The following is a 57,671-nucleotide window of genomic DNA, read 5'->3' on the forward strand; positions in this document are numbered from 1 at the left end:
AATTATGGCGTCGTCACTGTCGCTTGGCTCGCGCCTCTTGATTGCTTTAATCAGAGGTTATCAGTTAGTGATTAGTCCACTGCTGGGGCCTCGTTGTCGTTTCAATCCTACCTGTTCCCAATATGGCATTGAGGCACTGCGTAGGTTTGGCATGATGAAAGGCAGTTGGTTAACGGTGAAACGCATATTAAAATGCCACCCTTTACACGAAGGTGGTGATGATCCTGTCCCACCTAAAAAAAACGAAGATAACAGAGAACATTAACGATGGATTCGCAACGCAATCTTCTTCTCATCGCTCTGCTGTTTGTTTCGTTCCTGGTCTGGCAGGCGTGGGAGAATGATAAGAACCCACAACCAACAGTACAGGTCTCGCAGCAAACCAATACGCTGAGTAATGAAGCAGTCAGTGGGCAAGGTAAACTGATCACCGTGAAAACGGATGTGCTTTCGTTGCACATCAATACCCGTGGTGGTGATATCGAAGAGGCTGACCTGTTGGCCTATCCGGATACCCTCGGTTCCAAGATGCCGTTCAAGCTTCTGGAAACAACCCCAGAATTTACTTATCAGGCTCAAAGTGGCTTAACAGGCACTAATGGCCCGGATAATCAGGCTGAACGTCCTCTTTATACTGCTGCTCAGAACAACTACGTTTTGGCTGAAGGTCAGGATGAGTTGCGTATTCCTATGACTTATACCGCGCCGGATGGTGTTGTATATGTCAAAACTTTCGTATTGAAACGCGGTAACTATGCTGTCTCTGTTGATTACAGCATTGATAACGTGACTGACAAGCCGTTGCAGATGGCATTCTTCGGTCAGTTGAAGCAGAGTGTTGATCTGCCGAAACATCGCGATACCGGCAGCAGCAATTTTGCTCTGCATACTTATCGTGGTGCGGCTTACTCATCTGATCAAGAAAAATACGAAAAATACAAATTTGATGAAATTGAAAGTAAACCACTTTCAGTAACCACACAAGGTGGCTGGGTAGCGATGCTTCAGCAATATTTCGCCACTGCGTGGGTTCCTGGAGAAGGTAAAACCAGCAATTTCTACACCATTGACCTGAAAAACCAGAAAATGGCGATTATCGGGTACAAAGGTGAAACCATCAATATTGCACCAAATAGTAAGCAGAACATCGCTTCTACTCTGTGGGTCGGTCCTGAAATTCAGGATAAAATGGCTGCTGTTGCACCACATCTGGATCTGACAGTTGATTACGGTTGGTTGTGGTTTATTTCTCAGCCTCTGTTCAAGTTACTGAAATTCCTGCACGAGTTCATCGGTAACTGGGGCTTCTCCATCATCGCTATTACCTTTATCGTGCGTGGTATCATGTACCCGCTAACTAAAGCGCAATACACTTCTATGGCGAAGATGCGCCTGTTGCAGCCGAAAATCACTGCAATGCGTGAGAAATATGGCGACGACCGTCAGCGCATGAGTCAGGAAATGATGGCGTTGTACAAAACAGAGAAAGTAAACCCGCTGGGCGGCTGTTTACCTCTGGTTATTCAGATGCCAATCTTCCTTGCATTGTATTATATGCTGATGGGCTCTGTTGAACTGCGCCATGCACCATTTATCGGCTGGATTAATGACCTGTCTGCACAGGATCCATACTACATTCTGCCATTGCTGATGGGTGTGACTATGTTTGTGATCCAGAAACTGTCACCAACGACGGTTACTGACCCAATGCAGCAGAAGATCATGACTTACATGCCTGTCGTGTTCACTGTTTTCTTCCTGTGGTTCCCATCTGGTCTGGTGCTGTACTACATCGTCAGTAACCTGGTAACCATTATCCAGCAGCAGGTTATTTTCCGCAGTCTGGAAAAACGCGGTCTGCATACCCGCGAAAAGAAAGAGAAGAAAGAAAAGCAAATCGATCTGACCAAGAAATAATTTCTTGAGAAACGGGTCTTTTAAAAAATAAGTAGAAGGCGGTCATTGGCCGCCTTTATTATTTCCATTCATTGGCAAATTGGTAAAAGAGAGAATTCCATGAATACCACCGATACGATAGTTGCTCAGGCCACCCCTCCGGGACGAGGTGGTGTTGGTATCCTGCGTATTTCTGGTCCCAAAGCTGCGGCAGTTGCTGAGGTGGTATTAGGGAAACTCCCGAAACCCCGCTATGCCGATTATCTGCCATTTCGTGATGTAGATAGCTCAGTTTTAGATCAAGGTATCGCCCTTTATTTCCCCGGCCCTAATTCCTTTACGGGTGAAGACGTACTGGAACTTCAGGGGCACGGCGGCCCGGTTATTCTTGATTTACTACTGAAACGCATTCTGACTATTTCCGGTGTGCGAATCGCTAATCCCGGTGAGTTTTCTGAACGTGCTTTCCTGAACGATAAACTTGATTTGGCGCAGGCTGAAGCGATTGCCGATCTGATTGATGCCAGTTCTGAACAGGCCGCGCGTTCTGCGATGAACTCCCTACAGGGAACATTTTCCAATCAGGTTCACCAAATGGTGGAAGAACTGACTAACCTGCGCATCTATGTTGAAGCAGCGATTGATTTTCCTGATGAAGAAATTGATTTTCTTTCTGATGGCAAGATAGAAGCCAAGCTGGATGAAGTGATTGCGGAGCTTGAACAGGTTCGTTCGCAGGCTCGTCAGGGTAGCCTGTTGCGTGAAGGGATGAAAGTTGTTATTGCTGGCCGCCCGAATGCAGGTAAATCCAGCCTGCTGAATGCGCTGGCGGGGCGTGAAGCAGCGATTGTGACGGATATTGCAGGTACAACCCGTGATGTTTTACGCGAACATATTCATATTGATGGAATGCCCCTGCATGTGATTGATACTGCTGGTTTGCGCGAAGCCAGCGATGAAGTGGAACGCATTGGTATTGAGCGGGCATGGCAGGAAATCGAACAGGCGGATCGCGTGTTGTTTATGGTAGACAGTACGACGATGGATGCCATCGAACCTGAAAAAATCTGGCCGGAATTTATGGCTAAGCTACCAGAATCCCTGCCTGTAACGATTATCCGTAATAAAACAGATATGACAGGTGAAGCCAGCGGCATATCAGAAATTAATGGCTACACGTTAATTCGTCTTTCTGCTCTTGCAGATGAAGGAATTAATCTGCTGCGTGATCACCTCAAAGAAGCGATGGGCTTTAACAGTAATACTGAAGGCGGGTTCCTCGCACGACGCCGTCATTTACAGGCATTGAATACCGCAGCAGAACATTTGCAGGAAGGCCATCAACAATTGGTATTCGCTCGTTCCGGGGAATTATTAGCGGAAGAACTTCGGTTGGCACAACAGGCATTGACTGAAATCACCGGAGAATTTACGTCTGATGATTTGCTTGGACGGATTTTTTCAAGTTTTTGTATCGGGAAGTGATGTTCTGATAAATCAGAAAAGTAAATTTCATTGAGTAAATTTGAAATTTTCTGCTTCGTATGCGCTCCGATTTTGATATTTCGGAGCACTACTTAGCATTGCCTCTGAGGACAGGATGTTGATTTTTTCAATCAGTGACATTTGGCTTGTTATTGCTCAATAGGTCGGTTATGACATGTATACTATCGAACCAACTCAAAGCTGATTTGTAGTGTGATATCTGCTGCCAGTGTTGTTGGTTTCGGGCCAATAGATTGAGCAAGACTAAGCGCTTTCAGTGCTTCATTATCCATTGCACTATGGCCCGAGGATTGAATGATTTTGGCGGCAGTGATTGAACCATCATCTTGAAGTATAAAGTTGACGATGACTGTACCTTCCTGCTTCATTCGTTTTGCTTTGCGGGGATAACGCTTGTGGCGCTCAATTTCCTGCCGGAGCCTCGCATAGTAATTATCTGACTCACTATTACCCTGACCCACTAAAGGTTGAGAAGTTGTCGCCTGACTCATTCCACTTTGTGAATTGACCTGATCAGTACCATCCGTTTCAAGTTCCTCTGGGTTGTTTTGGGGCGCCTGAGATGAAGGAACAGATTTCTTTTCTCTATTTTCTTTCGGTTTTTCTTTTGGCTGTTTTTTAGGTTTTATTGGTTCGGCCGGAGTATCGATCTTTTTTTCTGTTTGAACGGCTTTATCCAGTGCAATTACCGGGGTTGTCGGTGATTCAGGAGCAGTCAGAACAGGCTGAGATAATTCAACTGGCTCCGGCTCTTCTGCTAATGCTGAGGTCGCAACCATCGTGATTGAAAAACTTGTCAAAGGAGAATTCTGATTAAGATGATGGGCACTGTCATCGTTCGATGCTGTATGTCGGTTTAACAGCCATATCAGACTGATATGCAATGAAACAGCGATAATAATACCAACCAGAAAACGTTTACTGAGTGTTTTCTGCGTGTTGATCACTGCGTTGTTTGATATGACTGTATTGAACATACTATCCTCTAAAACTGACTGGTAAGGCTGAGCTTAAAGGTTCTGCCCGGTGCTGGTATCATTGAGCGAGTTAGCGGATCAAGATAATAGCGGTTAGTTAAGTTTGTGCCAGTCAGTTCCATTGATATCGCAGGGGTGATCTGGTAGCTGACATAAGCATCAACGGTGAAGACGGAGTTCCAGCGCATCGGGTTGTTGGATTGCCCTTTGTAAATATCCGGTAAGGCATTCATCAACCATTTTTCATCTTTGTTTTCTGCACCACTGTGATAGAGCATCCGGCTACCCAGCTCCAGTTTTTCATCAAACAGGCGTCCGCCGATATTCAGATTAGCTGTGTATTTCGGCTGAATGGAAGTACGCAGATACCCCCCCGGAAAACCACCATCAATACATTCTGGAATGCCATAACGATTCTGGGAATCCATTCTTGCAACGGAGTTATGGTCGCAAACCTTGTTTTTCATGTTGTAGACTAAACCCATATCAGTAAAGAAACTGCCGTTGTCGTAACGAGCCTGTAATTCTAAACCTGCCAGTTTTTGTTTATCTAACTGGGCGAAATTATAGGTATTATCCCTGTCGAATACATTTTCAATAACCGTGTTGTAATAGGAGAGTTTGATATCCGCATTACGTTCAGCATTCACTAACTGGCTGAAATCATAAACGAAACCTGTTTCTATGGTTTTGGCTCGTTCTGGTTTAAATTTCAAACCAATGTAATTTTCTTTAACGCCAGAAAAACCGACAGTATCTTCAAAAATACTGGGCATTTTGACTGCTTCGGCATAACGGGTATAGACTCTGAGATCGTCAGTGATATAGGCAGTAGCTGAGAATGTTGGCGCCCATGCGTGAGATTTACGTTTTGGGGCTGGTTCCCAGAGATCGTCAATATAGGGGGTTCTTATGCTATTGGCGTCAACGCCCATACCATACTCATATTTATAGACTTCTTTACCACTGATTGGATCGATAACCTTTTCATTCATATCCAATTGGCCATTGAAATAGGGGTTATCGTTTTTATTAAGTTTTCCTGTTTCAGTGTTATATTTCCACGCGAATTCTTCTTCAACTAACCATCTTTTTTGCTGAATGCGATCATTTTTATATTTTATTTTGTTTGTTTCATTACGCAATTTGCGTTTTTCTGTTTTGCTAAGTTTAGAATAATATTTCTTATCCCATCGTTTTTTGACGTTGTTAGCTTCTTCCTCTGTCACTGTTCTAAAATAGCTCATATCATGACCGATTATTTCGCCTCCCTCTCGATAACGTTCATCTTTTGCAGCGCGTCGTTCAGTGAGGAAATCATCTTTGGACCAATAGGAAATACGTTTAGCTCCGGCACTGAGTGCCAGCCATGACGTAGGCCGCCAGTCAAAATTAAAAGCAAGATTGATTTCCTGCCGCTGTCCTTTCCTTGCTGGAGACTGGAAAAAGTACATATTTTGGGAGTTGTATTTATCATTAGAATCCAGGTGCTCATGCTGGAAATTTCCCATTAGAGTCAGATCCAGATTACGGGTTAGCTCAAATTTATTGGAGATATCTACACCCCAACGATTATTTTGAGAATTGGTGAGAGCTGTATTGATTAAGGTCCCATCAATATAGGCATTTTTACCACTTTTTCCGCTCTCCCAAAGATAGTCTCTGGCAATAGGGCTGCGGGGATATCCACCTGCGGTATTGGTATTACTTGTTGTACGCGTTGTCCATAAATTCATATCGAAATCGATATAGGATTTTTCGGCAGGATGCCATTTATAAGTCAGGTTAGCTGCTTGTTGGCGAACATTAGCCAGTGGCCATTGAGGAACACTATTTTCGTCAGCAAGCACCATTGCCAGCCTTGAAGGCATGATATCGCCGAACTCCATATGAGTATTGCGGAAAGCGAGTTGCAGTGCCTGGTCATCGGTAAAGTGCCAGGTGTTTTTGATTAACACTGATTGCATCTCGCTGGAAGTATTGGGAACTTCATTACCGGGGCGATAAATGCGTGCTGCAAAAGGGAGGTAAGGATCTAAACTTGTACGTGCTCCGGTCATCAGTTTCTTATCGGCTTCGGTAATTGAAGCATCATAACGATGTGCCCCCCCCTTACCGGCAAAATAGTTACCTTGCCGGCGATAAGCATAAGCTAACATCAAGTCAAAATATTCTTGCCGTGTACCTACCGCAATCCGGAAGGCATTATCTTTGAATCCAAACAGTTTATTGTCTTTTGAGGAATGCGGAGTGATTCTTAATGCCGGATCGGTTTCAGCATCATTTTGGATAAAAGTGGGAATATCACGATAGTCCTGCCCTAATGACAGTGACGGTTTTCTTTCCCTGACTGAGTTACTGCTGGTTTCCAGTTTGGTATTGATACCAAATGTTTCACCTTCCGGTACCACATCATCAATATTGAGTGTTTTGATGGAGACAGCGCCTCCGACGGAACCTTTCACTCTGCGATTCAGAGAAGGCCCTTTCTCAATTTCAATACTGCTGATTAAGTTAGGATCAATATAGTTGCGGTTATTGGCACCGTTATAGCCACGTCCAACGGTAATCGCCTGTTCTGTTCCATCAATCGTGACGGGAATACGTCCCTGCCCCTGAATGCCACGAATATTGATATCCAGAGCACCGCTATTGCGGGCATCACCGCTGTAAACACCAACTGCCCCTTTAATGACATCAGCAGGGGATGCGCCTTTGTAGCGCTCTATCTCCTTTTTGCCGATATAAATATTGGAGATATCTTTGTCATAAACCGCATCATAACCGGCTTCATCTTTATCTCTGTTATCTGTCACCCGGATTTTACCTAAATCAGCTTTGCCATCTGACGTCGTTGTAGCCGGTTTGGATTCAGCAAATAAAGGAGGTGCTGCCAGTGAAAATGCCAGTGACAGAGCGATTGTGATGGGTGTTAGTCCGGTTTTAATTTGATATGCCATTGATATTTCTTGCCTCAGTTATCATCGCACAAATAAAAAATCATCAGATTTTGATTAAAAAAACTTTTCCAGCCTGAGCAGCACTTCGTTTTTTTTATAGCTGTACAGCCAATCCACATTGCTATGGTTGCGCCGATGGCGGAAAGTAACAGAAGGAGTCATACCCATTATTTCTGCGGCAGGTACTTTGATAGTTGCCGTGTAGATTTGCTCCGTATCATGACGCTTGGCATTCAGCATCGGGTTATAAGCGCCAAAATGGCGATCACGCAGTGTGGCAGACAGTAAGCCATTAATACCGTGATAAATCTGTCCACCAACTCCTGCCCGAATGCCCCATTGTTGATAGCGATCTACGGGGTACTGGTCATTGCCTCTATAGATCCAGTCTCCGCCACCAAACAGAACAAAGTCTTTGCCGATAGTGTGGGATAAACTCAGAAAAGAAGAGGTCAATCCACCGTCTTTTTTGCGGTAATCGTGCTGATGGCGCAACAGCTTATGCTCAAGTTCAATATTGAGGGCGGTTTGAGTCGTTATTCCCCATCGCCATTCTGTTTTGATTCCGGCAGCGTGGTAAAAGCGATCACCGGCAAGTTGTTTATATTCAAACAACGGACTAAAGGAGATATCGTGATTTTTGCTTTTATAACTGTAGCCACTGGCTAGCTGGATAGTGTTTTCATTGCCATCTTGATAATTGCGGTAATTTTCACCATAAATCAGTCCACGGATAACAAGGCTGTGATAACCGGAAAGTTGGTGTCTTCGGCTTAGAGTCGCATCATAGGACATGCCCCATGCTTTGACAGCTTTTTCTATTTGGCGCTTAACTATGCTTCCGTCAGGAGTAAAACCGAGAAAGGTAGCGTCCTGATCAGATGACATATTCACATTATTGTTGTAGGCGTAACCAGCAGAGAATGAGCCACGCCAACTGTTTCTCAGTGCTATCGCTTCAAGATAACTGTTAATGTTCTTCAAGACGGCTTCGGATAATTGTTTTTTTTCATTCAGCTCTGTAAATAGACGTTCAGATTCATGATTTTTATAATCTTCAAAATAGACTCGGGCCAGTTCCAGTTTGATGCGGGGAAAATCAGGCTGTTGGTTCAGAATTTGTTGATAATAATGCGCAGAGAGATCTAAATGACCATCAAAGCGAGCCAGACCACCCTGAGCAAAATTCACCAATAAGACATCATGATCTGATAATTTTTGGTAAGCAGTGAGAAAACGTCTGACATCCGGCCATTGCCGGTGATTTATTGCAAGAAAGAGCGCCAAACCAATATCGTGCAGATTATTTTCTACCTGAAATTTTTGTCCGTTAAGGGTAATTAGTGAGGATCCGTCATTGGAAAAAACAGGATCAGGTGTAATCAGATTGTTTTCATTTTCCTGTTGATTATGTTGTGCTTCCTGCCAAATTTTGCGTGAGGTATCTTCATCAGCATATATAGGCAAGGAGATGAAAAAAGCCATCAATGCCGTTAGTAATATCGGTATTTTTCTATTATCAGACATCGAAAAATCAGCTCACAAAATCCATGTTATTAGAAATAAAAACAGAGAACAGTGCTAAAAAGTTGGCACTGTTCTCTGAAAAATTAGTAATTACTGTTTAGAGCCGCCAAAAGCGGTATCTTTGGAGCTGTCACCATCAAATTTTGCATAACCAGCCAGACTTGATGCATTGTCACCAAAGAAATGACCTTCTGTTGTACCTGCGAGATTGCCAATTTTGGCATCTCCTTCAAAACTTGCGTCAGCATAAATATCGGCATTGATATCTATGGTCATTGCGGTATTTGCCATTGAACCAACCAGAGTTTTCTCACCAAAATCTGCAGTAAATGTACCGGATAGTGCATTGTTGCCGCTGTATTGGTTAATACCGGTCACGGTATAGGTTGCTGTGCCGTCAGTCGGAATATTGGTGGTAATATCTTTACCCGCATAATAAACCGTATGGGTTGGGTCATCAGCTTTACCAGTCTGAGACCATTCACCAAAGTAAACTTCTTCATTGGCAACTTTACTGAAATGGAATACTCCCATGCCGCCGTGGGGACTTGCCATTGAGATATTATGAATACCATTACTATCAGCAGGTGCCATGCGGGTCAGGCCAGAAAAGCCAGTGATTTGACCGCCATAAACGGAACTAATACCGATACCCGGTTCACCACCTTTGCCGCCGTGTGGGCCTTTACCGGGTTGTGTTGGACCAACCTTAACGTATGTTGGTGAACTTACCTGACTCTGACCAAATCCTACTGCTGCGTGAGCCTGTGCCATAAATCCCAAAACGCCTAAAGCGGCGACTAATACCTTAACTTTTTTCATCGTTATCCTCATTTAGAGTGGGGGATCCCTCGTTACCCAATCATAAAAATGGCCTGATTTATTGCGCGGGAGGAATGTACATTCTTCAAATGTTAATGTAAATGATAATTATTTTTATTTAATGTTTGTTTTGTTTGGGTTTTAATCAGCGAATAATTCAATTAGTTGTATTTAAATGATTTTAATTTTTGATAAGAAGCAGAGATATTTTGTCGTTTTTCTGAAAATGTGATGAGGTTAAATTTAATGGCCTGTAGTGATTGCGTGATTAATAGTCCCGTTCTGGCTGCAAAAACACATTTATTTTACTTAGCTAATTCATTAATTTTTTGTATGTATTATTTTGATTCAAAGAACCGTCTTTAATAGGGAGTTAATTATGGATGCAAAAATTATTATTCAGTCTGCCAGAGAGAGGGAAGATATTGAGGAAAAATCGAGTGATTTTATTGTTGCCAGCTGGCCCTTATTTTCGAACTACGACAAGGTGTTTGAACAGTATTGGGATTCCTTATATGAGCCCCCGTTTAGTCATTTTCAAAAATATGCCATTCTGCAACAGGGACAGGAAGAGCGTCTTATTGGGGTATTAAATTCAATTCCTTTTTTATGGGAAGCCCCCTCACTGGAACAGCTGCCTGACGAGGGGTGGGATGCAATACTGCAACTTGGTGTGGAGGCTAAGGGACAGGCGAATATGTTGTCAGCACTTTCTGTTACCGTTGATCCTGATTTTCGTGGCTGCAATATTCCAGCGCTATTAATTAATAGTGTGAAGCAAACCGCTCGTGAAGCTGGATTACAAGGCGTCGTTGTACCTGTCAGGCCAAGCCGAAAAAGCTGTTATCCATTGCAAGATTTTGTCGAATATTGTGGTTGGAAAAATGAAAAAGAGGAGCCATTTGATCCTTGGATACGCACTCATTGGCGTTTAGGGGCCAAAATCATTAAACCTGCATTCCGTTCTATGCATATTGACGGGACAGTGGAAGAATGGGAAAAGTGGACAGAAATGAAGTTCCCACAAAGCGGGGAGTACATTATTCCGGGCGCATTGGTTCCCTTGGTGGTGGATACAGAAAAACAGATCGCTCATTATATTGAACCCAATTTATGGATGCTTCATAGCATTGATTAATTGGTTAACCGCTGAGAATGCGTATACACCGTTGCTCGCTCTGGTTTACAGAAACCGACTAGCGTCAGATTACATTTTTCTGCTACTTCGATTGCGAGTGAAGTAGCAGCAGAAACGGCAAATAATATTTCCACGCCACAATTGGCAGATTTCTGCACCATTTCATAACTGGCACGGCTGGAAACCAAAACAGCGCCTTGTTGCCAGTCTGTTTTTGAACGCATTCCCAATAGCTTATCTAAAGCAACATGGCGGCCAACGTCTTCACATCCACCGAGTAAATTTCCCTCTGAATTAATCCAGCCAGCAGCATGTGTACAGCCAGTTAATGAACCGATGTCTTGCAGGAGAGGTAATTGTGCAAGCGCCTGATCCAGATAAGCCAATGAAAACGTTTGTGTAAAAGGCAGTGGAGTGATGGGGCGGAAGATTTCTGATATTTGCTCAGTGCCACAAATACCGCAACCGGTTCGGCCTGCCATACTGCGTCGGCGTTCTTTCAATTCAGCGAAACGGCGACTGGAGAGTTCGATATTGACTTCAATACCGCCGTGGCAGCCGGAAGTTATATCAATCCCGCGAATTTCCTGCGGAGAAGTGATAATCCCTTCAGATAGGGAGAAGCCAATTGCGAAATGTTCGAGGTCTTTTGGACTTGCCATCATGACGACATGGGAAATGCCGTTGTAGACTAAGGCAATCGGTACTTCTTCAGCTACCCAGTCCAGCTTAGGGGTGGGCAAATGATTTTTTTGTTGTACATAGATGCGGGTAGTGCCACTGACAGCTTGCTGATTTTCTGGCTTTTTTTTATCCATCTGGCTGATTCTCAATCGGCTTCACTTTTCATTTCATTGCCAAGTTTACATTATTTATCCGTAAATAAAAAAAGCATGTTCCAGTGATTAAATTAAATACAGGGTTTTTATATTTTATTTGATATCTATCTATATTAGAAAATAATCTTCATTGACATAAATTATATTTTTATTTGAGTTATAAATGTTGATTTAAATATTTTGTTTTTTATTTTTCTTTTTTATTTTTCTTTTTATTGTTTTTTGTGTTTTTAATGTGTTGTTTCTGATGGTTTTTATAATAATTATGTTATTTCTTTTTATAATTGTTATATATGCTTTTAGGTCGTGATGATACAGTCTAGAATGTTTTTATTGTTTATATTTGATGTTTTTTATTAATGGATGAAATTTAAATTACCCTCCTTAATAATAAATTATTTTATCTTTCAGTTATCACATTAAATATTCGTTTAAAGGGTAGTTATCGCCGTGTCAGACACGTCTTCTTTCTATTAATGAAAGGTGATTTAAGTGAATATATTAGATAAAAATCTAGGTGTTACAAAATTAATCTCACAACCTCAAGTGAATGAAAGTGAAAAAGACTGGCATCATACTGTTCTCAGTGATATAGGGTTTCGACTTGATCATGTTGATTTTCCTTGTGTCTTCTCAAAGAGAGCATTTAAAAAAAAGTTATTAAAATTTATCTTCGTAGAGAATGCAGAGAAGAGTGGCATTCAGCATTTAGCTGAAGGGCTTAAAGATTATGTTGAACTTTCGCAGAATTGGAATGGCGATTTAAATACAGCATACCCGCTAATTGTTGCGTTCTCACAAGAAGCAATAAGAGTTCAGTCTATTAGTGATTATCATGCTTTTGGCTGGGAAGTCTTGCAGAAATTACATGACATAGATCCTGAACCCTGGCCGGAAGGTATTAGTGAAGATCCCGATTCTTCAGCCTGGTGCATGTGTTTTAACGGTATGCAGCTATTCTGCAATATGAGCAGCCCGGCGAACCAGTCACGTAGAAGCAGGAATCTTGGTGAGCATTTTATTATGGTCATCAACCCACGTGAGCGTTTCGATATCGTAGCCGGTAATACTCCGGGGGGTCGTAAGATCCGTGCAAATATCCGTAATCGCATTGATAAATATGATGATATTCCCCGTTCTTTGCAGCTTGGTTCTTATGGTACAGAAGCACTTGAATGGCAGCAGTATGGCCTTCTGGATGAAAATGTGAAGAGAGAGGGTAAGTGCCCGTTTATGTTCAGGAAAAAGTGAAGCCAGTATATTTTTTTATGAGTTATGACCGAAGGTTAACCTGAAATTTTGATTGATAATAATGAAAAGGAAACTGTTCCATGATTGATCTTATCGTTTCTCAGGGTCGCATAGCTGATAGGGCAGCACGCATGATAGAAGGCGCTGCTCGTACCGCTGAGGCGTTAAAAAAACACTATGGCATTCAGGGGCATTTTGTTGGAAAGAGTTCGCCTCCTGAGAACGATGACTGGAGTGTTAGTCTTCCTCAAGCCCGTGAAACGCTTGTTGAATTGCGTCAGGCAATTGAAGCGAGTATTAAGGGAAAAAACCGGACGTTTATGCTCGCTAATACCTGTTCTGCGAGTCTTGCTTCATTACCTGTTGTCGCGCGGGAGTATCCGGAAGCGGTAGTGCTTTGGATTGATGCACATGGTGATTTCAACACACCGGAGACAACAGAATCAGGTTACCTCGGTGGTATGGTACTTGCTGCTGCCTGCGGCCTTTGGGATAGCGGGCACGGTTCTGGTTTACGTCCTGAACAAATTATTCTGGTTGGTGCCCGTGATATAGATCCACCTGAGCGTGAAATTTTGCAAAAGCAGGGAGTTCGGATAATTCCACCAGCAGAGGCAACACCTGAAAATATTCTGAAAACCATTAATGGCGCGCCGGTCTGGATCCATATCGACTGGGATGTTCTTGAGCCCGGTTTTTTACCGGCAGATTATTCAGTGCCGGATGGTATGTTGCCATCGCAAATTCAGGCAATATTTGAAGCAATGCCTTTGGAACAGCTTTTGGGAGTCGAACTGGCTGAGTTTAATGCTTCAACTGATGAAGCAAAGAACGAAAAAGCACTTTCAATTATTCTCGATATTGTTGCTCCTGTATTTGAAACAGCAGCAAAAGTGAAATAACAGGAGAACAATTTTCTTATGCCTCTCTACAACAGTATCCTTGAGACAATTGGCCGTACGCCTATCGTTAAATTAAATCGTATGGCTCCCGGCCATGCCACGGTATATGTGAAGGTGGAGTCTTTCAATCCCGGCGGTTCGGTGAAGGACAGGCTTGCTCTTTCCGTTATCCTTGATGCAGAAGCAAGAGGGCTACTGAAACCCGGCGATACAATTTGTGAATGTACTTCCGGTAATGTCGGCATTGCTTTAGCAATGGTGGCTGCTGCCCGTGGCTACAAATTTGTGGCGGTGATGTCTGATTGTTATTCGGTAGAACGCCGTAAATTAATACGTATGTATGGCGGAAAAGTTATCCTCTCCCCCGGCCATGAAGGGAGTAGTGGTGGAAACCGTCTGGCCGATAAGCTTGCGGCAAAACATGGCTGGTTTCGTGCTAATCAATTCCAAAACCCTGCCAATCCGGCTTATCACCGTGAAACAACAGCAGCAGAAATTCTCAGTGATTTTGCCGGAAAACGGCTGGATTATTTTGTCACGGGTTTTGGTACCAGCGGTACTCTGACCGGAGTCGGTCAGATGTTAAAACTGGCACGGCCTGACGTAAATATTATTGCTACCGAACCTGAAAATGCCGCTGTGCTGGCGGGTAATTCGTGGAATTTACATCAAATTCAGGGTCTGGCACCTGATTTTATCCCTGACATACTCGATAAAAGCGTTATTGATAAGCTACTGACCGTGGATGAGATATCGGCGCGTGATACAGCCCGTCGCCTCGCTAGGGAAGAAGGCATATTTGTGGGTATTTCCGCAGGGGCGACTTTGGCAACAGCACTTCGTGTTGCTGAAAGTGCACCAGAAAATTCGGTATTACTCGCAATGCTGCCTGATACGGGGGAACGTTATCTTTCCACGTTTTTGTTCGAAGGGATGAATGAAGGGTCAGATGATGAGTGGCTGGCATCTCTGTAATCATTTTTGAGGACATTTGATCTGATGGAAATTCTTAATGAATACAGTTGCATTGATTACTGATGAAGCCAGCCTGCCAGAAGATTATGATATGCCGTTGTTACTCGATGCTTGTCGCACTATCGGGCTGAGCGCTGAGATATGTTCCTGGCAGGACCAGACTATTGATTGGTCACGTTTTGATGCGGTGCTTTTGCGTTCTCCGTGGAGCTACGTCGATCATTTACCTGAATTTTTGGTCTGGTGTGAACGTATTAGTGTTTTAACAGAACTGCTGAATCCCTTGCCGGTAGTACGCTGGAATCTTGATAAGTTTTATCTGGCTGATCTCGCGGCGCACGGTGTGCCGGTTGTACCTAGCAGGTTTATTAGCCCCGGTATGGATATCTTACAGAATCTGCGGGCATTTCTTGCTGAGCATACGGAAGCTGACGAAATTGTGATAAAGCCTACTGTAGGAGCTTATTCGAAGGATATTCAGCGCTATAAACGGCAGCAGGAGGATAAGGCTGTCGAGCATATCACTTATCTGATAGAAAAAGGTTGTCACGTAATATTGCAGCCCTATCTGGCTTCAATCGATAGTGAGGGCGAGACTGACCTGACCTACTTCGACGGTGTTTATAGCCATGCTATCCGTAAAGGTGCTTTGCTTATGTCCGATGGCACAGTGAATTTCCCATTACAGGAATTTCGCAAGGCGCGAGTGGCAGATGAAGATGAGCGTGCAGTTGCTTCACTTGCTCTTGATACAGCTGTTCGGCATATGGGGCTTGATCATGCTTTGCTTTACGGACGTGTGGATCTTGTGCGGGATAATGGTGGGAAGCCGATTGTACTGGAAATAGAAATATGTGAGCCTTCGCTGAACCTGCCCTTTGCTGAGGGGGGTGCGATGCGATTCGCGCAGGCACTGGCTGATCGACTGATAAAATATTCTGCTTAACGGAATAACCCCCTGAGAAGTAAAAGTTTACTTCTCAGGGGGACAAATTTAGCCCTGATAATCCAGATAATTGAATAAGGCTTCAAGTTTATGGTTGGCCTCTTGTTTATCAAAAGGCTCTAGTGGCTGATGCGGTGCCAGTCCCAGTAATTCCAGGTATTCTGCTTCTTCTTCCGTCAGAAGTTTCTTTTTTCTCAATTTGAGTACATTGTTCCACTGCCAGATACCGCCGGAGTCTTCAGCCGGGCATGTCCCGTTTCCTGCGGTGACTTTAGGTTGAATGATGTCTTTTTCCAGAACTTTTTCTACTGTGATCTGATGATCCCAGCAGTCACCAAAGTCATATTGGTAGTAAAGCTCACTTCCGACATCACGTAAAAATAGACCAAGACAGACCTGATCATAATTTTCTTCCGGGATCATTATTCCGCCAACCTCAAAAGAGAACAGGTGTGCATCTTCCCATCCCATAGCAGCCTGTATCACATCATGCACTTCACTCAGCGTCATCTGGTTACTGAGATGAACCCGGCGCCAGACTGCTGGGCTTGCTTCATCTAAGCTGATTTTAACAACCAGCCCCTGAGGGAGTATTGAGTCTGAGGTATCAGTCAGCCCCATAGCAAAGAGCTGGAAACTGGCTTCTGACAGGTTGTCGAATAAGCCAAACCTTTTACGATTGATGGCTGGGTCGTAAAGAGCATGAGCCAAATCCAGATATTCATTGGTCAGGCAGCGCTCTTCTGATGAGAGCTTATATTTCTCGATAGCAGCCGAGTAGGTCAGTCGTCCGGCAAAGATGTCTTTGTTGGCATAATAGTAGAGTTTCAGTAAATCTCTGGGTTTTTTCGCTTTCAGTAGATACTCTTCAGGTGGCAACCAAGTCATCATGAGCGATGATTGCACATTGTGACCGTAATTGGCGTAACCGAGACGGCTATTTTCCTGTCGCTTAGGATTGACCTCATAACTCAGTTTCTGGCTCCATTGCTCAAGATCAAACGCTTCTGGCTGCGTCCAGTCGATGGGAAGTTGGGCTATCCAATACAGTGAATAGAGATCGAGTGGTGTGTTCTTATTTTGCTGAACGGAAAGGATCCAGGGCAATATCTGTTTTAGCCAGTCCGGAGAAACCGGAGTGAAGTTGATATCGCTGCTTAACTGTTCTAACAACTCAGGAATGGGTTGGTCAGGATCAATATTCAGCATGCTCTCTCTGATACCTGATTTAAAATCGAGCATCATACTTAGCTGATATTCTTGATTATTCAGCATGACTTTCATCATCATACTGGCACAGTCATTGCCATCCACCTCAGAAGCGTATATTTCATATATTTCAGCGGCTGCCCGTGCTTTATGGTGTGCCATAGCGCGTTTTTTCCATCGCTTCATATAGGGTTTAACTGAAGGATGTCGGTTGAAGTGGGCACACAGGTTCACAAGCTGCAAATAGGATAAATTTTTCCACGCCGAAGAAGGGCATTGATCCAGCATTTCGGCACTGGCAAGCGCAACAGATTCTTCAAAATATTGCGTCAGCAGAAGCAAAGCATCAATACCCCATGGATATTGAACGACTTCCGTCAGAATATAAGGCAGTACTTCAGGTGGTGCGACAGAAAAACCACTTTCAAAAACCTCAATGAATTCGATACTGGATTTCAGATTAAACTCATTAATCAGTTGCCTGATTTTCTGCGGTTTTTGTGGGAAAGGGGTAACATTAGTCTCATCAGGATACTCAGATTTCTGCATCAACTGTGCAAGGTCCGTCCTGATATGAAACTGATATCGCTTCAGGATTGAGATACATAACAGGACATTCTTGTGATTAAGCTCGAAGTTTTCTTTGCAATACTCCAAAACCAATCCAACAGCCTGCTCAAATTGTTCTTTGGTTCCCTTCGGGGAATGAATCGCGACTAACTCTAGTTCCGCGATAGCAACATCAAGCCAGTCTTTAACGGCACCCCTGATATCATCCATCGTTTCTTCAGGGAGTGTTATCACCAGAGTGATCAACAGAAAGACATTCTCTGGCTCGGAAAACCAACGTGTTTGCTGAGGAGTTAGCTGCTGTTTCTGCTCAGGCTTTTTGGCGTATTCTTCTATTGCAGAGGATAATGTTTCAGGTGTTATTTTCATCACTAAGCTCTTTAACTATTGGGGGGTGAACTAAAAGAGTGATCATGATTACTGTCAAATCCACCCTTCTGTTTTTTATGAACATGAATAATCTAGATTGTAAACCCAGAATTAGCGGAATTTCATACTGATGATACCTGTTATTGTTGTCTTAATCGCGCATTTATTCAGTGAATGGATAAGCTGGTAGCTGATTATTATTAACTTATTGATCAGTTTACTAAAGATAAAATGGCAGATGTAAATTCTCACCAAAACTCAGTCTTATCATCTGAACGATAAATTCACCCTGAAGTGAGTGGCTTCATTTTATTTGTAGTATGTTGAGAAACTTGTGCTACTTTCATCTACTGATGTCAAACCGGTCTCATACATGGAACACAAGAGTATGAATAAAAAAATAATTTCAGGATGCTATTTTGGACTATTGTTGGTTGCATCCTTGCTGTTAGTGTTTGAAAAAAGCAGTGATATCTATCCTGCACTGATTTCTGTTGGGGTATTCAGTATTCTTTTTGGTCTGACATTTCTGTTTTCAGCACGCTGGTTATTTTCCGTGGTATTTACCGGAACCCTTTTTATTATCATCAAATTTCTCAACCAGCTAAAAGTTCATTACTACAAAGATCAACTGATGTTTTCTGATTTGAATATTATGCTTGATCCTTCAAATCAGGAAACATTACATCATTATTGGCTGGCAGGTCTGGCTGTTGCAGCTATGCTGGTCTGGTTAATCTTCAATATGTTTCTGAGCTGGAGAAGTGCAAAGCCAATTCCGGGTATCAAGTGGCGTGGATTAAGCGTGGTATTGGCTGCTGTTGGGGTCTGGGATGTCAATATGACAGTCAGTGCTTACCATAATGAATGGCAGGCAGAGTTGCCAAAAGGGCGCGGAACGATGACTAATATGGTCATGTCAGCCCGGGATGCACAATATCAGCCTCCCCAATTTGGAGTATCAGCTGATTATTTTTTGCAGCAGGCAAAAAATGTCTCCCTGCCTGAAGCACAGTCAGAAATAAAACCTGATGTGGTGGTGTTATTACAGGAATCTACGGTCGACCCACATATTTATCAATTACCGGCAGGTATCCGGCTACCTGATCTCTTTATGTTCGGGCATGATGCCGATGTGAGTGCGCAAGGTTTGCTGCGGGTACAAACTTTTGGGGGTGGAACGTGGTTATCAGAATTCTCTGTTCTGACGGGATTGGATACAGATGATTTTGGCTCGCGTAAAAATGGCGTGTTTTATTTTGTGGTTGATCATCTGCAAAACAGCCTATTCCGTACGATGAAAGATAATGGCTATTACACCGTTGTACTGACTCCATTCAATAAATCGGCTTATCATGCCGGACATGCTTACCAGACACTGGGTGTTGACCGCATTATTCAGCCACAAGAGCTGGGTTATCCGGCAAGTATGGATGAGAATTTGTGGAAAATCAGCACACAGGATATGTTGTCTTATGTGAAAACTATTCTGGTTAAGGAAACGGATAAACCCATCTTTATTTATTCTCTGACCATGTATGAGCACGGGCCTTATGAAGAGAGCCATAGCGATGATTATGGGCTGGCAGGCAAATTGGAGAATTCATCCGCTGTCGGAAAATTCAGTCATTATATGGAAAAAATCATCGCATCAGACCCATCTATCAGAGAATTCAGTGAGTTTGTGGCTAAACGCGACAAACCGACCATTTTTCTCACATTCGGTGATCATCAGCCAAATATCCATTTTAACGATTACGCTTCTACCCTTTCTGATCCGGCACATCTGACGCAATTTACCATGAGGGATAACCTGAAACAGGGAGCACCGATAACGACCGGTAAACTGACTGATATCTCTTTTCTTGGTGGTATGATTTTGGAAAGAGCACGGCTGAGCGTTCCCGCTTTCTATCAGGCAAATATGACCATGCGTCATTTGTGTGGAGGGGAGCTTAATGACTGTCAGGATAAGGCGCTGGTAGAAAGCTATAAGCATTATATTTACCAGAAGTTATCTGTGGCGGGTAAGGAGTAAGCACTGATTCTGGATGAAATAGCCTGACTATACACTTCGTCTTTCAAGTTGCTTGTTTGTTGGCTGCGCTCGTTCACCCCAGTCACATAGTTATCTATGCTTCTGGGGACTTTCTCCCTTGCCGCCACGAGGCATCTGGAAATCCATTGTGTCTATGTTCAGATAAACCTACACCCGCTCATTCGTGTAGGTTTATCTCAGTGGCATAATACGGTAAGCACAACGCCTATCGTCATTCAGAATATATTCAGTTCGTTCTACTTGTGCCTGAAGAATATCCCGAAACATTTTCAGCTCAGTACGACAAAAACTCTGGCAGATACTGGCTGCGGCACAGATAGGGCAGTGGTTTTCGACAAATAAAATAGTGCCATCTTCCTGAATAAAATATTGCGCCATATAACCCTCCTGACAGCGGATTTTAACCAGACGCTCAATCTTTTCTTGTAGATCGACAGCGCCTTTTAGCGCTGTTTTATATTTTTCAGAAATTTCCTGTTCGCGGGATTGGATCACTACATCCAGCGCGGATTCACCTAATTGCTCACGGATAATCGTAATCATCTGAACGGTTAAATCTGCGTGTGTATCCGGAAATTTGGCGTTCCCTTTGTCAGTTAAATGCCAAAGCTGGATAGGGCGGCCAACTCCCCTTGTTTCAGAGCGCCCTTCAACCAGCCCTTCTTTAGCCAGTTTCACAAATTGTTGACGGGCTGCTTCCCCTGTCGTGCCTAAGAGCTTACCGGCATCTGCGGCTTGCATAGCGCCTTGTGTTTTTAACAGCATCAATAACCGTTCACTAACGGATTGTACGGAAATAGTGCTATTTTCCAAGTCAATGCTTGACATATTGTTGAACCTGACAGTAATTTATTCCAAGATTTACCTTGTTTAATTTAACGTAAGATATTTCACAACTCAACCTGAGTTCAGGATAATAAGCATGATAATAACTAAGGAAAATCGCTGGAGGGATCTGTTTTCCAGTAAAAACGCACCCAGTGCAATAGTACTTTCGATCGGTATCGGACTGATGGCCGCGAATACCTTAATTGCAATTACGCTCCTGCCTTCTGCCGTCAAGGATATCGGTGGATTAAATCTCTATGCCTGGAATACAACGCTGTTTGTTGTGGCATCCATTATTGGTTCCATACTTTCAGCGAGATTACTGCATACATCAGGTGCGAGAAATGCCTATTTGGTTGCTGCCCTGATTTTTTTAACCGGTAGTTTATGGTGTGCTTTGGCGCTGACAATGGAATCCATGCTAGTTGGGAGAACCATTCAGGGACTTGGTGGCGGGTTTTTATTCGCACTTTCTTATTCGATGATTAATCTGGTGTTTGAGGAATCTCTCTGGCCTAAAGCGATGGCGTTGATTTCCGGTACCTGGGGAGTGGCAACTTTAATCGGGCCGGCTATTGGTGGCATTTTTGCTGAAATGAATGCATGGCGTTATGCATTTGGCCTGATGTTACCCGTTATTTTGCTTTATGCCTTATTTAGTTATCGAATTTTACCTCCGAAGCAAAAACAGAACACAAGCAAAATGGCTTTGCCCATTACCCAGCTGATTCTATTATCTGTTGCTGTGCTTGCTGTTTCCTCAGGGAGTCTGTCACAAGATGTGAAAATGAATATTCTCGGCATTATGACGGCGGCAGTACTGGTATTTCTGTTAGTTCTCTATGAACGTAAGGCTTCTGTGAAGTTACTGCCTGAAAATGCGCTGAGTCTGAATTCACCTCATCTCATCTTATTCGCAACCATGATGTTTTTAGTTATTGGGTTGTCGGGAGATGTTTTTGTTCCCTATTTTTTGCAAGTTTTGCACGAGCAGTCTCCTTTAGCCTCTGGTTATATGGTCGCGATGGCAGCAATTGGTTGGACTATTGGGGAAGTAATGAGTGCCAGTTGGCAGGGGGCGAAAATGCGTTTTGCGATTGTAAGCGGCCCTGCTTTTATGCTGGTGGGGATGTTGCTGCTGCTTGCGATGCTGCCTTATAAATCCATAGGTGAATGGCAAATAATATTACCAATCATTCTGGGGCTTGGGCTATTTGGTTTTGGTGTGGGCTTTGGCTGGCCTCATTTACTGACCCGTATTTTGCAGGTTTCCAGTGAGGCTGACAGAAATATTGCCGGTTCATCCATTACAACGGTTCAGTTGTTTGCTACTGCATTCGGCTCAGCACTAGCCGGAATGGTGACTAATATCTTCGGGTTTTATCAGCCGGGTGGTCAAGAAGGCGCCGCCTCTGCTTCTCACTGGCTCTTTTTACTTTTCGCTATTGCGCCCATACTGGCGCTATTTACTGCATGGAAATCAGCAAAAATTACCGCAGAGAGCCGATAGAAACAGGTCATCACCGTAGGCACAGCCTGAAATCCATTACGTATATGATGACTACATTGGCTTTCCTTAGAAAAGCCAATGTAGACGAAATAGCGCTATTTCCTCACTTCGTACCATATTAAATTCGGAATTATTAGGGAAATTATTTAGATAATTACGGTATTAGACGTCAAAGGAAAGATAAATATAATATATTGCTGCGATATATTAGAAAATAAACCTAAGGATATTTGATGTTCATGATTTCCAGTCAACCAACGGATGGTTTTAGTACCAGTAAGACATTCCTCCAAAGATACAGCCATTCAATAATAAAACATATTGTTATCCTATTTACGCTGTTTTTGAGCATAAGTAGCTTATCCGCAAAAGAAGTTCGACAGGAAGCTAAGCTCGTTGAAGTTCCGGCTCTGAGACAAAGTGTTACAGATATACCCAATATCTTGACTAAGAATGAACATCAACGACTGACTCGTCAGCTGGAGAAACTGCGTTCGGAATATAAAGTACAAATGGCGGTTTTGATTGTACCAACGATAGGAAGCGATAGCGTTGAAACCTTTTCTTCCCGTGTATTTGCTGAATGGAAGTTAGGTAGTCAACAACTTAATGATGGCATTCTGTTTTTGGTGGCACACGATGACCACAAAATGCGGATTACTATTGGTTCTGGCCTTACAAAGCAGCTGCCGGATTCAAAGGTAGCAAATATTCTGAGTAAGGATGCAAAACCGGCCTTCAAAGAGGGTGACTATTACGAAGGGATACGTACCAGTATTGATTCCATTGGGGTATTGATAAAAAACGCAGGGCAAGAGAAAACACCGCAGGGTGTATCGAACATTGCTGGCGATAACGACAATATTTTAGATAACGTATCATCAGGTGAAGACTTTTCGGCTCCGTTGATCCTCTGGCTGCTTGGTATGGTAATTCTGCCATTGGCGGTGTTCCGTACAGGTGGCTGGTTTAAACGTTTTCTCAAATGCGCCTCAACAGTCGCTGTTATTACGTTTGTACTCAGTCTGGTAGGTGTATTTCCTGCTCTTCCTCTGGGATATTATCTGCTGATTTTCTTCCTGCCAGTTATTCTGGTGTTAATTGTGCTCTTTTTCGGCGCATCATTGGTGGGAGGATTATTTAAACGCTTCTTTGGTGGTTCGGGTTCTGCATCTCCTGTTAGTAGTTCCGATATATTCGTCGAAAATGCAGAGCTTTCTGATAATAAAGATATTTTCACTGGTGGTGGCGGTAAGAGTGATAATAAGGGTGCCTCAGATAGCTGGTGATTTATTTGGTTAGGAATACAGCATTGATGAATAACTGTAATTTATCTACTATTGGGATATGAAATTTTTATTTTTGTGATCTTAGCCAAAATAAGTAGATAAAAGCTCTTTTTTTTTTGCTTTTTTCGGGAAGCTGTCAAGAGAATATAAAGGGTTATTTTTAGTCAGTCATATTTTATGGCTGGCTAAAATGAATTTTTTTACATTTTCTTTTTTACAAAAGGGCATGGATATGAAAAAAGTTTTTTTGTTGTCTTTGCTTACATCAGGATTGGTGGTGGGTTCTTTTGCTTATGCTGATTCACAAAACGCTTCCATTGGTTATGCACAAAGTAAAGTAAAAAATTTCAAAGATATTAAAGGGGTAAATCTCAAGTATCGATATGAATGGGATGACCCTGTCAGTGTTATTGGCTCTTTGACCTATATGGCAGGTAAGGGTGGTTTATCTAATAAATCAGTGACAAAAGAGCTGATAAAACATAAAGGTGATATTAAATACACCTCACTCCTTGTAGGCCCGGCTTACCGAATAAATCCTCAGGTGAGTTTGTATGGCTTAGTGGGTTTGGCTTATACAAATGCTAAGATTAATTACGAGCATGATGAAGGTCGCGGTCATGTATCCAAGAAAAAAAGCTCGTTTGCGTATGGTGCCGGTGTTGAAATTAATCCCATAGATGATTTCGTGATCAACTTGGGCTATGAAGGTACTACGTTCAAAATAGCGGGTATGAACAGCCCTGTAAATGGATTTAATATTGGAGTAGGTTACAGATTTTAAGTTCAACATTTTCCCCGCCAGATGGCGGGGAACTATTAGTGTTGAGGAATGGGGTGCTTCAATTCAATTTCAGGGGAATCTGGTAAGTATCTGCCAGAGCGAGCCATGGCATAGCCTAAAATTTCAGCAGAAGTAAGTTCATCTTCAAACTCTTCATCTTGAAACCAATCATCGGGCCAAAAAATGAGGTCTGAAATATTTGAATCAGGGAAGTTTTTTTCCAATAAGTTGACTAAATAATATCCATCGGATTCAGATTCACTACTTTCAGAGATGGCATTGACTAACCTGATGGCCTCATCAAAACTCAGATCTTCAATGTATTTGATTTGATAAAATGCGGAATAAATGAAACTGACATTATCCGTATAGGAGTGTAAATCGCGGAATTCATGAAATTCAAATTCACGATTGGCAATTTTATTCCACTGAGCGATAAGATGTTTTGTATCCGGATCGTTTTCATCATTGTGATCAAAGATTGCATCTTCTATTTGTAGCAGTAGAGCATCCATTTTGGTGAATTCTTCTTTATTTGGATGATAAGGTTTTAATCGTTGAGGAATTGTCATAATTTTTACCTATATGAGTTTTTATTATTTTTACATTAAATAATACGTAGTGTATTGATGATTTAAATATAAATATTTGAATGTCAGTATGTTAACTTTTTTTGGGCCGTTATAGGTTATATGGTTTTATGGCAGGCTATACAATTTATCACTATTTTTGCTATCTGAGTAAAAGTGAGTTTATTAGTAATAATTTTATTAGTTTTGTCTAATAATTATTAGAGGGTGATGATTTTATTTTCCATATAATTCTCATTTTCTGAACGGTAATTACACTTTGCCAGAAAATGCGGCACGAATTATCAGAAAGAAGCTGTTCGTGCCGTGATATTTTCAGGTTAATCCGCTAATAACGCGGCTCAGATTGCCTACTATTAATGTAAGAAAAACAAAGTACTCCTATTGCCAGAACCAGACAATAAACGATAATCGGCCAGGTAGTGGTATTGGAAAAAAGTGTAATAGTGAGCGTTCCACCGATTCCCAACAACACGCCACCCAGACAGGAGTAGAATGCCGTTACCGTTCCGGCCATATGATCAAAACCCTGTAGTGCACCATTAGGTGCGACTGCAATCGCTATAGCGATTCCAACTCCGACAAGCCACATCGGGATAATGAAGCCAAATATTGAGTTAGGTATGAAAGTTTCTCCGGCTGATAACAACAATGCTCCTGCTATCAGGCAAAACATACTCATTCGTAACGTATTCAGTAGTCCCCAGCGGACGATCAAATTTCCCACATTTCGTGCTGCCACCATCATTGCGATAGCCACCGTGGCAAACAGCAAGCTGAAAGTGATTTGTGATAATCCTTGCCGGTTCATCATTACCCATGGAGCGGTCGAGAAGAAGACGAAGAAGCTCCCCAGACCCGCACTGTAGCAGAATGTGTACAGCCAGAAATTCAGGCTTTTTACAGGAAGAAGTAGTTGCGACCATTTTAATGCGACCGCCCTTTGTTGCCGGGTTTCCGGGCAGAATATCCCGTACACAATAACCGTCGCTGCCATCGCAATACCCAATAAAACAAAAATTGCGCGCCAACCCAGCCAGACATCAACCAGTGTTCCGAGCAAAGGTGCGACAGCCGGAACCATGGCAAGCATAGAGCCGAGCAAGCCATAGATAACGTTGATTTCTTTGCGGCCAGAATAAATATCGCGCACAGCGGCGAACATCGCTACGAGACACGCTGAAGCTCCGCAGGCTTGAATAATTCTGAAACCCAAAAAAATTTCTGGTGATGAAGTGATGGCAAGGCCAAATGAAGCTAACGTATAAACAACGCCACCACTAAGTAAAACCGGGCGGCGACCGAACCTGTCTGACAGCGGGCCAAAGAGAAGCTGACCGACTCCAAATAGGATCATGTATACCGTCAACGTCAGTTGGATTGTTCCTGCTCCGGCACCAAGTGCATCAGCGATGAAAGGCATTACGGGCAGATACATATCCATCGCCAGTGATGGCAGTAAATTAAATGGAGATAACAATAATATTGTGGCGGTAAGAGAATATTGCCAGGAAAAATCTTTTGTATGCACGAATCCATCTCCTAAAGTTAAGGATTTGGCGGCGTGCTCATAGAATTGATAGGTTCTTGAGGACGCCGCAACAATCGAAAAAACGAGGATTGTTGCGGCTTATCTATCTGTTGTGTATTCGTTGACCATTCTCATAGCATTATCCTGTTAATTTGGGAGACAAAGCGTCTTAAATTACGATGGATACTTTATAGACGATAATTCATTTTTTCTAACTATTTTTATTTAATTGTGACCAGCGCGACATTTATCTGTTCGTCGTGATATGGCTGTTAATTCTGCTGCAATAACTCAACACACTCCTGTGCACCACGCTTAAGCACATTTCCTTTCAGGCACACAACATGTATAGGTAATACTAATCCATTTTTTGTATTACGAAATTCCAGTTGTTTCAGTAATCCGTTCATTAATTTTTCTTTAATGAGAGAATAAGGAAGATTTCCCCATCCCATACCAGCTTCAACCAGACCGAGTGCCATCGCAAAATTATCTGTGCGCCAATATTTAGTTGCTACCTGAGTACGAAGATCACTCGGTTCACGATGATGACTGGCAATAATAATCTGTCGGGTTTGGACTAGATCCTCAATATAAAGGGAAGCCTGATGAGATAAAGAGGGGTGGGATGATGAGATTGTTGCAATAAATGATTCATGGCCAATGCAATAAATTTGTTCCTGTGGATTCACATGTAATCCGCCAAAAACTAATGCCAATTGAATACGATTCTGATGCAGTAAAGGCAGAATATCATCCTGAGGAGCGGTAATAATCTCAACATTCATTAATGGATAACGTTGATTAATTGTATGCAAAGCAAGGAATAATTTTTGTGGATTAACTCCCGTAGATACACCAATAGTGAGTGTACTCTCGACCCCTTGCGTCAATTCATGTGAAAAAACATTAAGCTGACGTAAATTATCGACTATCTCCCTCGCGTAAGGAGCCAACGTTTTTGCTTTCTCAGTCGGTACTGGCTCCCGGCTCTGTCGATCAAATAAGGCAAATCCCAACTCCGCTTCAAGATTAGCGATTGCCATGCTAACCGCAGAAGGAACCCGGTGTAGTGTTCTGGCTGCGGCTGAAAATGAGCCTTTATCTAATACAGTCAGGAACACGAGTAAGTTGTCACTGGTGAATGGCATATCCAACCTTTCAATAAAACTGATAGTAGTTAACTTTTATTATCATCTTTATTGATTTAACTTGCCAGTTTCAAAATAACAGCACAAAAACAGGTTTCGAATAAAATATGCAGGGCATTAAACGTAAAGTAATTTTCATTACTGCTTATGAAGTTATCGGCTGGATGATTTCATCGCTGACACTCGCTTTCTTATCCGGTAATTCGGCGGGTGTTACAGGTCCACTGGCTCTGGTCATTACAACCATCGCGGTCAGTTGGAATTTTATCTTTAATACTTTGTTTGAATTTTGGGAATCACGTCAGCAATCACGCATCCGGACATTCCGGCGTCGAGTCGTACATGCTGTTTTATTTCAGCTAACTTTGGTTATCTTCTTAATCCCGCTTATTGCATGGTGGCTTTCAATCAGCTTATTTCAGGCGCTCATACTGGATTTCGCACTGATTATTTTCATCCCTATCTATACGTTCTTTTTTAACTGGGCTTTTGACAAAATTTTCGGATTGCCCAAGTCCGCGCTTCCACAGGAAGAAAGCGTGCTTCGTTAGAATCATAAAAGCCAGTAATACTCAGATATTACTGGCTTTGTGAAATGTTGTGAGAGGTTATGAAACGTTATTCAATATTTTGTATTTGCTCACGCATCTGCTCAATCAACACCTTCAACTCAATTGCAGAATTTGTCACATCGGCATTAATTGATTTTGATGCCAGCGTATTCGACTCGCGGTTAAATTCTTGCATCATGAAATCCAGCCGGCGACCGACGGCTTCTTTCTTTTTCAGAATATTACGTGTTTCTTTGATATGTGCGTCTAAACGATCCAGCTCTTCCGCTACATCAATACGCTGAGCCAACAAGATAAGCTCTTGTTCAAGACGGTTGTTTTCTAATTGGATTTGGGCTTCTTCCAGCTTAGTTTGTAAACGCTCTCTTTGCCATTGCAGGATGGCCGGCATTTGTTCACGAACTTTACCCACTTCTACTGTTACGGCATCTAAGCGCTTTTCGATCAGCACCTTAAGTGCCTGACCTTCAGTTTCACGGCTTTGGATAAAGGCATCCAGTGCCAGATCGAGTTCTGCCAGCAGTTGTGCGCTGATGGCATCCAGATCCTGTTCTTCGGCAGACATTACACCCGGCCAGCGCAGGATATCGACAGGATTGATTTCCCCTTCGTTGCTCTGTTGCTTAATCCAACCAGCGGCTTCAACGAGCTGTTTTGCCAGCTTTTCATTAAGAATCAATGTGCCCTGAGTGCGGGTATCCAGTTCAAAGCGCAGGTTACACTCCACTTTGCCGCGAGTCAGGCGGGAACGAATACGCTCACGGATGACGGGTTCCAGACTTCTGAATTGCTCCGGCAGACGAATGTAAGTTTCCAGGTAACGTTGATTGACAGAACGCAGTTCCCAGGCCGCGTTTCCCCAGTCTCCCTTGATATCTCGCCGCGCAAAAGCGGTCATGCTACGGATCATAACTCATTCCCAATTTATAAAATGATGAAGGATTATAACGTTCCATGCAGATGCAGGATAGGCATTCGCTAAGTTAGGCCTTATAATGCGCCCCCAATAAAGTATTAACAGCGGAGAGAACACCATGAGCCAGATAGGAATGCGTCCGGCAGGAAGAGCAGTAGAGCAGGTTCGTCCTATTACAATCACCCGTAATTACACTAAACATGCGGAAGGCTCAGTTCTGGTTGAGTTTGGGGATACCAAGGTGTTATGTAATGCCTCCGTTGAAGAAGGGATCCCCCGTTTCCTGAAAGGTCAGGGGCAGGGCTGGATCACAGCAGAATATGGGATGTTGCCGCGGGCGACAAATACCCGCAATGCCCGTGAAGCAGCAAGAGGCAAGCAGACTGGCCGTACAATGGAAATCCAGCGTCTGATTGCCCGTTCATTGCGTGCGGCAGTCGATCTGAAAAAGCTGGGTGAATATACCATCACGCTGGACTGTGATGTTATTCAGGCAGATGGCGGCACGCGTACTGCCGCGATTTCCGGTGCATGCGTGGCTCTGGTAGATGCACTGAATAAACTGGTTGCTGATGGCAAGCTGAAAGAAAGCCCGTTGAAGTCAATGGTAGCCGCAGTTTCTGTTGGTATCGTTGAAGGTGAAGGCCGTTGTGATTTGGAGTATGTAGAAGACTCTGCGGCTGAAACTGATATGAACGTCGTCATGATGGATGATGGCCGGATGATTGAAGTTCAGGGCACGGCAGAAGGGGAACCATTCAGCCATGATGAACTGCTCTCATTGCTTTCCCTCGCAAAAGGGGGATTGGAAACTATTTTTGCGGCGCAGCGAGATGCGCTAGAAAAGTAAATAGATCAGGCGGCTGAAGAGTCGCCTTTTTTATGTCTGTAATAACCGCGACAAGAATGATAATAATGCACAAAAGGAGAAACCCATGAAAGCCTATCAGCGCGAATTTATTGAACTGGCACTGAAAAAACAAGTGCTGAAATTTGGCGAATTTACGCTGAAATCCGGTCGTAAGAGCCCATATTTTTTCAATGCGGGTCTTTTTAATACCGGGCGTGATTTGGCATTGATTGGTCGTTTTTATGCTGCAGCATTACAGGATAGTGGTATCCCGTGTGATCTGCTGTTCGGGCCAGCTTATAAAGGTATCCCAATCGCAACGACAACCGCTGTAGCATTGGCGGAGCATCATGATATTGATATGCCTTATTGCTTTAACCGCAAAGAAGCGAAGGATCATGGAGAAGGCGGAACGCTGGTCGGTAGCCCACTGCAAGGCAGAGTCGTGGTGGTAGATGATGTGATAACTGCCGGAACTGCGATTCGTGAATCGATGGAAATCATCAAACAACACGGTGCAACGTTATCTGGCGTTATTTTGTGTCTGGATCGTCAGGAGCGCGGGCGTGAAACACTTTCAGCAATTCAGGAAGTTGAACGTGATTACCATTGTCAGGTCTTCTCTATCATTACTTTAAATGACTTGATCACTTATCTGCGGGAAAATCCGGAAATGCAGTCTCATTTGGAAGCTGTGGAAGCTTACCGTCGCGAGTATGGTATCTGATTGACAAGTTCTGCCGTAATAGCAGGTTAAAAAAAATCCCTCGCCCAATGGTGGGCGGGGTGAGTAGTAGAAATAACATTCCGTATATAATATGGCTGGAATGTCATTACTGAGCGATTGGGTAGTCAACTCAGCTAGCCAAATCATGTTAACACAAATTAATGTAAAAAAACGCCTGTTATCACATTTCTATCATGAAAAGTGGTAAGCGTGATTTATTGTAATTGCGTTAATATCAAAGGCCAGCGCACTTCAAACTCTTTCGTTGGTCGATAACGAAATTCAGAGCGAACGAAGCGAGAGAGCATTCCTTCACAAAAAGCCAGCAATTGTGATGCCAGTACGGTTTCATCATAACTGAAACCCTGACCATCCCGTATTTTCTTCTCTTTTAAGATCTGGCGAAGCTGTACTTCAATGCGTTCAAACAGCTGGTTAATGCGACTTTGTAGCTTGTCCTGCTCAAACATCAGGGCATGGCCTGTCATGATACGGGTCAGCCCCGGGTTTTTTTCTGCAAAGCCTAAGATCAGCATCAGGATTAACCGGAGTCGGGGAATAGTCTCTTTTTCATCCTGTAGGATGAGATTGATACGTGAAATCAAAGAGTCTTCAATGAACTCGATCAGGCTGTCAAACATCCGGGTTTTGCTTGGAAAATGACGATAAAGTGCGGCTTCAGAAACACCGACGTTGGCGGCAAGTTTTGCTGTGGTAATACGCTGGCTACCATCGCTGGATTCAAGCATATGTGCCAGTGCCTGCAAGATTTCTTCACGTCTGTTTTTCTTTTTTGTACGTTCTATTTCTGCCATGTCTGGTAATACCCCTGCTAAGACAGCAAAATATCTATACCTTTCGCCTTTCAAGCTGCCTCTTTGTTGGCTGCGCTCGTTCACCCCAGTCACATAGTTATCTATGCTTCTGGGGACTTTCTCCCTTGCCGCCGCGATGCAACTTGAAATCCATTGGGTATAAATCGCAACTCAAAACTGATTGGGTATACATTTTGCCCATGCAAAGATGGGCAAAAATATAAAAGTAGTTTGATGGTATCAGGCGTTAGGAAAATTATTGACGACCGGAATGACCAAAACCACCACTGCCACGTTCACTGCTTTCAAAATCTTCTACCAAGTTAAACTCAGCCTGAACAACGGGCACAATCACCATTTGTGCAATGCGTTCTCCCGGTTCAATGACGAAGGTTTTATCTCCGCGGTTCCAGACAGAAACCATCAGTTGACCTTGATAGTCAGAGTCAATCAGCCCGACTAGATTACCCAGTACTACCCCGTGTTTATGGCCCAGACCAGAGCGGGGGAGGATGACAGCAGCGAGTTGTTCATCCGCGATATGGATAGCCAGCCCCGTGGGAAGAAGTTCAGTCTGACCGGGAGCCAGTTCCACTGCATTATCCAGACAAGCACGTAAATCTAAACCCGCAGAACCAGGAGTAGCGTAAGTTGGTAAAGGAAATTCTTGTCCGATGCGGGGATCAAGGATTTTAACGTCGATTTTTTTCATCATAGCGTTTGAATATCTCGTCTAATAAGCGGTGGCTGAGTTGTAATTTACCACTGTGCGGTAAATTAATGCTGCCATCATGCCAGAACAGCTGTAATGCGTTGGTATCACTGTTAAAGCCGTGTTCAGCCAGCGATACATCGTTCGCGCAAATCAGGTCCAGATTCTTCTGCCTGAGTTTTCCACGGGCGTATTCTTCCACATTCCGGGTTTCGGCTGCAAATCCAACGACAAAGGGGCGATGTTTTTCCATTGCCGCAACACTCGCTACGATGTCAGGATTTTTGACTAATGTATAGGTGATTTCATCACCCTGTTTCTTGAGTTTTTCGGTTGCAGTCTGCTTGAAGCGATAATCAGAGACGGCAGCACAGCCGATGAAAATATGCTGTGAAGCAGCGGTTTCCTGTACTTGTTTGTACATTTCCAGTGCGCTGGTGACATCAATACGTTTGACGTTCAGAGGCGTAGGTAAATTAACAGGTCCGGTAATCAACGTGACTTCCGCACCACGCTCCGCCGCTGCCTGAGCGATAGAAAAACCCATTTTTCCGGAACTATGATTAGTAATAAAACGGACAGGATCTAATGCCTCACGAGTCGGGCCGGCAGTAATTGTGATTTGAAGGCCCATCAAATCTCTGACAGGGTTTAAGTGCTGGGTTGCCCGCTCGACAATCTCCATCGGTTCAATCATTCTTCCCGGCCCTACATCACCACAGGCCTGACTGCCTTCATCCGGACCCCAAATCAGCACATTACGCCCTCTTAGTATGTTGAGGTTATGCTGAGTGGCTTGGGCGCGGTACATTTGCTGGTTCATTGCAGGAACAACTGCCAGAGGTGCTGCTGAAGCCAGGCAAATAGTCGTTACTAAATCGTTTGCCATACCAGCACTTAAACGGGCCAGCAGATCGGCGGTAGCAGGGGCAAGAATGATCAAGTCAGCCCATTTCGCCAGTTCAATATGCCCCATAGCCGCTTCTGCCGCTGGGTCTAAAAGATCATCAGAAACCGGATGGCCTGAGACGGCCTGTAATGTCAGAGGAGTAATAAAAGCTTCTGCTGCTGGTGTCATCACTACGCGCACTTGTGCGCCGCGATCGCGTAAACGACGTACCAGCTCCGCTGTTTTATAAGCAGCAATACCGCCACTGATACCGAGCACAATCTGTTTACCAGAAAGATGCTTACCAGAAAGTTCGTTGCCGGAAAGTCCTGCCATTCTGATTGTCCACCTGTAAGTTACGATTACCAAGATTCTATCATAAGAAAATAAGGTACTGAGAATATGGCGTTGAGAACGCCTCTGTTTTGTTATGACTAAATGACAAGTTTGCGAAGCGTTACGCAAAGCATAAGAATGGCTCTGGCGGTCGTTTTTTCATCATGGGATATTAGCGATGTGAGTATCAGCAGTATGCGCCATGATGGCTGTTCACCAGACATAGGATAAGTAAAAGGGGGAGCGAATGGATATCACGATGGTGGAAAAAAGCGATGAAGTGAATTCAGATCTCGCTCCCCGGGAGAAACTGCTGGCATATGGTGCAGTTGCTCTGACGGATGCAGAGCTGTTAGCGATATTTTTACGCACAGGAGCCAGAGGTGTGCCTGTTGTACAAATGGCAGAGCATTTATTGCAATCATTCGGTTCTCTGTACCATCTGCTTTCAGCTGATTATGCTGATTTTTGTTCGCATAAAGGCATGGGATTATGCAAATATGTGCAGTTACAAGCAGTTTCTGAATTGGCAAAGCGTTTCTTCTCCAGCCAATTTATCCATGAAGATGTGATGAGCAGCCCGGTGGCAACCCAAAATTATTTGCAGGATTTATTATCCTGGCAGGATCGGGAGATTTTTGTCGTCCTGTTTTTGACAAATCAGCATAAAGTCATTTGTCATGATGAAATGTTTAAAGGAACGATAAACAAAGTTGAAGTCCACCCGCGTGAAATTGTAAAACAGGCAGTTAAAGTAAATGCTGCATCAATTATCCTGGCCCATAATCACCCTTCCGGCAACCCAGAGCCTAGTCTGGCGGACAAACTGGTAACAGAAAAAATCATTGAGGCTTGTGATTTAATCGGGGTTAAAGTTTTAGATCATATTGTTATTGGCAAACAATATTGTGTTTCATTTGTAGAAAGAGGCTGGATTTAATACGGTTTTTGCACGAACCGATCAGATCTTAGCTGTTCGGGACTTGAGCATCGGCGAATGAGGGCGTATACTACGCCACCTTTGAGGATCTTGGGCCTGGCGAGAAGAGCCTATCTCAGTGAGTTTTTTGCTGAGAGATTGTGAGTCTTTTCAGCAACGTTTTTTATCAGTAAAGAAAATTTGCTGAGATGGGCTCCTAAGCCTGACGAGGCGGCCATACCCAATACAAAGCTCGAGCTGAATTGATTTTTGGAGAATAGACATGTCCCGAGTCTGCCAAGTTACTGGCAAGCGTCCTGTGAGTGGTAACAACCGCTCTCACGCATTAAATGCGACCAAGCGTCGTTTTCTGCCTAACCTGCACTCTCACCGTTTCTGGGTTGAGTCTGAGAAGCGTTTTGTAACTCTGCGTGTAACTGCTAAAGGTATGCGTGTGATCGACAAAAAGGGTATCGATACAGTTCTTGCTGAACTGCGTGCCCGCGGTGAGAAATACTAAGGAGCTGAAAAATGGCTAAAGGTATTCGCGATAAAATTAAGCTGGTTTCTTCTGCTGGTACTGGTCACTTCTATACCACTACGAAGAACAAGCGTACTATGCCTGAAAAACTGGAAATGAAAAAGTTTGATCCAGTTGTTCGTCAGCATGTAATGTACAAAGAAGCTAAAATTAAATAATTTTAGTGGATTGAAAAAGCCCAGCAAATTGCTGGGCTTTTTTATGCCTGATGCAATTGAAACCTTCATATATTTAGACGGATACGGTTACTCGTGAACGTAAACAGTCGTTCAGTTATACTACGTTTTTTTGATATATGAATCGTCAGGCGTGACTCTGAAAATGACTAGAAAAACCTTAAATATCTTACACACAGAATCATCATGTGGTTGGGGAGGGCAGGAGATTCGTATTCTGACGGAATCTCAGGGTATGATGCGCCGTGGACATCATGTGGTTATCATTTGCTGTCCTACTTCTACACTTTATCGTGAGGCTCACCATTATGGTGTTCCTGTTGTGGCATTGCCGATTGAAAAAAAACGCTTCTCATGTTTTACAGCAATGCGTCGTTGGTTAAAGGCGGAAGGCCAACGGTTTGATGTCATTAACACCCACAGTTCGACCGATTCCTGGCTGGTAGCTGCGGCGAGTGCCACATTAAAGGGCATGCCCCCGATAGTCCGGACCCGACATGTTTCCACCAATGTTTCAACTTCCATAGCGACCCGCTGGCTTTATTTGCAGTCTAGCCGCCATATCGTGACGACTGGAGAAAAGTTGCGCCAGTCTCTGCACACAAACAATCGTTACCCTTTACCCCACATGACATCTGTCCCAACCGGCATTGATCTGACCCGTTTTCATCCTGAAAATAAACAGGATTGCCGTCAACGTATTGGAATTGCAGATAAACCGACAATTGGGATTGTGGCAACAATGCGCACTTGGAAGGGGCACCGCTATCTGTTGGATAGCTGGAAAGCACTCCATCAACGTTATCCGGAGTGGCAATTACTGTTTGTTGGCGACGGGCCACAGCGAAAAAATCTTGAACCATGGGTTAAGCAGGAAGGCCTGACGGATAGTGTTATCTTTCTTGGCAATCGGCAGGATGTACCGGACTGTTTAAACTCAATGGATATTTTTGCATTGCCTTCTTTTGGTAACGAAGGAGTACCGCAAGGTATTATGCAGGCAATGGCCTGTGGTTTACCGGTCATATCGACATCGGTTGGCGCGATTTCTGAGGCTGTGATTGATGGTGAAACTGGCTATATTATCGAGCCTAAGTGTGTCGAACAATTAACGGATCAGTTAGAATTGCTAATAAGAAATGCAGAACTACGTTTACAGATGGGAGATGCTTCACTGAAACGAGCAATATCTGAATTTGGTATGGATAATATGCTGGATAAAATGGAGTCTATATTTATTACCAGTGGCAGAAAATAGTAATTTATGCTCTTATCATTGCTTTATCAAATACAGCATGAATTATTATATTAAAGAAAAATTGATAGTTAGTTTCACCAATACATATTAAATAACCTTGACCTCGGTTCTTTTGAGTAATCTCTTTAATGGATAATTTTATAATTCATCATTATGCAGCCTAAAAATATTTTGATCATCAATATTGCACGTTTTGGTGATACATTACTCGTCACACCAGTCATTCGAGCTTTGAAACTAAGCTGGCCGGAAGCCAATATTGATGTATTGGCGCATAAAAGAACAAAAGAGATCCTTGAGAATATTGATGAAATTAATTCAATAATTGCTTTTTCAAAAACAAAAGCGAAGTGGAGAGGATGGTTTTCTCGTCATAGCTATGATTTGGCATTGGTATATAGTAATGATAAGCCATTGCTACAATATGCCAGAAGAAAAGCGAATGTTGTTGTTTGTTTTTCTGAACATTCCCGTCAAACTTTAAATGAATTATCTGTAGAAAAACCGCAGGAGCTCATGCAGGCTCAGCAGGAAAGAGCGTTATTAGCGAATGCCCTTGGTATTGAGATTCATGATTGGCGGTTGAAGTATTGTGTAAGTCCGAGTGAAGCAAAGTATGCCTACTCTTTTTTGCATCTCCACGGGCTTGAAGATAAATTAAGGATTGGCTTCCAGTTACAAAGTTTTCCAGCAAAATCTTATCGTGACTGGCCAGTAGACTCTTTTCATGAACTAGCTGAACGAATTTATTCTCATTACCCGTCAGCTTCTATTTTACTACTGGGCAGTCAGGATAGTGCTGAAGTGGCAGAACGTTTGTCTGAGCAATTAGGCGCACAAAGGTGTATATCTCTGGCTGGAAAAACGACGATGCGTCAAAATGCGGCGATTATAAGTCAACTGAGTTTATATGTTGGTGTTGATACGGGAACAACGCATTTGGCCGGAGCATTGGCGATACCAATGGTTGCTATGTACCATAGCTTTCATCCCGGTCGCTTTCTTGCTCCACAACAGCATGCAAAATTGGCTGTCATCGAGCATCCGGTGGATTATCGTCAGGCAACTCGCGAAGATCATATGTCAGATATATCGGTGGAACAGGTCTGGCAATCAGTGAAAAGCATATTGGAAGCCGAAGACAAAGGATAATAAAAACGATGAAAATAGGGTTTATTGATGTCACCGTGACGATGTCCTATGGTGGTATTCAGACCGCAGTTTGGGAGCTAGCGAAGGCGTTGACTGACGCAGGGCATGAGATCCATATTTTCGGAGGTACAGGGGATATTAAACCAGAATTGGGCAATCGACATATTCGGGTCCATACTTTCCCATTTATTCCCAGAGAACGTGTAATCAATATCGGTCGTCGTTTCCAGAGAATTGTTGAACGTTACTCGTTTGCCCGCCACGCCCGTGAAGCGGTGATTGCTGAAAATTTTGACTGGGTCATACTGACGAAACCTTTTGATTTTTTCTGGCCTAGAATGATGCCAACTCATTCCCGTACTAAGTTTTGTTATATGAGCGGGGGAACCAGCTTTTTTAAAGGTGATCGGCTGTTAGGGAAAAAAATATCAGCTTGGGCCGCCTGTAGCCATTTTAACGGTTGGCAGATTCAGCATCATTTCAAACAATTTCCAAATGTTATCTACAATGGAGTAGATATTGATAAATTTAAACCCGCTCACTCTGATGTCAGGAGCAAGCTGGGGATCCATGAAAATACGTTTTTGCTGACTTTTGCTGGCCGCTTAGTGGGCTGGAAAGGTATGAAAGTTGCTATCAAAGCAATGGCCTTGCTGCGAGATAAGGATGTTAAATTATTAATTATTGGCGCAGGTGAAGAACTAAAGCAACTTGAAAGAAAAGTTGCTGAGTTAAGATTAGAACAATCAGTGATTTTCCATCCTCCTGTTAGCCATGACCAATTACCTGAGTTTTATGCCGCAGGGGATGCTGGGATATTTCCGAGTATTGGCGATGAAGCATTCGGTATTACTATTGCAGAGGCAATGGCATGCGGACGTCCTGTTATTGCCAGTTATATCGGTGGAATACCTGAAGTGGTGGGAAATGAAAACCAGTCTGGTATTCTGGTCGCACCGGGTAGTGAGACGGCTATTGCCGGAGCCGTTAATCATCTCCTTTCTTTACCGGATAGAGGAAAAGATATGGGGAAACGTGCTCGTCAAAGAATAGAAACCCTGTATACCTGGGAGCATTCTGCAAACCGTTTATTAGACACTATAAAAAAATAATGAAGATTGCTTATATTGACCCTTACCCTGTACCTGATTTTCGAGTTGCTTCACTGCAAATTTTGCAGAATGTGGATGCTTTTGCTCGTCAGGGGCACGAGGTTTGTTTGATTACACCTGCTGGCCAAAATGATGTCGAGGAGATCCTCGGCAGAAAATTACCTTCCTCTGTTGAATTAATTGCTTTGCGTGATATGCGCCGTAGATGGTATTTTCCTGTCAACACGCAAAAATTATTTTATTTTCAGGTTTCCTGTTGGTTGCGAAAACATAAGATAGATGCCATTTTTACTCGCAATATTAAGATGGCTAATTATCTGTTGCACAAACACCCTGATATTCCTCACTTCTTTGAAAGCCATGAAATTTTTTCTCAGTCCTTTAAAGAATCTCATGGTATTAGTACTTATGTTAATAAGCGCAAATACTCTAAACTAAGAAAAATTGAGCAGCACGTTTATCAGCGTGCCAGAGCTGTTTTTGTGCTGACTTCACTACTGCGTGATGACATTTATACAGAATATTGTGTAAAAACGCCGATTATTGTTGCACCTGATGGTGTTGATCTGTTGGCAGTTGAAGAAACAAAAATGGCCTCTTCTGGTAAGCAATACCAGAAAGGAGAAACAACACAGGTATTGTATCTGGGTAGTTTGCACCGCTGGAAAGGTGTACCGACTGCCATGAAATCGATGTGTTACCTAAATAATGCGGTATTGAATATAGCTGGCGGAAATAGTGAGCAGATTGAGCAGCTAAAATTTGTAGCACAGCAGATTGGTGTCAGTGACAGAGTCAATTTTATGGGGTTTATCCATCCTAAAGATCGTTTTCAAGTCATTGCAGATAATGATATTTGCATCCTGCCATTGACAAAAACCAGCATTGGTAGCCGTTATACTTCCCCCCTTAAACTTTTTGAATATATGGCAATGGGAAAACCCGTTGTTATTTCTGATTTTCCTTCCATTCGTGATGCTGTTGATGAGAAGTCAGTGAGTTTTGCCCACAGTGAAAACGCAGAAAGTTTTGCGCAACAAATTCAATTATTAATTGATAACCCGGCTGAAATAGAGCTCAAAACGGAACACTCCCAGAGATTGGTTGAGGAGCATTTTAATTGGGATCAACGAGCAAAATTAATTATGCAGGAGATAGAGAAAAATCTTTCTTGAGTATAATCTGCTGAGATAGGTGCTGTAGAACGTTTATCCAAGGAGTAAATATGCCGGAGCTACCAGAGGTTGAAACCAGTCGCAGGGGAATTGAGCCACATTTAGCCGGAAATGTGATTCATTATGTTGAAGTACGAAACTCACGTTTGCGCTGGCCTGTTTCTGAGCAGATTATGAAGTTATCGGATAAGCGTGTCATCAGCGTGCAGCGTCGGGCAAAGTATCTGCTGATAGAATTATCTGATGGATGGATTATTGTTCATCTGGGTATGTCCGGCAGTTTGCGTATTTTGCTGCATGACTCTCCTCCGGCAAAACATGATCATATCGATTTAGTGATGGCCGATGGCAAAATTCTTCGTTATACCGACCCACGGCGATTCGGTGCCTGGCTATGGAGTCAGAGTCTGGAAGAGTGCTCTGTATTGGCTCATTTAGGCCCTGAACCTCTGTCTGATTTGTTTGATGGTGAATATCTTTATACCCTTGCCCGCAACAAGAGAACGGCAATTAAGCCCTGGATAATGGATAACAAAGTGGTTGTTGGTGTGGGTAATATTTATGCCAATGAAGCTCTGTATGTTGCTCATATTTTACCTGAACGCCCTGCGCACTCATTGACTCAGGAAGAAGCACACCTGCTGGCTGATACAATAAAGCAGATCTTGCGCCGTTCTATTGAGCAGGGAGGAACAACGCTGAAAGATTTTCTGCAATCGGATGGAAAACCAGGATATTTTGCGCAGGAATTATTTGTTTACGGTAAGAAAGGTGAGTCTTGTCCAATGTGCGGAGAAAAAATTGACAGCATAAAATTGGGACAGAGAAGCACATTTTTTTGTCGGCAATGCCAGCATTGATTGTGCTTAGGTCTGGACTAGGGGGCTCAGGTGCCCCCGGGAAGATTAATTTGCTAACTTCTTCAGCATGGCTTGTGTAACCGGTTCTGGCAAGAATGATGAAACATCGCCATCATGACGGGCAACATCTTTAATCAAGGATGATGAGACAAAGGATAAATTTTGAGAAGGTAATAAGAAGACGCTTTCCAGCTCGGACATAAAATGCCGATTCATATTGGCAAGCTGCCATTCATATTCAAAATCAGAAATTGAACGAACACCACGAATTAAAATTGTCGCCTGCTGTTTTTTCGCAAAATTGGCCATCAATTCGCTGAATCCAACGACTTCAACATTATCTAAATGAGAAGTCACTTCTGTTGCCAGCGAGACGCGTTCTTCTAGAGTGAACATAGGGTTTTTTCTGTCACTGTTGGCGATCGCCAGCAAAACATGGTCAAACATATTGGCTGCACGGGTCACAATATCGAGATGACCGTAAGTTATAGGATCAAAAGTACCGGGATAAATCGCTTTTTTTTTCATTGCCTTTGATTCTCTGCTTGGGTGAGTTCCCAGAGTGCTGCATATTTATTGAATGTATATTGAGCATTGACAACAGCTAATATTAACCCCTGTTTGCCATCAAGGAAACCTGCTCTTAGCAGCCATGTTTTAAAAAATGCGCCCAGAGTATGGCTGATAATAGAAGAATACCGGGAGGTTTTACCCTGTTCGTGGCGTTGTTTGGCCCAGTCTTTTGCATAATTAAGTTGTTTCTGCTGGAACTCCATCAGATTGCGACAAGTTAAATGGCGTAAGTCACCTTTTAATGTCACGACACGGGCACCTTGAGTATCAAGTGATTCATGAACCTGATTATCGTTATATTGATAACGTTCACGGCAATAAAGACGGGTGACTTTATCAGGATACCAGCCACTGTGCTTCATGAACCGGCTCATGAATAAGTTCAGGCGAGAGCAGGCATAGACTTTATTATCGTCAGGTGCTGCCAAAACCTGTTCAATTGAAGCCTTTAATTCCGGAGTAACCCGCTCATCGGTATCAATCATGAAAATGTAATCACCGCTGGCATAGGATTGCGCAAGTTGCCGTTGGAGGCCAAAGCCCGGCCATTGTGTATTGATGTATACCTTCGCCCCCATCTCTGTGGCTATCTGGCAGGTAGCATCGGTACTGCCAGAGTCTAGAACGATAATTTCATCCGCCCAATTCACAGATAACAGGCAATCACCAATCAAATCAGCGGCATTTTTGGCAATCATCACAACGGACAGGCGTTTTCTCGCACTCATTAATGGCTCCGTGGCGGGAGGTAGGGTTCCAGTAATTTTAACAAACGTTGCAATGCGCCCTGATTTTCATGTAGTACTTCGGCGGCGTGACGACCGTAATAAAGGCGGTAGTCTTCATCTGTCAGCAGGCTATTAACAGCACTGCTTAAAGACTGGCTATCTGTCACCGTGATAAGACCATCAGCTTTATTCAGCTTGGCGCAGATATCCTTAAAATTGAATGTATGTGGACCCATTATGACAGGGATCGCATGCGCTGCTGCTTCCAGAGGGTTATGACCACCACGCTCGATTAAGCTACCACCGACAAAAGCTAAATCAGCGATACCGTATAAGAGCATCAGCTCGCCCATCGTATCTCCGATAACAACCTGAATATTTGCATCAGGTATAGCGCCGGAACTTCTCAGTACTGACTTTAGTCCCGCTTTTTGTGTTAGTTCTTCGGCCTTAGCAAAACGTTCAGGATGGCGGGGAACTAAAATTAACAGTAAATCAGGATGCTGTTTTAATAAATTTCGATGCGCATCCAGTATAATCGTTTCTTCACCTTCATGAGTACTGGTGGCTATCCATACGGGACGGTGTGCAGCCCATTGGCGACGAAGCGTAACGGCTTTGGCTGCCAGTTCTGGTGTAACAGAAATATCGAATTTCAGACTGCCTGTGACTGCCAGTTGGGTTCGTTTTAGTCCTAATTCAATAAAACGCTCACCATCTTCCTGATTTTGTGCTGCGATGAGTGTTATTTTATTTAGAATAGTTTTGATAAAACTGTTTATTTTCTGATATCCGGTAGCGGAACGTGCTGAAAGTCTGGCATTAGCAATAACCAGTGGTATTCCTCGCTGATGCAGTTGGGTAATGAGATTAGGCCATAGTTCAGTTTCCATAATAATCACCAGCTTGGGATTGATATTATCAAGGAAGCGCCCCATAGAACCGGGCAAATCATACGGTAAATAAACGTGGTTAACATCAGCTCCCAGTGCAGAAAGTACCCTTTCCGAACCGGTTGGCGTCATCGTTGTTACAGTGATGGGCAGAAAAGGATAGTGGTGTCGTAATATCCTGACGAGAGGAATAGCAGCTAATGTTTCTCCGACTGAAACTGAATGGAGTAAGATTCCTCCCGGTTTCACCTTTTGGGCACAGAAACCATAGCGCTCACTCCAGCGCTTACGGTAAGCCGGAGATTTACGGCTGCGCAGTAGCAGGCGCAACCAGATAATAGGTTGGATAAGGTAGAGAAGTACCTGATATAAGCGAAGCAACATTCTATCAAATTCACTGAAATAGACTGCGGCTATAGTATCACATTGGATTGAAGAAAGTGTGCAAAATGCGGATGCCCTTTATACCCAAATGGCAATAGCTTGAGCTATTTTTCTATTAACGCAATGTATTGCTTTATAATATTTCTTACTTCAAATTTTTCATACATTATGTTTGAGATCTTTGGAGGCTGAGTATAAACAAGCTGCATTTTTTCCGCTAATGCGTCAGAAGTCAGTTCAGATAAATATTTTTCGAGCCCATGTGTCATGATTTCTCTGACTCCACCGGGGCAATCCGTGCTGGCTATTGGTGTATGACAAATCAATGCTTCTATTAGTACGGTGGGTAGTCCTTCACTATCAGAACTGATGATTACCGCTTTGGCATCGTGAATAATAGGCAGTGGGTTAGAATGGAATCCCGCTAAAATAACATTATCATTTAGGCCTAATTCACAAATTTTTTTCTTAATACCGTTTTCTATTTCTTCAGAACCATTTCCTACGATAAGAAGTTTGCATGGTAGTTTGGCCTTTGCAAAAGCTTCTATCAGTCTGTCTTGACGCTTTACTTCATGAAAACGACCAATATGTAGCAGATAGTTTAAGTTCTGATAAGGATTGGGTTGTAAGGACTTTTTTTCTATTTCATTGAAGTCAAATGGATTATAAATGGTGTTTATTTGTGCTGGCTGAACTCCTATGTTCTCTAACAAATCTTTACAGATTGCATGAGAGACACAGATGATTTTTTTATTCTTATAAACTTTTTTTATCTTTTCTTTTTTTGTCCAAGAAGAAAAGGTATTTTTATTGCTCAAGTATGACTTTGAAAAAACACCATGAATACAATGCCATACATTGCAATCATGCAATAGTTTTGATTTAACTACGATACGATCAGTTTTATGTAGGTTAGAAAGAACAAGAACTGGTTTACCTTTTTGCTGAAAAAGTTCCAGTAACACCTTATCCATAGCTTTAGCACGGCGATTAAGTTCATTTACCTTTCTTAACGGCCCCTTATAATGATCAAGGCTGACAATATAGTGAATACCTTCTGGTATCGTGTAAGCCAATTGGGTGTTAAGTGAAAGTAATGAGACTTGGTAACCTGATTGATGTAAACCAGTAGCCAGTCGGAGAGTCACATTTTCAGCTCCTCCCCCCGGTAATCCATCAATAACAAAAAGAATATGTTCTTTCACTATGCTAAAACTCGTTGATAAAGCTGAATCAATTGTTGTGATAAATTTTCAGGAGTTGAATTTATCACCTTCTCTCTTGCTGCCATAGACATATCTGTACCTAAAATATAGTCAGGTATACACCGGACTGCTTCCTCCAATTTGGGGAGATCCAAGGCATCACAGACAAAGCCATTTTTACCTTCGGTAATAAATTCTGCTCCACCACAGGTTGTGCTGGTGATCACCGGCAAACCACATGACATGGCTTCAAGGATGACATTCGGAAATGGATCATACAGTGTTGGCAATAATAACGTATCAGACATTTGATAAAAATGGAGGGTGTTTTTTTGTAGTCCCATAAATCGAATACGAGGATAACATCCTAACTCTTTAGCAAGTTTCTGGTACTTTTTTTGTTCTTTGTCTTTGCCTATAACCAGTAGGTAGTCACCTGTTTTTGCCACTGTTTTTATTGCAGCGGCTAAGCCTTTACGCTCAAATCCTGAACCAACGTAGACCAGACATTTTGCAGTAACAGGTATCTCGTATTGTTTACGTAATTGCTGACGGATTTGTTCATCAGCAGGAAAGAATTTCTTATTATCAATAGCATTGTATATCACGGAAATCTTGTCTTCAGATATACCAAATTCCTCAATAATTTCATTTTTAATCATCTCAGCATTGCAAATGACTTGCTTCAGTGAGTTATCTGAATACATTTCCTTTTCGGCGTTCATTATATAGCGGTGATAGCGGCTATTTAACAACCATTTTGCCTTCCATTTAGGTAAAATGCGCGATCGTTGATGTAGCCAAGATTTATGTACTCCATCACCAGCTCTATAGATATCGCAACCAGCAATTCTTTCGTGACTTTGAACTAAATCGAATTGTTCTTTTTGCCATAATTTTCGGGCAGCCTGGGCAAAACCTCGCTCGCGACTGATTCTGCCAAGCTTAACAGGGTTACATAGGTGAATATTCCAGTTGGGATTACTCTCTCCCTGCCAGGAGCGCGTAATGACATTGAGCTCAATGTTTTGATGATTTAACGCTTCTAATGCTCGAGAGACAAAACGTTCAGCCCCTCCATCCGGGCGGTATTTTTGACGGACAATAGCTAAACGAAGAGGTTTCATGAAATATATTTCCTTGCGGCTGAAATGACTGTCTCTGCTGATATCAGGTCGAGATAGCGTTCATTTGTATGAGTTTTGATATCATCAGGGTGTGGAATATTGCCATAATCACCAGCCCAAATCACTTCACCAATTGATTCCCAAGGCTTCCAGAATGTGAGTTTTGATGGTCCAAATAACGCAATACAGGGCGTTTTCAGTGCAGCAGCCATGTGCATAGGGACAGAATCTACCCCTATAAATAAATTAGCATGATCGATTAGTGCTGCAAGTTTAGGTAAGGTTAACAAACCTGCGAGAGACAGGATTTTCTCCTTCTCAGGGCAGTGGGATAAGATAGTATTGACCATCTCTAGCTCTCGATTATCTGGCCCTGAAGTAATAATAATTTTTTGTCCATCCTTCTGTAAGGCAGTTATTACTTGTGCCATTTTCTTCTCATTCCAGCATTTAAAGAACCAGCGAGAAGTAGGCTGAATTACTATATATCGCCCAGAAAATTGATGATTCAAAAGAGATGATTTTACCCACTGTAAATCTTGTTCACTATAGCTCATTGTCACCTTGGTGATGAGGGGTTTAACATTCAGTGGATTAAGAACAGAAAGATTTTGTTCTACTGTATGTAGAGATTCGTGATCATCTGTGGATATGACTTCAGTATGGCATAAACGCCATTTCCAATTTTGGCGTTTGGGGTAATCAAGTGCCAAGCGGATAGGAGCACCAGTAAAACGGGTGATAAATGCGCTTCGCCACTGATCTGCAAGGTTTATAACCAAGTCATAGCGTTGTTGCCTTAATGTTTTCAGCAATTGCCACTCATATGATAATTTTTTCCTTGTTCCTAGCTGCTTCCATTTCCTATCTATTGAAAAAATTTGCGAGATTTCTTTTAAGTTTTCCAGCATAGGCAGTGTTTCTTGATAAAGAAGGACATCAATTTTTGCCTTAGGGTAATGATGAGCCAATGTATTGATAACTGGAGTGGTCAGCAACATATCACCATGATGTTGTAGTTTTATCACCAGAATTCTTTTGATTTTATTATTTTTTCTTTCCATATATTGAGTTCTTTAGATATAAATAAAAACAGCCTTGCTGGAGTGATTTTACACTCAAGTTAGTCGCTAAGATTCTCTAATTGCGCTATGTAATTACTATGAGTACCATTAGGGCAACTATTATTATCACATTTTGGTGCATGTTGATGTCATTACCCGCTTTTATTATCACGATCGATACTGAAGGTGATGATCTATGGCAAAATCGAGATCATATCTCAACGAAAAATACTCATTACCTACCCAGATTTCAGGACTTATGTGAGCGTTTTGAATTTAAACCTGTTTGGTTAACTAATTACGAAATGGCAATGGATGATAGCTATATCGAATTTGCTAAAGATGTCATTGCCAGAAATGCAGGAGAGGTCGGTATGCATCTGCATGCCTGGAACAATCCTCCGATTATACCCCTGACTGATGATGATATGCATTATAAGCCGTACCTGATTGAGTATCCGAAAGATCAGATCAAGGCGAAAATCGAATTGATGACAAATCTGCTTGAAGAAAAACTTCAGACTAAAATGGTGAGTCATCGTGCGGGGCGCTGGGCATTTAACGAATATTATGCGCAATTGTTGGTTGAATATGGCTATCAGATAGATTGCTCTGTTACACCTAAAGTTAACTGGCGTTTTACTAAAGGTGCTCCTAATGGAAAGGGTGGAACAGATTATAGCCACTTTCCGTCTCATGCTTATTTTATGGATTTGCAGGATATTTCCAAAGAAGGGAACTCTGCTTTGTTGCAGGTACCAATGAGTGTCCAGTATAAGCACTCTCCGTTTATGACTTTTATTAAGCAGAAATACGACTCTCTCAGAGGGAAGCAACGTTCTCCATCGGTTAACTGGCTGCGCCCAAAAGGTGGTAACCTGGAACAAATGAAAACTGTTGTCCAGCAAACATTGGCATCTGGTAGTGATTATGTTGAATTTATGTTGCATTCATCGGAATTTATGCCCGGTGGCAGTCCGACATTTAAGGATGAAGAACAGATAGAACAACTTTATCAGGATTTAGAGGGATTATTTGAGTTTTTGAAGCCGTTGGCTCAGGGGATGACGTTGGGGGAGTATTATCGGTTGAAATTTTTAAAAAAATAAAATAAGGAAGTTAACATTTTATGATATCTGAGGTTCATTTATTCCTTATGTTTTAAATTTTTATTAAAAGCTATCTAAATAGAATAGAGATTTTTATGATGTCAGGTTATTTTAATAAATATATTTCATGTGTTTTTATGAAAATTAAAAAATCAAATAAAGGAAAAGTCATTCCAATTGTATTAATATTTATATTTAGTTTTTTGGTGAATTTATCTCTAGGATATTCCTTTAGACCTTTTTATTCAATTTTGTTAGCTTTTCTCCTTGTATTATTAAGTGAATTTAAATTAATTTATACGCTTGCGGTTATATTTCTAATTTCATTATCGGCTGTTTATTTTCCCATTGGTTTAATTTATGGCCCTCCCTCTTTAAATTCAATGATATCATTGTATTATACAAATAAAAATGAAAGCTTTGAATTTATTAGTGCAATACCTATTTATTATTTTACATTTAGTTTATTTGTTGTTTTTTCGGGGTGGCTATGTTTAATTTCATCATTAAAAATAGAAAATAAAATAATTTTCTATTTTTTATGTTTTTTTGTTTTTTTTGGTATATTCTTCAATCCGATTAAAACTCTTATTACAGAGAAGAGGCTTGATTTATTATCAATACGCTTTACTCCCATAAGATTTTTTTGTGAAATATATACATCTAATGTTGAAGTGAAAAAACAATATGAAGAACAAAATAGATTATTAAGTTTGGCTGATGATTGGCAACCAACAATGCAGGAAAATAAATATAATACCTATATTGTTGTTATTGGTGAGAGTGCTAGGAAAGACATGATGAATAGTTATGGTTTTTCTTTAGGAAATACACCTTTTATGAGCCATGCTAATGGAGTATTATTCAATAATTATATTTCTGCTGCATCTTCAACTGTTCAATCATTAACAAACTCTTTTTCATTAAGAGAACATGGTGAGTTAAAAATTAATAATAATATAGTATCGTTAGCGAATAAAAGTGGATACTATACTTATTGGTTATCAAACCAAGGTATGTTAGGTGAGCATGATTCAGGTGTAGGTGCGATTGGTCAAAAAGCGGACTCTTATTTTTTCTCTAATAAAGGAGAATATGGTTATGTAAAATTATCAGATGATTCATTATTACCTAAAATTGTCGATGCATTAAATGACAATAAAAATAGAAAGATAATTTTTGTTCACCTAATGGGATCTCATACTAATTTTTGTGAAAGAACAAATGGAAAATATGATAACTTTTATTTGAATAAAGATATATCATGCTATATCCAGAGTATTAAAAATACAGATAAACTGTTATCAAAGATTGTTGATGAAGCTAATAAAACTAAGAAAAAATGGTCTATGATGTATTTTTCTGATCATGGAGTTTCTTTTTATAACGGAAAATTAAAAGATCAAAAGTTAACACATGGCGATAAATATAAGCAAAATTACCAAGTTCCTTTTTTTATTACTTCTTATGATAGTAAGAGTCGAATTTATATTGATGCACTGAGAAGTGGTTTTGATTTCCTATCTATTTATTCTGAATGGATAGGTATACATGAATCTAGGATTAAAAGTGATTGTAAATATATATCTAATGATATTTGCAATAATGAAGTGAAAGTTTTTGAGTTTAATTATAAAGTAATAGATTATAATTCATTATCAGATAATAAGTTAGGTGATTAAAGTGCATTTTTTCCTGAAAAATTTACTGTGTTATATTTTTCAGGAAATTTTAAATAAATCAATATTCCTTTTGAATCTATATTTCAAAGTAAGTTATTAATCATACGTAATAGTTTTATGTATTATTGTTTTTTATGATATAATGAATTGATTTTTTTATGAAAGTTTATGAGTCAGTGTAAAATGAATAAGCGTTTAAAATATAGATTGGTGGATCTATTTCTAAAGGTATATACTAAGAAAAAAGACTTCGAATACTCTAGAGCTCAATTCAAAAAATTGGAAGAAAAAGAATTTAAAAATATAATAATTTATTCTACTACTGCGTTAGGGGATTTTTTAATGAATACTCCAGCGATTCATGCCATTAGAAAGAGGTTTAAAAATTCTTCTATTACGTTGATTTGCCATCATAATTTCAAGTCGTTTCTTGAGAATGGTACGGACTGGGATAAAGTTATAACATGGAATAATAAAGTAAATCATATTCCTAATCTCTTAAAAGATATAAAAGAAACAGGTACTCCTGATCTTGCAATAATCTTACATTCACATAGTCCATATGATTATTTGAGTGCCATAATGTCTGGTGCTAAATTTGTATTTAGGGATAATTATAATAGTGATGAATTGATTAATAAATGGTTAACTAATTATGTCGAAGATTTTAATGGGCATATTATACAAAGAAAATTAGAGTTAATAAAACCATTGGGATGTGATCTCTCATTGAAATCTAGTGTTGAAATGCATGTTCCATGTAGTATTAATTCAGTTAGAGAATATTATAAATATATAGGTTTTCAAATGGGGGCATCGTCTTATGAGCGTTGTTGGCCAGTAAAAAATTTTGTTCAGGTAGCATTGTATATTTTAAAAATTGATCATAATGCAAAAATATTATTAATAGGATCACCTAAAGATATTCATTTGCAAGAAAAATTCATGGAGTTATTGCCAAATGAGTATCATAGTAGAATTGATAATCTTATTGGGAAAACATCATTAACTGAGTTAACACAAAAAATAAGCGAACTAGACTTGCTTATTACTGGTGATACTGGGCCTATGCACATAGCTATTGCTTTAAAAATACCGACAATTAGTTTGTTTGTTACAGCTGTTCCACATGCAACAGGGCCGTATCAAGATCTAGATCTTCATAAAATTATACTTGGTTCGACGATGCCACTAAATGATAATGGCCATATCATGAGCTCTATATCTTCAGACGTAGTTATATCTGAAATTAATTATTCAGATAATAATAGATTATTAAATATTGAATAAATTTCTTCTGTATGTGATGGGAACTCTTTTATAGCATCAATTTACTGATATATATCGTCTATTATGTAGATTTATAATATATTATGCCTGATCCATAAAGTCAGGCTTTATATTATATTTATATGATAATTTTGGCTAATAAATATTCTACTTTGTTAATTTATTAAATATATATAAAATAAACCACCTAGCACTAGATATATATTTTTTCTTTCGCCATAATTTTTTCGCATAAACTCTCATTTGCCTATATTGAGTTGGTAATTCGAAAGGAATATCCTTCCATGGTGATATTGAGTAGTATTCTATATATATATCAGATTGTTCATGCCAAGATTTCCATGGTTTAGGGGTTCCTGTAAAATGTAAAAAAACTGTATCATCACCTGATAAATTTCTATCTTCATTAAATCTATTATATGCGCTTGGTAATGGAATAATTTTATCTTCCAATATAATATTTAACACGTCTTGATCTGGATATAAATACTCTCTAAGATTTATAGTTTTCATAAACTCACTTAGGATATTTCTAGATATCCATTGAGGTATGTTTATTAATAATACGCCAGAATTAAAATAGAAATTTTTATCCTTCAAATTCAGTGAGTAAATATTTTTTTTATCTATATTTTTTTGATTTACAACACCAGCTACGTTATCTCTAAAATCTATTTCTTTTAGGTTTGATATACTACTCAAGCATATTATATCTGCATCTAAATATAATACTCTATCGGTAAATTTTTGTAACAAATTAGGAATTATTAATCTATAATACATGGAGATAGGTAGGTTTTCTTTCTCTTGTAATGATTGGAATATACTGGCATCAAACCAATAAATAGTTATTAATGATTTTTCTTTATCAATGTTTTTTATTTTTTTTAAATCGTTATCTGTTATTTCAGTTGTTAATAAATGAAAATGAAAATAAATATCAGGATTGTTTTTTATAATCGATGTTATAGTTACTCCTGCGGGTCTGATAAAATTTTTATCAACACCGAATGCGATGTGGAACGGGTTTTTTATATCTTCTTTTTTCCCAATTTGTTTTTTGAGTTTTATGATTTTTTCTATTTCAATCATGAGAAGGATCCCGGAAATGTAATTTATTTATTGAAAAATTATATCATACATACTATTTTAATGAAAAAATAAATGGTAAATTATCTTGTGTAATAGCATATAAACTGTTCATGCTATTTTTTATTTGATTTATTTTTTAAGGCTAAGCTAACTATGAAAGTATCACATATTATAAATTTACAAGGGTTTGGAGGAGCTGAACGTCTTTTTATTGAGTATTTGAAAAATAGCTCTTTTGAGAACTATGTGATATGCACAAGTAATGATGTTAATAAGAATATTTTATCTGAACTTTCTAGTTCGAAAATTATTTATTCGAATAGAATTATCAATAAATTGAAGTTTAAATACCCTGCTTTTATTAGAAAATTTATACTACAAATAAAAATTGAAAGAGCAAAACCAGATTTAGTTATTGTATGGGACTTTGTTCCTAAATTATTAAAAAAGACATCGTGCCCTATTATCTACTATGATCATGGATGTTCATGGCGTTACTCTCAACATGGGAAGACTCTAGAGTTTTTTTCTATGCTTAATGGAGCGATTGCAGCCTCTCATGCGGCTTGTCGTGTAATGGAGATAAGGTTTAAACCTGTTTTTCCTATCGAAACTATAACAAATCGATTATCTATCGCAATTGAAAAAAAAACAAAGGATTTCATTAAAAATAGTGTTGTGATTGGTACTGCATCCAGGCTAGTGAGCTTAAAAGGTATTAGTGTTTCTATATTAGTAGTAAACGAATTAATAAGGAAAAATATCAATACACAATTACTTATTGCTGGTGATGGAGAAATAAAAAATGATTTAGAGGAGTTAGTACATAAATTAGGAATAGAAAAGCATGTTAAATTTATTGGATATCAGGCTGATATGAGTAAATTTTATAAAAAAATTGATATATATATGAGTTCTCCTATTACAGAACCATTTGGTCTATCATGCATTGAAGCATTAAGTAATGCTGTACCAGTGATTTTCCCGTTAGTAGACGGTCAACCAGAAGCGGTTAAAGACGGATATTGTGGCATAGGTCTAAAACCTACCATTTCTATCGAAGAACATAAAAAACTCACTGGCATTGATATAAATTTTCCTCACCAAGTGTATGATCCTATTAATGATCAATTAACAGAGCCTAAATTGCTTTCACATATTGACTGTGCCAATGCAATTGAACGTTTACTCAAAGATCCATCGTTATATGAATCAATGAGCAGAAACGCTGTTGAGTGGTCTAAAGAAAGCATGAATTATGAAAAGTTCTTACATGAATTTGAAGATGCTTTAAGTTCTTTTGCGAAACCAGCTTTACCCCGAAAGTAGCACACCCTGCAAGAACAGCATAATCTCTGATGGTTTAATACTCTTCATCGTATTATCTTTTGACTTCAGAGAATGCTGTTCTTTCCCATAGCCGCCAATCAAACCCGGGTCTGTTGGTCCGAACAGTGTAATATTCGGACGATCAAGTGCTGCGGTAAGATGACTCAATCCGGTATCAACAGAAACAACAACTTTCGCGCCGGCAATAACTCGTGCAACTTCTGCTAATGTTAGTTTTGGCAATACTTCAACATGGGAAAAACCTTCTGCCAGACGTAATGCTCGCTGGTGTTCATGCTCTGCTCCCCAAGGAAGTTTGATTTTCAGACCAGCAGGCTGAATTTCTGCAATAAGCTGCCGCCAGTGCTCTTCCGGCCAGTGTTTTTCATCACGAGTAGTTGCATGTAGGAATACAAGATAACTATTTTTACTTTCCGTTTGCTGATTCAGAAAATGGCGGGCAATAGCGTAGTCGCCAGAATCTACCGGTTTTTGATAACCCAAACTATCTGCAAACAATTCACGAATGCGTTCTACGGCATGTTGCTGCTTGCTCACTGAGTGACGCTGATCGTAGAAAAAACTGGCAAGTGGTTCACGAATGCTTTTTCTGTCATAGCCATGTTTTATGCCTTGCGACAATCGTGTCACGAAAAAAGCACTTTTTAATAGGCCCTGAGCATCAATAACTGCATCATATTGTTGTTGCTGTAACTGCTCCCTGAAACGTGCCCGTTCTTCACGGATATCTTTTCTAAACCAGTTTTTTCTCCAACGACGAATCGCAACCGGAATAACAGTTTCAACGGCACTGTGCCATGTGGGAATTTGAGCAAAGCCTTCTTCAACGACCCAGTCAAATTTAATATTCGGTATGTGCTTTTTGGCATCAGTTAATGCGGGCAAGGAATGTAACACATCACCCATTGAAGAGGTTTTTACCAGTAAAACACGCATTAACGCAGGTTCTCCGCCTGTAAGAGTTTTTCCAATGAGGACAAAACCCGCTCTGGCTGAATATCGATAAGGCTCTGATGGTAGCCACCATCACTGTCACCTTTTCTGATTTTATGGTAGCCGGTAATCAGGCGGATCACTTCCGCTTTATCTGACAGCGGAGGAGTGAAATTAGGGCTGCTTGGACCATATAGTGCCACCAGCGGACGGTTCAGGGCTGCCGCGACATGCATTAAACCAGAGTCATTGGTAACAATAGCATCACAGGCTGCGATAATATTCACCGCTTGTTCAAGGGAAGTCTTGCCTGCAAGGTTGAGGCACTGTTTGCGGGCGTCTTCACTCAAAAGTGCGCGGATATCTTCACCGGCTTCATTGTCTTTAGCGGAGCCAAATAGCAGTATCTGATAGCCCTTTTGGGTGATCAGCTGTTCGGCAAGTGTGGCGTAATGATAATGCGGCCAGCGTTTCGCTGGGCCAAATTCTGCACCGGGACAAAAACCGATAACGGGGCGATGATCGTCGATATTAAACGCGGCGGTTGATTCTGCAATATCTTGCTCACTGACAGTCAGTTGAGGCCATAACAGAGGGTGAGAAAGATTTTCCGCGCTATGTACAGTTTTCCCGTCATATGCAAGAGCGACATAGCGCTGAACCATAAGCGGAAAAGCACTTTTATTCAGAGTGCGGATATCATTCAGCAAACCATAGCGCATTTCACCACGCCAGCCTGTACGCAAAGGGATATTGGCGAAGAAAGGCACCAAAGCAGATTTAAACGAATTAGGGAGGATGTATGCGTGATCATATTTACGTTCACGCAGTGCTACCCCAAGACGGCGGCGTTCACCGATGGCAAGTGCTCCGTGCCCCAGAGGCATTGCCAGAGCTTGATTAACCTCCGGCATTTTTGCCAGTAATGGACGACACCATTCTGGCGCCATCACATCAATTTCTGCATTTGGGTATAAAGCCTTCAAGGTACGGTAGAGGCTTTGTGACATCATCATATCACCCACCCATGATGGGCCGATCACCAATATCTTCATAAAGGTCGATTAATTATCCTGATTAAGCCATTGCATATATTCGGTAACACCTTCAGCAACGGTTTTGAATGACTTGTCATAACCCGCAGCCCGAAGTTTTGTCAGATCAGCTTGAGTGAAGCTCTGATAACGGCCTTTTAATTTTTCCGGAAATTCAATGTATTCCACGGCTGGAGACTTTTCTTTATGGAACCCGGTAACAGCGTCAGCAATAGCTTGGAAAGATTCGGCACGTCCAGTTCCGCAGTTAAAAATGCCAGAAACGCTGTTTTTCCAGAACCACAGGTTCACCGCCGCAACATCACCCACATAAATAAAATCCCGGCGGAAATGCTCGCTGCCTGCAAATAATTTCGGATTCTGTCCTTGATTAATCTGGGTATTTAAATGGAAAGCGACACTGGCCATGCTGCCTTTATGCCCTTCACGCGGTCCGTAAACATTGAAATAGCGGAAACCACAAATTTGAGAGTCTGCATGTGGCAGAATATCGCGGACATACTGATCAAACAGGAATTTTGAGTAGCCATACACATTAAGAGGTTTTTCGTATTGGCGCTCTTCAATAAAATTGTCACTACGACCACCATAAGTGGCGGCAGAAGAGGCATACAGGAATGGAATCTGTCGCTCAAGACAGTAATGCAGTACATCTTTAGAGTACTGATAATTATTGTCCATCATATATTTGCCATCCCACTCTGTTGTGGAAGAGCAGGCACCTTCATGGAAAATAGCATCAATATCGCCTAGATCATCACCTGCAACGATGCTGGCAATGAAATCTTCTTTATCCATATAATCTGCGATATCCAGATCAACCAGATTGGCGAATTTTGTGCCATCTTTCAGATTATCAACAACCAGAATATCTCTGTAGCCTTCGTCATTCAGTGCCTTGACAATATTGCTGCCAATAAACCCTGCGCCGCCAGTGACAATAATCATTTGGCCCACCTCTAAATAGTCAGTTCGCTTTACTTTGGTGCGTATCATATCACTTAACCCTACTGACGACAGCTGCTGATATAGGGGAATATCCTGAAATCCTGTAACATCTCAGTTTTCAGGCCGTGATCCGCTTTACAAACTTGATATTATCTCTTTCCTCTCTGTCGTCACTGGCGATATCTATAAGTAGAATACATTGTGCATTATTACTTCATTTATTCAGGTAAGCAGGAGAGAAAGATGTCAGCTTCGTTTTATCAGAAAATTAATGAGCAGTTGGAACAAACCCGCGCGGAAGGGTTGTTCAAAAATGAACGTATTATTACCTCTGCACAAGATGCAGATATTGCTGTTGCCGATGGTAACAATGTCATTAATTTCTGTGCCAATAACTACTTAGGGTTGGCGAATCACCCTGACCTGATAGCGGCTGCAAAAGCAGGAATGGATAGCCATGGTTTTGGCATGGCATCTGTCCGTTTCATTTGTGGTACGCAGGATTCCCACAAAGAATTAGAAAATAAAATCGCTGAATTTTTAGGCTTTGAAGATGCCATTCTGTACTCTTCATGTTTTGATGCAAATGGTGGTTTGTTCGAAACGTTATTCGGGCCAGAAGATGCGATTATCTCTGATGCACTGAACCATGCTTCCATCATTGATGGTATCCGTTTGTGTAAAGCAAAACGTTATCGTTATGCCAATAATAATATGCAGGAACTCAGGGCTCAGCTGGAGAAAGCAAAAGCTGAAGGCGCGCAGAATATCCTGATTGCAACTGACGGTGTGTTCTCAATGGATGGCGTGATTGCCGATCTGAAATCTATCTGTGATTTGGCGGATGAATTTGGCGCACTGGTCATGGTTGATGATTCTCACGCAGTCGGGTTTGTTGGCAAGCATGGCCGCGGTACTCATGAATACTGTGACGTCATGGGACGTGTTGATATCATCACCGGTACACTTGGTAAAGCCTTGGGTGGTGCATCCGGTGGTTATACCGCCGCCCGCAAAGAGGTTGTGGAGTGGTTGCGTCAGCGTTCACGCCCTTATTTGTTCTCCAATTCCCTTGCTCCTTCCATTGTTGCCGCATCTATCAAAGTTCTGGATATGCTGAAAGACGGAGACGAACTACGCGAGCGCCTCTGGAGAAACGCCAACTTGTTCCGTGAAAAAATGACAGCGGCTGGTTTTACACTGGCTGGAGCTGATCATGCCATCATTCCTGTCATGTTAGGGGATGCAAAACTGGCGCAGGAATTTGCCGCCGAGCTGTTGAAAGAAGGTATCTATGTGATTGGCTTCTTCTACCCGGTCGTTCCGAAAGGTCAGGCGCGCATTCGTACTCAGATCTCAGCCGCCCATACCAAAGAACAAATTGAACATGTAGTGGATGCATTTACACGTATCGGTAAGCAATTGAATATTATTGCATAAGGTATCACTATGAAAGCGTTGTCAAAATTAAAGGCAGAAGAAGGGATTTGGATGACGGAAGTGCCCACACCGGAATTGGGCCACAATGATGTGATGATTAAAATCCGTAAAACCGCGATCTGCGGGACGGATGTGCATATCTATAACTGGGATGAG

The 57,671-nt window shown here is 41.5% G+C and carries 54 protein-coding genes (2 of these 54 cut by a window edge); 30 read left to right on the forward strand and 24 right to left on the reverse strand.

What is annotated here, in order from left to right:
• The 4 genes from rnpA to mnmE all read left to right on the forward strand — a co-directional run.
• A protein-coding gene (gene rnpA / locus Xsto_RS06755; protein WP_099110051.1) for a ribonuclease P protein component crosses the window boundary here: on the forward strand, window positions 1–41 show its end. Its footprint begins 319 nt before the window's first position; only the last 41 of its 360 coding nucleotides appear in the window; its start codon lies beyond the left edge, outside the window; the stop codon is at window positions 39–41.
• Window positions 5–265, forward strand: coding sequence for a membrane protein insertion efficiency factor YidD (gene yidD / locus Xsto_RS06760; RefSeq protein ID WP_086954857.1), 261 nt, complete (start codon window positions 5–7; stop codon window positions 263–265). Before rnpA ends, yidD begins: the two co-directional genes overlap by 37 nt.
• 2 nt (window positions 266–267) lie before the next feature.
• Window positions 268–1,917, forward strand: coding sequence for a membrane protein insertase YidC (gene yidC, locus Xsto_RS06765; RefSeq protein WP_099110050.1), 1,650 nt, complete (start codon window positions 268–270; stop codon window positions 1,915–1,917).
• Window positions 1,918–2,016: 99 nt separating this feature from the next.
• Window positions 2,017–3,381 carry a tRNA uridine-5-carboxymethylaminomethyl(34) synthesis GTPase MnmE gene (mnmE, locus tag Xsto_RS06770; RefSeq protein WP_099124496.1) on the forward strand — a complete coding sequence of 455 codons (1,365 nt, stop codon included), beginning with the start codon at window positions 2,017–2,019 and terminating at the stop codon, window positions 3,379–3,381.
• Between the two features lie 182 nt (window positions 3,382–3,563).
• Here the strand turns inward: mnmE and Xsto_RS06775 are convergent, their stop codons facing one another.
• From Xsto_RS06775 to Xsto_RS06790, 4 genes are all read right to left on the reverse strand, one after another.
• A complete protein-coding gene (locus Xsto_RS06775; protein WP_099124497.1) occupies window positions 3,564–4,379 on the reverse strand; it encodes an energy transducer TonB in 816 nt (271 codons plus the stop codon).
• A gap of 8 nt (window positions 4,380–4,387) precedes the next feature.
• On the reverse strand, window positions 4,388–7,339 hold the full coding sequence (locus Xsto_RS06780) for a TonB-dependent receptor domain-containing protein (protein WP_099124499.1): 2,952 nt from the start codon (window positions 7,337–7,339) through the stop codon (window positions 4,388–4,390).
• A 54-nt stretch (window positions 7,340–7,393) separates the two neighbouring features.
• Window positions 7,394–8,866 (reverse strand): surface lipoprotein assembly modifier, encoded by a 1,473-nt coding sequence (locus tag Xsto_RS06785; protein WP_099124500.1) that lies wholly within the window; start codon window positions 8,864–8,866, stop codon window positions 7,394–7,396.
• Between the two features lie 90 nt (window positions 8,867–8,956).
• Window positions 8,957–9,688, reverse strand: coding sequence for a Slam-dependent surface lipoprotein (locus tag Xsto_RS06790; protein ID WP_099124502.1), 732 nt, complete (start codon window positions 9,686–9,688; stop codon window positions 8,957–8,959).
• 379 nt (window positions 9,689–10,067) lie between these two features.
• Between Xsto_RS06790 and Xsto_RS06795 the strand changes: the two genes are divergently transcribed.
• The gene (locus Xsto_RS06795; protein WP_099124504.1) at window positions 10,068–10,826 is read left to right on the forward strand and encodes a transferase; all 759 of its coding nucleotides are present in this window, start codon (window positions 10,068–10,070) and stop codon (window positions 10,824–10,826) included.
• Here Xsto_RS06795 and fdhD read toward each other — a convergent pair.
• The gene (gene fdhD / locus Xsto_RS06800) at window positions 10,823–11,644 is read right to left on the reverse strand and encodes a formate dehydrogenase accessory sulfurtransferase FdhD (RefSeq protein ID WP_099124506.1); all 822 of its coding nucleotides are present in this window, start codon (window positions 11,642–11,644) and stop codon (window positions 10,823–10,825) included. The two genes, Xsto_RS06795 and fdhD, sit on opposite strands and share 4 nt — an antisense overlap.
• Window positions 11,645–12,157: 513 nt before the next feature.
• Here fdhD and Xsto_RS06805 point away from each other — a divergent pair.
• The 4 genes from Xsto_RS06805 (at window position 12,158) to Xsto_RS06820 (ending at window position 15,739) form a co-directional block, all read left to right on the forward strand.
• Entirely contained in the window at window positions 12,158–12,916 is a 759-nt protein-coding gene (locus Xsto_RS06805) for a YqcI/YcgG family protein (protein WP_211284296.1), read from the forward strand.
• A gap of 80 nt (window positions 12,917–12,996) precedes the next feature.
• Window positions 12,997–13,818, forward strand: coding sequence for an arginase family protein (locus Xsto_RS06810; RefSeq protein WP_099124508.1), 822 nt, complete (start codon window positions 12,997–12,999; stop codon window positions 13,816–13,818).
• 18 nt (window positions 13,819–13,836) lie between these two features.
• Window positions 13,837–14,793, forward strand: coding sequence for a cysteine synthase A (gene cysK, locus Xsto_RS06815; RefSeq protein ID WP_099124509.1), 957 nt, complete (start codon window positions 13,837–13,839; stop codon window positions 14,791–14,793).
• Window positions 14,794–14,830: 37 nt separating this feature from the next.
• Window positions 14,831–15,739 carry an ATP-grasp domain-containing protein gene (locus Xsto_RS06820; protein WP_099124511.1) on the forward strand — a complete coding sequence of 303 codons (909 nt, stop codon included), beginning with the start codon at window positions 14,831–14,833 and terminating at the stop codon, window positions 15,737–15,739.
• A gap of 48 nt (window positions 15,740–15,787) precedes the next feature.
• Here the strand turns inward: Xsto_RS06820 and Xsto_RS06825 are convergent, their stop codons facing one another.
• Window positions 15,788–17,887 carry a plasmid pRiA4b ORF-3 family protein gene (locus tag Xsto_RS06825; RefSeq protein ID WP_099124512.1) on the reverse strand — a complete coding sequence of 700 codons (2,100 nt, stop codon included), beginning with the start codon at window positions 17,885–17,887 and terminating at the stop codon, window positions 15,788–15,790.
• Between the two features lie 388 nt (window positions 17,888–18,275).
• Here Xsto_RS06825 and Xsto_RS06830 point away from each other — a divergent pair, with 388 nt between their 5' ends.
• A complete protein-coding gene (locus Xsto_RS06830; RefSeq protein ID WP_099124514.1) occupies window positions 18,276–19,925 on the forward strand; it encodes an LTA synthase family protein in 1,650 nt (549 codons plus the stop codon).
• 192 nt (window positions 19,926–20,117) lie between these two features.
• Here Xsto_RS06830 and Xsto_RS06840 read toward each other — a convergent pair whose 3' ends face one another.
• On the reverse strand, window positions 20,118–20,774 hold the full coding sequence (locus tag Xsto_RS06840) for a helix-turn-helix transcriptional regulator (protein ID WP_099124517.1): 657 nt from the start codon (window positions 20,772–20,774) through the stop codon (window positions 20,118–20,120).
• Window positions 20,775–20,868: 94 nt separating this feature from the next.
• Between Xsto_RS06840 and Xsto_RS06845 the strand changes: the two genes are divergently transcribed.
• The 3 genes from Xsto_RS06845 to Xsto_RS06855 all read left to right on the forward strand — a co-directional run bounded on the left by Xsto_RS06845 (window position 20,869) and on the right by Xsto_RS06855 (window position 24,357).
• Window positions 20,869–22,284: an MFS transporter gene (locus tag Xsto_RS06845; protein ID WP_099110035.1), complete on the forward strand. Its 1,416-nt coding sequence runs from the start codon at window positions 20,869–20,871 to the stop codon at window positions 22,282–22,284.
• Window positions 22,285–22,523: 239 nt separating this feature from the next.
• Window positions 22,524–23,573, forward strand: coding sequence for a TPM domain-containing protein (locus tag Xsto_RS06850; RefSeq protein WP_169926601.1), 1,050 nt, complete (start codon window positions 22,524–22,526; stop codon window positions 23,571–23,573).
• Window positions 23,574–23,805: 232 nt separating this feature from the next.
• Window positions 23,806–24,357: an Ail/Lom family outer membrane beta-barrel protein gene (locus Xsto_RS06855; RefSeq protein WP_099110100.1), complete on the forward strand. Its 552-nt coding sequence runs from the start codon at window positions 23,806–23,808 to the stop codon at window positions 24,355–24,357.
• A gap of 35 nt (window positions 24,358–24,392) precedes the next feature.
• Here Xsto_RS06855 and Xsto_RS06860 read toward each other — a convergent pair whose 3' ends face one another.
• The 3 genes from Xsto_RS06860 to Xsto_RS06870 all read right to left on the reverse strand — a co-directional run bounded on the left by Xsto_RS06860 (window position 24,393) and on the right by Xsto_RS06870 (window position 27,629).
• Window positions 24,393–24,929: a hypothetical protein gene (locus Xsto_RS06860; RefSeq protein WP_099124519.1), complete on the reverse strand. Its 537-nt coding sequence runs from the start codon at window positions 24,927–24,929 to the stop codon at window positions 24,393–24,395.
• 346 nt (window positions 24,930–25,275) lie between these two features.
• Window positions 25,276–26,478, reverse strand: a complete 1,203-nt coding sequence (gene cml / locus Xsto_RS06865) for a CmlA/FloR family chloramphenicol efflux MFS transporter (protein ID WP_099124521.1) — start codon at window positions 26,476–26,478, stop codon at window positions 25,276–25,278.
• A 272-nt stretch (window positions 26,479–26,750) separates the two neighbouring features.
• Window positions 26,751–27,629 (reverse strand): LysR family transcriptional regulator, encoded by an 879-nt coding sequence (locus Xsto_RS06870; protein ID WP_099124523.1) that lies wholly within the window; start codon window positions 27,627–27,629, stop codon window positions 26,751–26,753.
• Window positions 27,630–27,736: 107 nt separating this feature from the next.
• On the opposite strand from Xsto_RS06870, the gene Xsto_RS06875 reads away from it, so the two are divergent.
• A complete protein-coding gene (locus Xsto_RS06875) occupies window positions 27,737–28,180 on the forward strand; it encodes a PACE efflux transporter (RefSeq protein ID WP_099124525.1) in 444 nt (147 codons plus the stop codon).
• 67 nt (window positions 28,181–28,247) lie between these two features.
• Here the strand turns inward: Xsto_RS06875 and Xsto_RS06880 are convergent, their stop codons facing one another.
• The gene (locus Xsto_RS06880; protein WP_099124527.1) at window positions 28,248–29,111 is read right to left on the reverse strand and encodes a YicC/YloC family endoribonuclease; all 864 of its coding nucleotides are present in this window, start codon (window positions 29,109–29,111) and stop codon (window positions 28,248–28,250) included.
• 139 nt (window positions 29,112–29,250) lie between these two features.
• On the opposite strand from Xsto_RS06880, the gene rph reads away from it, so the two are divergent.
• Together rph and pyrE are read left to right on the forward strand one after the other, a co-directional pair.
• The gene (rph, locus tag Xsto_RS06885; RefSeq protein WP_099121072.1) at window positions 29,251–29,967 is read left to right on the forward strand and encodes a ribonuclease PH; all 717 of its coding nucleotides are present in this window, start codon (window positions 29,251–29,253) and stop codon (window positions 29,965–29,967) included.
• Between the two features lie 85 nt (window positions 29,968–30,052).
• Entirely contained in the window at window positions 30,053–30,694 is a 642-nt protein-coding gene (gene pyrE, locus Xsto_RS06890) for an orotate phosphoribosyltransferase (protein WP_099110027.1), read from the forward strand.
• Between the two features lie 215 nt (window positions 30,695–30,909).
• Here the strand turns inward: pyrE and slmA are convergent, their stop codons facing one another.
• From slmA to coaBC, 3 genes are all read right to left on the reverse strand, one after another.
• On the reverse strand, window positions 30,910–31,509 hold the full coding sequence (slmA, locus tag Xsto_RS06895; protein WP_099120957.1) for a nucleoid occlusion factor SlmA: 600 nt from the start codon (window positions 31,507–31,509) through the stop codon (window positions 30,910–30,912).
• A 256-nt stretch (window positions 31,510–31,765) separates the two neighbouring features.
• Window positions 31,766–32,224 carry a dUTP diphosphatase gene (gene dut / locus Xsto_RS06900; protein ID WP_099110025.1) on the reverse strand — a complete coding sequence of 153 codons (459 nt, stop codon included), beginning with the start codon at window positions 32,222–32,224 and terminating at the stop codon, window positions 31,766–31,768.
• Window positions 32,202–33,446 (reverse strand): bifunctional phosphopantothenoylcysteine decarboxylase/phosphopantothenate--cysteine ligase CoaBC, encoded by a 1,245-nt coding sequence (gene coaBC / locus Xsto_RS06905; RefSeq protein ID WP_099110024.1) that lies wholly within the window; start codon window positions 33,444–33,446, stop codon window positions 32,202–32,204. Before coaBC ends, dut begins: the two co-directional genes overlap by 23 nt.
• A gap of 247 nt (window positions 33,447–33,693) precedes the next feature.
• Here coaBC and radC point away from each other — a divergent pair, with 247 nt between their 5' ends.
• The 8 genes from radC to mutM all read left to right on the forward strand — a co-directional run bounded on the left by radC (window position 33,694) and on the right by mutM (window position 40,639).
• Entirely contained in the window at window positions 33,694–34,386 is a 693-nt protein-coding gene (gene radC, locus Xsto_RS06910; RefSeq protein ID WP_099110023.1) for a RadC family protein, read from the forward strand.
• 262 nt (window positions 34,387–34,648) lie between these two features.
• Window positions 34,649–34,885: a 50S ribosomal protein L28 gene (gene rpmB / locus Xsto_RS06920; RefSeq protein WP_045967846.1), complete on the forward strand. Its 237-nt coding sequence runs from the start codon at window positions 34,649–34,651 to the stop codon at window positions 34,883–34,885.
• Window positions 34,886–34,896: 11 nt separating this feature from the next.
• Window positions 34,897–35,064, forward strand: coding sequence for a 50S ribosomal protein L33 (gene rpmG, locus Xsto_RS06925; protein WP_010847629.1), 168 nt, complete (start codon window positions 34,897–34,899; stop codon window positions 35,062–35,064).
• A gap of 163 nt (window positions 35,065–35,227) precedes the next feature.
• Window positions 35,228–36,340: a glycosyltransferase family 4 protein gene (locus Xsto_RS06930; RefSeq protein ID WP_099124529.1), complete on the forward strand. Its 1,113-nt coding sequence runs from the start codon at window positions 35,228–35,230 to the stop codon at window positions 36,338–36,340.
• Window positions 36,341–36,493: 153 nt separating this feature from the next.
• Window positions 36,494–37,492 carry a glycosyltransferase family 9 protein gene (locus Xsto_RS06935; protein WP_099124530.1) on the forward strand — a complete coding sequence of 333 codons (999 nt, stop codon included), beginning with the start codon at window positions 36,494–36,496 and terminating at the stop codon, window positions 37,490–37,492.
• Window positions 37,493–37,500: 8 nt separating this feature from the next.
• Window positions 37,501–38,604, forward strand: a complete 1,104-nt coding sequence (locus Xsto_RS06940) for a glycosyltransferase family 4 protein (protein WP_099124532.1) — start codon at window positions 37,501–37,503, stop codon at window positions 38,602–38,604.
• Window positions 38,604–39,779, forward strand: a complete 1,176-nt coding sequence (locus tag Xsto_RS06945) for a glycosyltransferase family 4 protein (protein WP_099124533.1) — start codon at window positions 38,604–38,606, stop codon at window positions 39,777–39,779. The genes Xsto_RS06940 and Xsto_RS06945 overlap by 1 nt, the downstream gene beginning before the upstream one ends.
• 50 nt (window positions 39,780–39,829) lie before the next feature.
• Window positions 39,830–40,639: a bifunctional DNA-formamidopyrimidine glycosylase/DNA-(apurinic or apyrimidinic site) lyase gene (gene mutM / locus Xsto_RS06950; RefSeq protein ID WP_099124535.1), complete on the forward strand. Its 810-nt coding sequence runs from the start codon at window positions 39,830–39,832 to the stop codon at window positions 40,637–40,639.
• 45 nt (window positions 40,640–40,684) lie between these two features.
• On the opposite strand, the gene coaD is transcribed toward mutM, so the two are convergent.
• The 6 genes from coaD to rfaQ form a co-directional block, all read right to left on the reverse strand.
• On the reverse strand, window positions 40,685–41,167 hold the full coding sequence (gene coaD, locus Xsto_RS06955; protein WP_099110019.1) for a pantetheine-phosphate adenylyltransferase: 483 nt from the start codon (window positions 41,165–41,167) through the stop codon (window positions 40,685–40,687).
• Entirely contained in the window at window positions 41,164–41,940 is a 777-nt protein-coding gene (locus Xsto_RS06960) for a glycosyltransferase family 2 protein (protein ID WP_099124536.1), read from the reverse strand. Before Xsto_RS06960 ends, coaD begins: the two co-directional genes overlap by 4 nt.
• Entirely contained in the window at window positions 41,940–43,217 is a 1,278-nt protein-coding gene (gene waaA, locus Xsto_RS06965; protein WP_099124538.1) for a lipid IV(A) 3-deoxy-D-manno-octulosonic acid transferase, read from the reverse strand. Before waaA ends, Xsto_RS06960 begins: the two co-directional genes overlap by 1 nt.
• Window positions 43,218–43,321: 104 nt before the next feature.
• Window positions 43,322–44,425, reverse strand: coding sequence for a glycosyltransferase (locus Xsto_RS06970; RefSeq protein WP_099124540.1), 1,104 nt, complete (start codon window positions 44,423–44,425; stop codon window positions 43,322–43,324).
• Entirely contained in the window at window positions 44,425–45,552 is a 1,128-nt protein-coding gene (locus Xsto_RS06975) for a glycosyltransferase family 4 protein (RefSeq protein WP_099124542.1), read from the reverse strand. Before Xsto_RS06975 ends, Xsto_RS06970 begins: the two co-directional genes overlap by 1 nt.
• Entirely contained in the window at window positions 45,549–46,616 is a 1,068-nt protein-coding gene (rfaQ, locus tag Xsto_RS06980) for a putative lipopolysaccharide heptosyltransferase III (RefSeq protein ID WP_099124544.1), read from the reverse strand. Before rfaQ ends, Xsto_RS06975 begins: the two co-directional genes overlap by 4 nt.
• 146 nt (window positions 46,617–46,762) lie before the next feature.
• Between rfaQ and Xsto_RS06985 the strand changes: the two genes are divergently transcribed.
• The 3 genes from Xsto_RS06985 (at window position 46,763) to Xsto_RS06995 (ending at window position 50,697) form a co-directional block, all read left to right on the forward strand.
• Window positions 46,763–47,725 (forward strand): polysaccharide deacetylase family protein, encoded by a 963-nt coding sequence (locus Xsto_RS06985; protein WP_099124546.1) that lies wholly within the window; start codon window positions 46,763–46,765, stop codon window positions 47,723–47,725.
• A gap of 137 nt (window positions 47,726–47,862) precedes the next feature.
• Window positions 47,863–49,407, forward strand: coding sequence for a phosphoethanolamine transferase (locus tag Xsto_RS06990; protein WP_169926602.1), 1,545 nt, complete (start codon window positions 47,863–47,865; stop codon window positions 49,405–49,407).
• A 183-nt stretch (window positions 49,408–49,590) separates the two neighbouring features.
• Window positions 49,591–50,697, forward strand: coding sequence for a glycosyltransferase family 9 protein (locus Xsto_RS06995; protein ID WP_099124603.1), 1,107 nt, complete (start codon window positions 49,591–49,593; stop codon window positions 50,695–50,697).
• Between the two features lie 147 nt (window positions 50,698–50,844).
• Here the strand turns inward: Xsto_RS06995 and Xsto_RS07000 are convergent, their stop codons facing one another.
• Window positions 50,845–51,789, reverse strand: a complete 945-nt coding sequence (locus tag Xsto_RS07000; RefSeq protein ID WP_099124550.1) for a glycosyltransferase family 8 protein — start codon at window positions 51,787–51,789, stop codon at window positions 50,845–50,847.
• 153 nt (window positions 51,790–51,942) lie between these two features.
• Here Xsto_RS07000 and Xsto_RS07005 point away from each other — a divergent pair, with 153 nt between their 5' ends.
• Complete coding sequence (locus Xsto_RS07005; RefSeq protein WP_099124551.1) at window positions 51,943–53,118, forward strand: glycosyltransferase; 1,176 nt, start codon at window positions 51,943–51,945, stop codon at window positions 53,116–53,118.
• On the opposite strand, the gene rfaC is transcribed toward Xsto_RS07005, so the two are convergent.
• From rfaC to rfaD, 3 genes are read right to left on the reverse strand one after another with little or no spacing between them, the layout of a single operon-like run.
• Entirely contained in the window at window positions 53,104–54,075 is a 972-nt protein-coding gene (gene rfaC / locus Xsto_RS07010; RefSeq protein ID WP_099124553.1) for a lipopolysaccharide heptosyltransferase RfaC, read from the reverse strand. The genes Xsto_RS07005 and rfaC overlap by 15 nt on opposite strands.
• Entirely contained in the window at window positions 54,075–55,127 is a 1,053-nt protein-coding gene (gene rfaF, locus Xsto_RS07015; RefSeq protein WP_099124555.1) for an ADP-heptose--LPS heptosyltransferase RfaF, read from the reverse strand. Before rfaF ends, rfaC begins: the two co-directional genes overlap by 1 nt.
• Before the next feature lie 9 nt (window positions 55,128–55,136).
• The gene (rfaD, locus tag Xsto_RS07020) at window positions 55,137–56,075 is read right to left on the reverse strand and encodes an ADP-glyceromanno-heptose 6-epimerase (protein WP_099124557.1); all 939 of its coding nucleotides are present in this window, start codon (window positions 56,073–56,075) and stop codon (window positions 55,137–55,139) included.
• A 243-nt stretch (window positions 56,076–56,318) separates the two neighbouring features.
• On the opposite strand from rfaD, the gene kbl reads away from it, so the two are divergent.
• Together kbl and tdh are read left to right on the forward strand one after the other, a co-directional pair.
• A complete protein-coding gene (gene kbl / locus Xsto_RS07025; RefSeq protein ID WP_099124559.1) occupies window positions 56,319–57,515 on the forward strand; it encodes a glycine C-acetyltransferase in 1,197 nt (398 codons plus the stop codon).
• A gap of 9 nt (window positions 57,516–57,524) precedes the next feature.
• A protein-coding gene (gene tdh, locus Xsto_RS07030) for an L-threonine 3-dehydrogenase (protein ID WP_099124561.1) crosses the window boundary here: on the forward strand, window positions 57,525–57,671 show its 5' portion. 879 nt of this gene lie beyond the right edge of the window; only the first 147 of its 1,026 coding nucleotides appear in the window; it begins with the start codon at window positions 57,525–57,527; its stop codon lies off the right edge, out of view.

The organism is Xenorhabdus stockiae (genome assembly GCF_002632825.1).
Classification (GTDB): domain Bacteria; phylum Pseudomonadota; class Gammaproteobacteria; order Enterobacterales; family Enterobacteriaceae; genus Xenorhabdus; species Xenorhabdus stockiae.

Excerpts from the sequence above, each read along its gene's own strand:
- dut (WP_099110025.1), bottom strand. The coding sequence starts at position 32,224 with ATGATGAAAAAAATCGACGTTAAAATCCTTGATCCCCGCATCGGACAA.
- Xsto_RS06960 (WP_099124536.1), bottom strand. The coding sequence starts at position 41,940 with ATGAGTGCGAGAAAACGCCTGTCCGTTGTGATGATTGCCAAAAATGCC.
- coaBC (WP_099110024.1), bottom strand. The coding sequence starts at position 33,446 with ATGGCAGGACTTTCCGGCAACGAACTTTCTGGTAAGCATCTTTCTGGT.
- Xsto_RS06880 (WP_099124527.1), bottom strand. The coding sequence starts at position 29,111 with ATGATCCGTAGCATGACCGCTTTTGCGCGGCGAGATATCAAGGGAGAC.
- Xsto_RS06790 (WP_099124502.1), bottom strand. The coding sequence starts at position 9,688 with ATGAAAAAAGTTAAGGTATTAGTCGCCGCTTTAGGCGTTTTGGGATTT.
- rph (WP_099121072.1), top strand. The coding sequence starts at position 29,251 with ATGCGTCCGGCAGGAAGAGCAGTAGAGCAGGTTCGTCCTATTACAATC.
- Xsto_RS06875 (WP_099124525.1), top strand. The coding sequence starts at position 27,737 with ATGCAGGGCATTAAACGTAAAGTAATTTTCATTACTGCTTATGAAGTT.
- Xsto_RS06825 (WP_099124512.1), bottom strand. The coding sequence starts at position 17,887 with ATGAAAATAACACCTGAAACATTATCCTCTGCAATAGAAGAATACGCC.
- rpmB (WP_045967846.1), top strand. The coding sequence starts at position 34,649 with ATGTCCCGAGTCTGCCAAGTTACTGGCAAGCGTCCTGTGAGTGGTAAC.
- Xsto_RS06850 (WP_169926601.1), top strand. The coding sequence starts at position 22,524 with ATGATTTCCAGTCAACCAACGGATGGTTTTAGTACCAGTAAGACATTC.
- Xsto_RS06785 (WP_099124500.1), bottom strand. The coding sequence starts at position 8,866 with ATGTCTGATAATAGAAAAATACCGATATTACTAACGGCATTGATGGCT.
- fdhD (WP_099124506.1), bottom strand. The coding sequence starts at position 11,644 with ATGGATAAAAAAAAGCCAGAAAATCAGCAAGCTGTCAGTGGCACTACC.
- rfaF (WP_099124555.1), bottom strand. The coding sequence starts at position 55,127 with ATGAAGATATTGGTGATCGGCCCATCATGGGTGGGTGATATGATGATG.
- Xsto_RS06860 (WP_099124519.1), bottom strand. The coding sequence starts at position 24,929 with ATGACAATTCCTCAACGATTAAAACCTTATCATCCAAATAAAGAAGAA.
- Xsto_RS06945 (WP_099124533.1), top strand. The coding sequence starts at position 38,604 with ATGAAGATTGCTTATATTGACCCTTACCCTGTACCTGATTTTCGAGTT.
- Xsto_RS06810 (WP_099124508.1), top strand. The coding sequence starts at position 12,997 with ATGATTGATCTTATCGTTTCTCAGGGTCGCATAGCTGATAGGGCAGCA.
- Xsto_RS06840 (WP_099124517.1), bottom strand. The coding sequence starts at position 20,774 with ATGTCAAGCATTGACTTGGAAAATAGCACTATTTCCGTACAATCCGTT.
- pyrE (WP_099110027.1), top strand. The coding sequence starts at position 30,053 with ATGAAAGCCTATCAGCGCGAATTTATTGAACTGGCACTGAAAAAACAA.
- radC (WP_099110023.1), top strand. The coding sequence starts at position 33,694 with ATGGATATCACGATGGTGGAAAAAAGCGATGAAGTGAATTCAGATCTC.
- yidD (WP_086954857.1), top strand. The coding sequence starts at position 5 with ATGGCGTCGTCACTGTCGCTTGGCTCGCGCCTCTTGATTGCTTTAATC.
- Xsto_RS06990 (WP_169926602.1), top strand. The coding sequence starts at position 47,863 with ATGAAAATTAAAAAATCAAATAAAGGAAAAGTCATTCCAATTGTATTA.
- rfaC (WP_099124553.1), bottom strand. The coding sequence starts at position 54,075 with ATGCGTGTTTTACTGGTAAAAACCTCTTCAATGGGTGATGTGTTACAT.
- Xsto_RS06975 (WP_099124542.1), bottom strand. The coding sequence starts at position 45,552 with ATGAAACCTCTTCGTTTAGCTATTGTCCGTCAAAAATACCGCCCGGAT.
- Xsto_RS06820 (WP_099124511.1), top strand. The coding sequence starts at position 14,831 with ATGAATACAGTTGCATTGATTACTGATGAAGCCAGCCTGCCAGAAGAT.
- coaD (WP_099110019.1), bottom strand. The coding sequence starts at position 41,167 with ATGAAAAAAAAAGCGATTTATCCCGGTACTTTTGATCCTATAACTTAC.
- Xsto_RS06940 (WP_099124532.1), top strand. The coding sequence starts at position 37,501 with ATGAAAATAGGGTTTATTGATGTCACCGTGACGATGTCCTATGGTGGT.
- Xsto_RS06795 (WP_099124504.1), top strand. The coding sequence starts at position 10,068 with ATGGATGCAAAAATTATTATTCAGTCTGCCAGAGAGAGGGAAGATATT.
- waaA (WP_099124538.1), bottom strand. The coding sequence starts at position 43,217 with ATGTTGCTTCGCTTATATCAGGTACTTCTCTACCTTATCCAACCTATT.
- Xsto_RS06775 (WP_099124497.1), bottom strand. The coding sequence starts at position 4,379 with ATGTTCAATACAGTCATATCAAACAACGCAGTGATCAACACGCAGAAA.
- slmA (WP_099120957.1), bottom strand. The coding sequence starts at position 31,509 with ATGGCAGAAATAGAACGTACAAAAAAGAAAAACAGACGTGAAGAAATC.
- Xsto_RS06780 (WP_099124499.1), bottom strand. The coding sequence starts at position 7,339 with ATGGCATATCAAATTAAAACCGGACTAACACCCATCACAATCGCTCTG.
- mutM (WP_099124535.1), top strand. The coding sequence starts at position 39,830 with ATGCCGGAGCTACCAGAGGTTGAAACCAGTCGCAGGGGAATTGAGCCA.
- Xsto_RS06935 (WP_099124530.1), top strand. The coding sequence starts at position 36,494 with ATGCAGCCTAAAAATATTTTGATCATCAATATTGCACGTTTTGGTGAT.
- Xsto_RS06830 (WP_099124514.1), top strand. The coding sequence starts at position 18,276 with ATGAATAAAAAAATAATTTCAGGATGCTATTTTGGACTATTGTTGGTT.
- Xsto_RS06855 (WP_099110100.1), top strand. The coding sequence starts at position 23,806 with ATGAAAAAAGTTTTTTTGTTGTCTTTGCTTACATCAGGATTGGTGGTG.
- rfaD (WP_099124557.1), bottom strand. The coding sequence starts at position 56,075 with ATGATTATTGTCACTGGCGGCGCAGGGTTTATTGGCAGCAATATTGTC.
- Xsto_RS06995 (WP_099124603.1), top strand. The coding sequence starts at position 49,591 with ATGAATAAGCGTTTAAAATATAGATTGGTGGATCTATTTCTAAAGGTA.
- Xsto_RS06870 (WP_099124523.1), bottom strand. The coding sequence starts at position 27,629 with ATGCCATTCACCAGTGACAACTTACTCGTGTTCCTGACTGTATTAGAT.
- yidC (WP_099110050.1), top strand. The coding sequence starts at position 268 with ATGGATTCGCAACGCAATCTTCTTCTCATCGCTCTGCTGTTTGTTTCG.
- kbl (WP_099124559.1), top strand. The coding sequence starts at position 56,319 with ATGTCAGCTTCGTTTTATCAGAAAATTAATGAGCAGTTGGAACAAACC.
- Xsto_RS06930 (WP_099124529.1), top strand. The coding sequence starts at position 35,228 with ATGACTAGAAAAACCTTAAATATCTTACACACAGAATCATCATGTGGT.
- Xsto_RS07000 (WP_099124550.1), bottom strand. The coding sequence starts at position 51,789 with ATGATTGAAATAGAAAAAATCATAAAACTCAAAAAACAAATTGGGAAA.
- rpmG (WP_010847629.1), top strand. The coding sequence starts at position 34,897 with ATGGCTAAAGGTATTCGCGATAAAATTAAGCTGGTTTCTTCTGCTGGT.
- Xsto_RS06845 (WP_099110035.1), top strand. The coding sequence starts at position 20,869 with ATGATAATAACTAAGGAAAATCGCTGGAGGGATCTGTTTTCCAGTAAA.
- rfaQ (WP_099124544.1), bottom strand. The coding sequence starts at position 46,616 with ATGGAAAGAAAAAATAATAAAATCAAAAGAATTCTGGTGATAAAACTA.
- Xsto_RS06985 (WP_099124546.1), top strand. The coding sequence starts at position 46,763 with ATGTCATTACCCGCTTTTATTATCACGATCGATACTGAAGGTGATGAT.
- mnmE (WP_099124496.1), top strand. The coding sequence starts at position 2,017 with ATGAATACCACCGATACGATAGTTGCTCAGGCCACCCCTCCGGGACGA.
- Xsto_RS07005 (WP_099124551.1), top strand. The coding sequence starts at position 51,943 with ATGAAAGTATCACATATTATAAATTTACAAGGGTTTGGAGGAGCTGAA.
- cysK (WP_099124509.1), top strand. The coding sequence starts at position 13,837 with ATGCCTCTCTACAACAGTATCCTTGAGACAATTGGCCGTACGCCTATC.